Consider the following 57,671-nt stretch of genomic DNA (forward strand, 5'->3'; position numbering starts at 1 on the left):
TCTTTTGCAAACTCAAGGAGTTCAAGCGTATTGCAATGCGCTGTGACAAGACCGATGCAAGCTTTTGCGCCATGGTCAATCTTGCCGCTACCATTATCAATTCACGATGAATCTCAACAGACCCTAGTGATTGCTCATACTCCGCTAAGCGGGGCAGCGTGGCTTGTAGCATTTCTTTACAATGGCCGACTGTTTTCAGGATCAAGGCAATGCCGTGCAACCGGTCATTTCTATTCAGCAGCTGAACAAAACCTACGCGTCTGGCCATCCAGCGCTGAAATCCATCGATCTGGACATCCACAAGGGTGAGATCTTCGCGCTGCTCGGCCCCAATGGCGCCGGCAAGACCACGCTGATCAGCATCATCTGCGGCATCGTCAACCCCGGCAGCGGATCGGTGACGGTCGGCGGCCACGACATCCAGCGCGATTACCGGGCGGCCCGCTCGAAGATCGGCCTGGTGCCCCAGGAGCTGTTCAACGAAGGCTTCGAGAGTGTCTGGGCGGCGGTGCGTTTCAGCCGTGGCCTGTTCGGCAAGGCGCCGAACCTGGCCTATCTGGAGCAACTGCTGCGTGACCTGTCGCTGTGGGACAAGAAGGATGCGCGCATCTTCGAACTGTCCGGCGGCATGAAGCGCCGGGTGATGATCGCCAAGGCGCTGTCCCACGAGCCGGAGATCCTCTTTCTCGACGAGCCGACCGCCGGGGTCGACGTCGAGCTGCGCCGCAACATGTGGGAAATGGTGCGCAAGCTGCGCGAGCGCGGCGTGACCATCATCCTGACCACCCACTACATCGAGGAGGCCGAGGAGATGGCCGACCGCATCGGCGTGATTCGCAAGGGCGAGATCATTCTGGTGCAGGACAAGGACACCCTGATGCGTCAGCTCGGCAAGAAGCAATTGACCCTGCACCTGCAGCAGCCGCTGAGCGAGCTGCCGCCCGCGCTGCAGCGCGACGATCTGCAACTGCGCGACGACGGCTACGAGCTGGTCTACAGCTTCGACGGCCAGCAGGAGGAAACCGGTATCGCTGCGTTGCTGCAGGCGCTGGCGCAACACGGCATCGCTTTCAAGGATCTGCAGTCGAGCGAAAGCTCGCTGGAGGACATCTTCGTCAGTCTGGTGAGGGATCGGACATGAATTTCTACGCGATCCGCGCCATCTACCTGTTCGAGCTGGCCCGTACCTGGCGCACCCTGCTGCAGAGCATCGCCACTCCGGTGATCACCACCTCGCTGTATTTCGTGGTGTTCGGCTCGGCCATCGGTTCGAGCATGACCCAGGTGCACGGTGTCAGTTACGGCGCTTTCATCATTCCGGGCCTGATCATGCTGGCGCTGCTGACCGAGAGCATCTCCAATGCCTCGTTCGGCATCTACATGCCCAAGTATTCGGGCAGCATCTACGAGGTGCTGTCGGCGCCGATTTCCTATCTGGAAATTCTCCTTGGCTACGTTGGCGCGGCGGCTACCAAGTCCATCGTGCTCGGCCTGATCATCCTCGTCACGGCGCGGCTGTTCGTCGATTTCGAGATTCTCCACCCGTTCTGGATGCTGGCTTTCCTGGTGCTAACGGCGCTGACCTTCAGCCTGTTCGGCTTCATCATCGGCGTGTGGGCCGACGGCTGGGAGAAACTGCAGATCGTCCCGGCGCTGATCGTCACGCCACTGACCTTTCTCGGTGGCAGCTTCTACTCGATCAGCATGCTGCCACCGGTCTGGCAGACGGTGACCCTGTTCAACCCGGTGGTCTACCTGATCAGTGCGTTCCGTTGGAGCTTTTACGGCGTGTCCGATGTCAACGTGTTGGTCAGCCTGGGGATGATCCTCGGCTTCCTGCTGGCGTGCATCCTCACCGTCGGTTGGATTTTCAAGACCGGCTATCGCCTCAAAAGCTGATGTAGCGGTTCTGCTCACGTTCAGACGGTGCGGGGTTGGGCTGCACCGCGCTTTCATGCCATTATCCGATGCAGAAGAATTCCGAGAATGGTCATGCTGGACGAGTTACTCCAACGCGTTCGTGGCTACAGCCCGCACTTCATGGAAGCCCAGGAGGGCTTCCCCGAGGCTGCGGTGCTGGTGCCCATCACCCGCAGCGATGAGCCGGAAGTGGTGCTTACCTTGCGCGCCAGTGGCCTGTCTACCCATGGCGGCGAAGTCGCCTTCCCCGGGGGCCGCCGCGACCCGGAAGACCACGACCTGATCGACACCGCCCTGCGCGAGGCCGAGGAAGAGATCGGTCTGCCGCCTGGGCTGGTCGAGGTCGTCGGGCCGCTCAGCACTCTGGTCTCCAGGCATGGCATCCAGGTCACGCCCTATGTTGGTGTGGTGCCGGATTTCGTCGATTACCAGGCCAACGATGGCGAGATTGCCGCGGTGTTTTCCGTGCCCCTGGCGTTCTTCCGTGACGACCCCCGTGAAGTCACCCACCGTATCGATTACCTCGGGCACAGCTGGTACGTGCCGAGCTACCGCTATGGCGAGTACAAGATCTGGGGGCTGACGGCGATCATGCTGGTGGAACTGGTCAATCTGGTTTACGACGCCGGCATCGATATGCAGCGCCCGCCCGAGTACTACATTCACCTCAAGTGAGCCTGGCTCCGAGACTTTCGCCATGAAATACCGCCTGGGCAATGCCCGCGTCGAGCAGCATCCGCAAAGCTGGATAGCACCCACCGCCACCCTGATCGGCAAAGTGCGCCTCGAGGCTGGCGCCAGCGTCTGGTTCGGCGCAGTGCTGCGTGGTGACAACGAGCTGATTCATATCGGCGAGGACAGCAACGTTCAGGATGGCGCGGTGATGCACACCGACATGGGCTCGCCGCTGACCCTGGGCAAGGGCGTGACCGTTGGCCACAACGCCATGCTGCACGGCTGTACGGTAGGTGATTACAGCCTGGTCGGCATCAATGCCGTGGTACTCAACGGCGCCCGTATCGGCAAACACTGCATCATTGGCGCCAATGCGCTGATCGCCGAGGGCAAGGAAATTCCCGATGGTTCCCTGGTGGTGGGCTCGCCGGGCAAGGTGGTACGTGAGCTCACCGAGCAGCAGAAGAAGCTGCTCGAAGCCAGTGCCGCTCACTACGTGCAGAACGCCAGGCGTTACGCCACTGATCTGGCCGGGCAGGAAGACTGATGCAAACCGTCGAACGTCCCGTCGCCTCGCCCTGCGTGCATGTCTGCGCGCTGGACGAAGAGGACATCTGCATCGGTTGCCAGCGCAATGTCGACGAGATCACCCGCTGGAGCCGCATGGACAACGACGAGCGCCGTCAGGTGCTGCAGTTCTGCCATGAGCGTGCCCGGGAAAAAGGCATCCTGCTGTAGCGGGATGCGCCATCTGATTCAGACACATCCCACACCGGCAGCCGCTGCTTTATAGCTGCTGTCAGTCGTTACGCGCTCCGCCGAACGCGGCACAGCCGCGCATCAGCTGGTCATTGAGGCGCAGCTCGGCGCTCAGGTGCTGTACCGCGCCGCTCATGTCATTGACGCAACGCTGCGGCGCGATCCACAGCTCGACGCGCTGGCCGTTGGCTTCGCTGGTCAGATTGATGCGGCCGTCAGGCAACTGCTCTTCCATATAGGGCAGCGCCAGGGGTTCGTGATCCGGGCCGCTGAGCACCATGCCCTGGTTGCTCACGGTCACGCTCCAGAATGGCTCCTGGCCGCTGGCGCGCAGCAGCGTGCGCTTGAAGTTGGGGTCGTCACAGCCATGGCCTTCACCCTGCAGCCGGTACACGCGGCTCAGCTCCAGCCCGCCGTCGGCGCCGCCGACCTTGGTCGAGCCCAGGCGCCCACGCAGGTCGGCGAACAGAACCGAATGGCCATCGCCCAGCAGCTCGCTGCTGTCCTGCGTGATGCTGGTATTACCCTCGGTGATCGCGAAGCGGCGTGGATCCTGGCAAGGTTTGAACCACAGCTGGTCGGCTTCGCGGGTCAACTCGCCCTGCAGGCGCGTCTGGGATTTTTCCGGATCCACGGGTTTGCCCTTGTACACCTGGCAACTGGCGAACAGCGGCAACAGGGTGAACACTAAGAGTTTGCGACTGATGTGCATGTGGCTCTCCGTCTGGCGAGCGGCCACGTTACCGAGGCCGCAGGGCAATCTCAAGGAAAGCTATCCGATGATCTGCTGCAAGCGCGTTTATGAACCCTGGGAAGAGGGCGACGGCTACCGTGTACTGGTCGACCGCCTATGGCCGCGAGGTTGCCGCAAGGATGCACTGCACCACGATGAGTGGCGGCGTGACGTGGCGCCGTCAGCGCAATTACGCCGTAACTTCGGGCACCGAGCCGAAGCTTACGAAGCGTTTCGCGATGCCTATCGCCACGAGCTGGCCGCTCACCCGGAGTACTGGCAGGGCCTGCTGGCCCGGGCTGCGGCGGGAAATCTGACCTTGCTCTATGCCGCGCGGGATACCGAGCACAACAATGCCAGAGTGCTGCAGGACTTCCTCGAGGATGAGCTGGAGCGCTGCACGGGAAGCAGCTCACCAGTTTGTTACGCCGGTGAGTTCTAAAAGCCTGTTTGTAGCTGTCAACTAATCCCGGACAATTGCGTTAAGTTTTTCCTCGACCACCGCAGGCGATAGTCCACTGTTAACCTGATGTGACCGTTGGCAGTTGCACCAGAAAACATCCGATATCTTGCTGAGCAAACGAGGCGCATAGGTAGCCCGTGATCGGAGTCCACTCAGTCCTCAGGCTGCGAAAAAGCCTCTCCATCGGCGCAACGCCGACTCAACCAGCCCAAGCGAACGGGCTGCTTCGACGTGGCTGTAGCCCTGGTCAAGCACCAAGCCAGTCTCTCGCTTGAACTCGGAAGTAAACGTGCGACCTTGCTTGGTCATCAGACACCTCTCTGTGGTGAGTTTTCACGCGGCCGGACACTCCGAGCGAGCGCGTATCCAGAAAGCCCCCGGCACCTGCATACCGTCAACCCGGCGGTAAGAAATTCAATCTTCCAGGCGGTTTTTTGAATTGGCGCCGTTGGCCGCTGCCACTAGAAAATAGCCTGTCGAGACTGCCGGCTGAAGTTATGTCTCGGATACTTCCCTCGCAGCGATAAAAAAATAAGAAGGAGACTGCCGATGACCCAGACATTCAACCCCCACCGCCGCCGCTTCTTGCGCAACTCCGCGCTTCTCGGGCTGGGTTTTACCGTAGGTGGAATTGTTGTCCCTTATATAGGGCGAGCCGCCGCTACCCAGATTAGGGTCGCAGTCAATCCGGGGCTGGAGAATGCCACGCTGACTGCACTGCTGAACCAGCAGGACTATTTCAAGCAATTCGGCGTTGATGCTCTTGTCGTCGAGGCTGGCGGCGCGACCGGTCCCTTCGATGCTATCGCCGCCGGAGCAGCGGACGTGTGCATGATCTCGGGCTATAACGGGCTGCTGTCGCGGATCGAGCAAGGCGCCAGGGTCAAAATTGTCGGAGCCGGAATGAAAAAGACGGCACTGACGGTCTTTGCAAAGCCTGATGGGATCAAGACGCTCGCCGATCTGAAGGGCAAGACGGTTGCGGTCGGTCCGTCCCTGGGGCTACTGCATGCCCTGATGCTGCAGCTGTTGAAAGAAAAGAGCATCGACGCTTCGCAGGTGAACTTCGTCGACAAGGGAAGCAATGATCAGTGCTATCAGGCAGTCGTAAGTGGCGAAGTCGACGCCTGCTGCTCAAGCATCTCGCACCTGAACGACAAAGACGGACTCGTGGCTATCCGCGAGGGCAACCTGTGGGAGGAACTGCCCAAATACACTTTTCAGACCGCCTATGCATCCGATTCCGCGCTCAGGGACAAGCACGAGGGCATGGTCGCCGTAATGGCTGCCTACGGGGCGCTCTACGACTATTTGATGTCGCCAGCAGCGCATGACGCTTTCTTCGAAGCGCGCAGGCGCGCCGAAAAAAAATTCGACGCGGCATCGGCACAGGCCATGTGGGATTTCATCCAGGCACAGCGCCCTTATTCCAAGGACTTGTCGCTGACCGACGACGATATCGGTTACCAGCAGGACATGTACATCGGTTTGGGTGGCTTGAAGCAGAAGCAACCCTTCGCCGCAGTGGCCGACATGTCGGCGGCGACGGCCGCAGCGAAGCTGCTCGGTTGAAGCGATCGCAGCGGGGTAGGGCGGCCTTGCCTGATGAGTTTGCCTCGATCTTGAACTCATGACCGCAACGGGTCGCGTTGGATCTTTCGTCTGCGCGACAGCATCTGTTAGGCAAATAGCATTATTGGCGCCATGCCAAGGGAACTGGAAATGAATGTAGAAACTGAGAGTGCTGTAAACATCAATCTGAGCCGTGCTCAACTGATTGAAAAAGCGATTGAGCGTGGTGAGGGTCAGCTCGCTGACTCCGGCGCTCTGGTCGTGACCACGGGCAAGCGCACTGGGCGTTCGCCGCAGGATCGTTTCATCGTCGAAGAGCCGAGTACAAGCAATGAAATCGATTGGGGCAATGTCAACCGTCCGTTCGATGCCGACAAGTTCGATGCGCTCTGGGAACGGGTTGAAACCTATCTGACCGATCAGGAGCAGTTTGTCTCGACGGTTCATGTGGGCGCCGATCAGAACCACTACCTGCCGGTAATAATGACCACGCAAACTGCCTGGCAGAGTCTCTTTGGGCAGAACCTGTTCATTCGTCCCACGGACTATAATCCCAAGGGCAAGGAAGAGTGGCAGATCCTCAATGCTGCGGGCTTCCGTTGTGATCCTGAACGAGACGGCACCAAGACGGATGGCTGTGTGATCCTGAACTTTGCCCAGCGCAAGGTGCTGATCGCCGGTATGCAGTACGCCGGTGAAATGAAGAAAGCCATGTTCTCGGTGCAGAACTTCCTGTTGCCGGAAAATGAAGTGCTGCCGATGCATTGCTCCGCCAACGTCGGCGACGATGGTAGCACCACGCTGTTCTTTGGCCTGTCCGGTACCGGCAAGACCACGCTGTCCGCGGATCCTGAACGCTACCTGATCGGTGACGACGAGCACGGCTGGGGCAAGGACGTAGTGTTCAACCTGGAGGGTGGTTGCTACGCCAAGACCATTAATCTGAGCCAGAAGAACGAACCCATCATTTGGGATGCGATACGTTTCGGTGCGATCGTTGAGAACGTCGTTTTGAACGAAACCCGTACAGCGGATTACGTCGACACCAGCCTGACGGAAAATGGCCGTTGCGCCTATCCGCTGGCGCACGTTAATAAACGTACCAGGCACAATCTGGGTGGCGAACCGCAGGCGATCATCTTTCTGACCTGCGACCTGGCCGGTGTGCTGCCACCGGTGTCGATTCTGAGTAAGGACGCGGCGGCGTACCACTTCCTGTCAGGTTACACCGCGCTGGTGGGTTCTACCGAAATGGGTTCAGGTGACGGTATCAAGTCGACCTTTTCCACCTGCTTTGGCGCAGCTTTCCTCCCGCGCCCGGCGCGTGAATACGCCGATCTGCTTATCAAGCGTATTGAAGCGTTCGGCTCTCGGATCTATCTGGTCAACACAGGCTGGACCGGCGGCTCCTACGGTACTGGTGAGCGCTTCAGCATCCCGACGACCCGTCGTATTATTGCCGCGATTCAGAGTGGCGCCCTCACCGACGTTGAGACCGAGCATCTGCCTGGCCTTAACCTGTCGGTTCCCAGGGCTGTTCCGGGAGTGGAGACCAGGCTGCTCAATCCACGCAACACCTGGGCGGACAAGGAAGCGTATGACGCCACGGCCAGGGATCTGGCCGGGCAGTTCACTGAGAACTTCAGCAAGTTCAACGGTATTGATGAACGCATCGTAGCGGCGGGGCCGAGTCAGTCAGGATGGCTTCTGCAATAGAAGCCCAGGTCGGCCACACCGCCAGGATCAGGCATTCATAGTGCCTGATCCTGCTGAAAACCCGGGCAGCCATTGCTCAAGCGCCCGCTAGCCAGCCCCTTGATCGGTTAATACTGATGGACGAAGTGGCCGTTCAGACGCACCAACCGCTCTGTGCCCGATCCAATCGGGCCGCGCGGTGATTTCGCGCAAACCTTCGAGGAACGCTGTATGCGCCCGCGTCGGCATCCAGTCGCTGCGGGTCGTCACACCCTTGCACAGGACATCGTCGAGATAAGGGCAGTGAAGTTCGGTCAGAATGCCTAGGCCGAGATCGTATTGTGCCTCGGAACGCGTCATCAGCGTGATCGTGTCTGAACTGAGCAGCAGTGTGCGGCTCATGGTCTGCGAAGAGGTCTCGAGGTAAAAGCCCGGGCGCGTCTGTGTAGCATCGAAGGTGGCCTCGATCCGGGTGCGCCGCGGCGTGCCTACGGGCGGTACCACCCACTGGAAATGTGCAAGATCCGCGGGCGTGACCTCTTCGTATTCGGCGAGTGGATGACCAGGCCGCGCGACTACGCAGTAGCTGTCCCAGAAGAGGATTTCTTCACTGACATCGCCGGCCCTGTCAGGCTCGCGCAGCGTCCCGAAGATCATGTCGATCCGGCCGCTGCTTAGATCCGCGCGCAGCTTGTGGTATTCACCCGAAACGAGCCGCACTTTGACGGCGGGATAAGAGGCCATGAATCGCCGCGTCGCCTCAGCCAGCTCGTGCGAGCCGGCCATCGGCAGCGTTCCGATGATGAGCTCAAGGTTCCAGGCTCCCGCTGCAAGGAGGATCTCGTCGCGCGCCAGTTCGATCTCACGCATTGCACGACGGAACTCGCGAGCGAGGAAAACGCCGGTCTTGTTGGGGATGGGGCCCTGCGCACTGCGGTCGAACAAGGGCTTGCCGAGCGTGCGTTCGAGCGTTCGAACCGAGCGGAATAGCGAGGTGGGGGAAAGGCCCAGGTTCTGGGCTATTTCACTCACCCGCCCCTGGTCGCTGGTGGCGATGAGCGAGCGCAGCTGCGTACCCGTTATCAGCCGGTCAACCTGCGGCAGATTGCGATCCTGTCCGCTCCTTGTCCGGTTCAGGACATGTGCGATCGCGCTGTCGAGAATCTCGAAGAAGCGGTCGATCCGCAGTAGGTATTGTTTGCCTATCGCCGTCGGATAGCTGCCCGTGGCGCGTCGCTCGAAAATCTGAGTGCCTATCTCCGCCTCAAGGTTGGCTACCGCCTGCGTGACTGTCGGTTGTGAGGTATAGAGTTCTCGCGAGGCGCTGCTCACCCCGCCTACCATGCCGACCACCTGCACCATCCGCAAATGGCGCAGGTTAGGAGTGTGTATGAACTGGAGCATGCTGTCGTCCCGGAGCTGAGGTGGCTCTCCGCCCGTTTCCGAGCGGGACTTGGGTGCTACCAGCATTGCGCCTCGACTTATCGGCAGATAGCCAACGAGTCCGTGACGCCGCGCCTGCGAAAAATATGCCCGAGAAGGGGGAGGCTCGTTCAGCCTCGCTCCAACGACACGTTAAGGCTCCCATGATGGTCGCAGCACCTCGCCACTACGCTCGTTCCGGTATCGTTCATCCAAGGCTGCCCGTCAGGTCGTCGAAGAGTTCGTCAACCGACAGGGCGCGCGGAATGATCTTCTGGTCGAGTGCCCAGTCGATCGCGGTCTGCAGCCCCTTGCGGTTGGCCTCCAGGCCCAGCGGCGGGAACACCTCTGGCACACCGCCTTCGGTAAACTCGCGACTCTCGGCGATCATGCGGTAGATCTCCCTCACGACCTCGGGGTGTTTCTTCGAGATGTCCTGATGGACGACGAACATATGATTGATCGGCACGAAGCCTTCGCGTTCGTACCAGGCCTTGGCGGCGTTATGTGCATCGGGCACCAGCGTGCGTACGCGCGGATCTTTTGGCATATCCTCGCCAAGCAGGGCTGCGTCGAGCTCGCCATCGAGCATCATCTGCGGGATGCTGGAGCCAGCCGGTAGGCGGATGCAGTTTTCCGGGTCATGGTACTCGGCCAGGTGGCCGTCACCGAGTGTCATCCAGGTGACCTTGTCGAGGTTTACGCCGTACTCGTGGCGCAACACGCCGCGAATCCATAGACCGGTGGTCTGGGCGTAGGTACGCACACCCACCCGCTTGCCCTCGATGTCCTTTGGATCGAGGTGGCCGAAGTCGATGTTGAACCCGGCACAGTGGTGTTGCAAGCGCCCCGAAATCGGCGCAGGAAGTAGCACGTAAGGTTTGCCATAGGCTTTGGCCTGCAGGAAAGTGAGGATGGCCAGTTCGCCGGCATCGAACTTGTTCTCGCGCACCATGGCTTTGAAGCCGTTGTGCGCCGGCGTGGGGCCGCAGTAGTCGAGTGTGACGAGGTCGGATTTCACTCGTCCATCCTTCATCGCCTTGGTGACCGGATAATCGGCCAGGTTCGTGCGCAGGGTCAGCGCCATGGGAGTCTCCTTTGGATTCAGGAACAGTTCAGAGTTTGACTTCGATCAGGCAAGGGCCCGGCTCTCGGGCCGAGTTGACCATGGCCTTGTAGAAGCCTTCGGCGGTATCCACGGCAACGCTGGGCACCCCCATGCTTTTGGCCATGGCCTGCCAGTCGATGCTTGGACGGTCGATGTCGATCATCGACAGCGCACGCTCCCCAGGCGTCCCGGCACCCATGTTGGCGTACTCGGCCTTGAGAATGGCGTAGGTGTTGTTCGCGAAGATGATCGTCGTGACGTTCAGGTTCTCGCGGGCTTGTGTCCACAGCGACTGGATCGTGTACATCGCGCTGCCGTCACCGACCATGCAGAACACTCGGCGATCCGGGCAGGCCAGCGCCGCGCCGGTTGCCACGGGCGTGGAATAGCCGATGGATCCGCCCATGTTGTTTATGAGGTCGTGCGGCTGCGCGCCGATGGTCAGTCCGATTGACTCGCGGCCCGTGGTCAGCGATTCGTCGACGAGAATGCAGTGTTCGGGCAGGGCCGCTGCCAGCGCATGGGCGATGCTCGTGGGGTTGAGCGCACCGGTTGGAACTGGCGTCTGGATACGCGGCTGGACTATCGCAGAAACACTAGTGGCGCCGAGCGCGTGGAGCAGCATGTCGAAGGCGAGTTCGCTGTCCTCGTCGGCCTCGACGAGCTCATGCACCATCGTTCCCTCGGCCTTGAGCAGGCTCGGCTTGTCCGGGTAGGCGAAGAAGGCCACGGGCTCTCGGGTCTCGACCGTGACGATGTGCTTGAAGTCCTTGAGGAAAGCCATGGCCTGCGGTACAGCATAGGGGATGCGCGAGATTGGGACGAAGCCTGCGCCGCGTTCGATACGTGCCGTGAAGAACTGCGAGCCCAACTGAGCGCCAGTGGCCGCGGCTACACGGCCGGCCTTCTCCAGCGCCGCACCGCGTGTAGCCTTGTTGGCGAGGATGATCAGTGTCGGCTCGCCCGAGCGCAGCACCCGGGCGACATGCTCGATACGTTCGACGCTCGGCGTCTTGCGTTTGGCCGCCACAGGCGGTGGCAGCACCGGAGCTGCGCCGGTCTGCTGCCAGGACGTGTCGCCGGGCAGAATCAAAGTGGCTATCTGCCCGGGATGCTCACTTGCCTTGGCCACGGCCTGGGCCGTGTCCCAGGCGATGGAGTCCGCCGATTCCGCGCGACGCACCCAGTGACTCAGCGGACGCGCCAAGCCCTCGATGTCGGAAGTCAGCGGTGGGTCGTACTTGAGGTGCGACGCGGAATGCTCGCCGATGATATTGACCATGCCCGACGAGGCGCGCTTGGCGTTGTGGATGTTAGCCAGGCCGTTGGCCAGGCCAGGCCCCAGGTGCAGAAGCGTCGAGGCCGGCTTGTCCTTCATCCGGTACCAGCCGTCGGCAGCGCCGGTGGCTACACCCTCGAAGAGACACAGCACGCTACGCATCTTCGGGTTTTCACCCAGTGCTGCGAGGAAATGCATCTCCGAGGTGCCCGGGTTGGCAAAGCAAATGTCCACGTCCTGGTCGATCAGGGTCGCGACGAGACTTTCTGCGCCATTCATAGCCTCAGTACCCCGCCATTTCGCGAGCCTGACCGACCACACCATAAGAGCGTTTGGGGGCCGATAGCAGCATGCGGTAGCCTTCGTCGAGCAGGCGACGATGGTTGCTGGCGGTGACATGCGGATTGCCGACGACCACGTTGTGTTTCTGGCAGGTCTCGACGATACGGCGCATCGCGTCCTGGACTTCAGGGTGCTCGTACTGGCGTGGCAAACCCAGCTCCTGGCTCAAGTCGCCCTCGCCGATCAGGATGAAACCGATGCCAGGCACGTTGGCGAGGATGTCGTCCAGGTTTTCGATGGCTTGAGTGCTCTCGCACATCAGGCCAACCAGGATTTCGCCCTGAGGGGCCAATGGCCAAACGTCGGCCTTCTGGTAGTACTCGGCCATCGACAGGCCCCAGTAGCGAGCCGCGTTGGCCGGGCCATCGCCGCGGACGCCCTTGGGCTCGTAAAGCGCCGCACTCTTCGGTCGTGCATAACGGCAGGATGCGACGGCGTTGTAGGCCTGTTCCACTGTTGCCACGTGCGGCCAGATCACGCCATAACAGCCACGATCCAATACCTGCTTGGCGAAGCTTTGGTTCATCTCGATGCCGTTGGCGGGGATACGGGCGATCGGCGTCACCTGCGGCGCCACCGAGCCCGATTCGGCGATCTGCTTGCGGCTCAGCATGTACTGCAACGCATCGCCGAGCGCGCTGACATCGTACGGGTTGTGTTCCATCTCATAGACAATGCCATCGTACGGGGAGTCGCTCATTTCTATGGCGGTCTGTTTGTCCAGCTTGGCAAAGGCCATGTAGGCGGGCTTGCCGGATTCGAGGGCGCCGATGATGCTGTTGAGACGTGTGGTGGTCATGTTCACTTCCTCATGAAATTGATTCAGCCTCAGCGCAATGCCGGGTACAGCTTTTGCGCGGTCTTGCCGAAGATCCAGGATCGATCCTCTTCGTTGAGGCAGGCCAGGCCCTTCTCGGCTATCGCTAGAATCTCCTTGAGGGTGCCGGGCGAGGTGGGGAAATTAGAGCCCCAGGCCATGCGCTGCGCACCGAACGCCTCGACCACTCGGGGAAAGAAGGTCTCGGCGCTTGCTTTTTCCCTCTCCACGTCGCCGAAGATGCGCGGCGTAAGCTTCAAGTAGATGTTGGGCAGGTCGGCAAGCGCGAACAGGCTGGCGGCGTTGGCATAGGGCGGGCCATCGAGTACGTCGGGGCGCCCGAGGTGGTCGAGGATGATGTTCACGTCCGGAAATTTCTCGGCCAGCATACGCACCTGGGGTAGGCCGATCGGGCCGGTCTGGATGCACATTGGCAGCTTCAGCTCAGCCAGCGCCTCCCAAGCCTTGAAGGACTTGGGGTTGTCGAGTTCGCTGGGATCGAAATCCTTGGTCGAACCGCCGGTGAAGATGCGCAGGCCGGCGAGGCCCTTGTCGACCCAGCTCTTGATCACGGCGGGGACGTCGTCGGGCAGCATATCCACTGAGCCTACGGCCACGAGCCGATCCTTGTACTGGTTGCAGCCGTCGACGACGTAGCTGTTGTCGAAGCCGTAGGTCGTCGAGGAGTGCACGACGGCGGCTTTGCCGACGCCGGCCTCGTCCATGGCCTCGATCAGTGTCTCGACGGTGCTCGGCCGCTCCTGCGACCAGTCCGAACGCTTGCCGAACAGTGGCGCGGGCGGGTAGCGCTTCTCGTCGCCCGAGATGATGTGAGGGTGGATGTCGATAATGTTCATGCTCTGCCCCTGCCTTACTTGCCTTTGGCCTTCAGATGCTTGTCGAGACGCGGATAGACGCGCCGAACGTTGCCTTCGAAGATGGCATGGCGATCCGCATCGGAAAGCGCCGTGCAGGCATCCAGATACCGCTTGGTGTCGTCGAAGTACTGGTCGGTGTCTGGATCCTTGCCCCGTACGGCACCGACCATTTCCGAGCCGAACAGCACGTTGCTCGTCGGCACGACCTTGGTCAGCAGCTCCACGCCTGGGTGGTGGTAGACGCAGGTATCGAAGAAGATGTTTTCCAGCAGACCCTCCAGCGGACGCTTGGCCATCTCCAGCGACATGCCGCGATAGCGGCCCCAGTGGTAGGGCACGGCGCCGCCACCATGGGGGATGACCAGACGCAGCGTCGGGAAGTCCTTGAACAGGTCACTCTGCAGGAGCTGCATGAAAACCGAGGTGTCGGCGTTCAGGTAATGTGCGCCCGTACCGTGGTGGCAGGGGTTGCACGAGGCCGCGACGTGGATCATGGCAGGCACGTCGAGATCGCACAGTGCCTCGAACAGCGGGTACCACTCGCGATCAGTGATAGGCGTTCCGGTCCAGTAGCCGCCGCTTGGATCAGGGTTCAGGTTACAGCCGACGAAGCCCATCTCCTCGATACAGCGGCGCAACTCGGGAATGGAGTTCTTGGGTGGCGCCAGTGGCGACTGCGGTAGCTGGCAGACGGGCACGAAGTTGTCAGGGTAGATGTCGCAGACGCGGCGCACGAGGTTGTTGGAGACTTCGGCCCATTCCAGGCTCGTGCGTTCGTTGCCGAGGTGGTGACTCATCAAGCCGGCGATCGGCGAGAACAGGGTGAGGTCACCGCCGCGCTCTTTCTGCAGCCGCAACTGGCCGTTGCCGACGCCTTCGCGGATCTGATCGTCAGTCACATGGGCACCAGACAGCGACGGCGCGTTGAGCGGGTCGTCGGCGAATTCGATCTGTTTGGCGCGCCAGTCGCGGAACGAAGCGGGGACGGTCGTGAAGTGACCGTGGCAATCGATAATCATGATCTGCTCCGTCAAATTCAGGCTTGGGGATCCACGAACAGCTCGTTCATGGACATGCGACGAGGTGTCAGGCCTTGCTTGAACGCGGTCGCCTCGAGTGCCTCGATGGTCTTGCGGTTGGCTTCGATACCGTAGGGCAGCGGGTCATGGCCGACGATCTTGCGCAGTTCAAGGTACTTTTTGTCGGTCTTGTCGGTGGCCTCGCCGGCATCAAGTCGGGCGAGATAGTCCTTTTTGGCCTTGTCGAAGGCGTCATAGATGGACTTGGCTACCCAGGGGTGCTCGGCGAGTATCGAGTCTTTCACGACGATGGTGCCGTGCATGGGGTAGACGCCGGTGCGGGCGTAGTACTCGGCTTCCACTTCGGTCGCATTCGGGAAGAGGTCGGGATAGTCGGCCTCGACTTCTTTCCATCCGTCCGTGGGGTTGCCTGTACGGCCGATGCCTGCGTTTGCACCAAAACCTGCAACCAACTCGCCGTCGGCCATCATCTCGGCCAGGGGGCGGGAGGCATGAATGACATTAGGCGGCAGCTTGAGCTGCGTCACATGCTCCTCGTCGTCGACGACCCAGGTGACCTTGCTCGAGTCGAGACCGAACTCGTCGATGAGCACCTGGCGGGTCCACACGCCGGTAGTCACCGAATAGGCGCGTACGCCGACCTTCTTGCCTTCCAGATCTTTCGGGGTCTTGATGCCCGCATCCGGGCGAACCAGCAGGCCGGCGTGATGGAAGCGGCGCACCACAAAGATGGGCAGTGCAACGAAAGGAGCGCCATAGGCGCGGGCGATAATATAGGTGGTCGGGGCAATTTCGCAGACATCGAATTCGACATCCCGCACCATGCGACGAAAAGCAGCGATCTGTGGTTTGACGGTGATGAATTCGGCATCCACGCCTTCGATGGGGATGGCGCCGCTGCGAATCGCTGCGGTATGCGGATGATCGGCGATAGCAATCTTAAGATGAACTGACATTTATTTTTCCTTGTTAGTGATCTTTATCAAACGACTACTTGCAGATTTGCGGGTCAGCCTTTGCGCGGCGGTAGCGCCAAGACTTCTGCAAACGGGGCTGAATCGGTGCCTGCGCCACCTGCTTGACTGTGGGATGCATTCGTATGCTGCCCACGAGTAGCCCCTCCGTCGATTGAGTAAAAATGGGTTAGGCTTAACGAAATGGTAAAGCTGCTGAGGTGCACGACGTGGCAGAGTTCGACTGGTACCTGCAGGTCAACCTGAAGGCGCGGCACTTGCGCCTGCTCGTGGCGATCGACACGTACCGCAATCTGACCCAAGTGGCCGAGGTCACTCATGTGACCGTGCCTGCCGTGTCGAAGTCATTGGCCGAGCTCGAGCGGGGGCTTGGGCTCGCCTTGTTTTCACGCACCGCGCAGGGCTTGATGCCTACGCCGTATGGCGATTGCCTCATTCGCCACGCGCGAGCAATGCTGGCGATCCTGCACCAGGCCCGCGATGAGCTGAAGTCCCTGAGGTCGGGAGCCGAGGGCAAGGTTCGCATCGGCATGTTGCCTGCTTCCGCCTCGGCGTTGCTGCCGCAGGCGCTGAGCATTCTGAAGCAGCGGTCGCCTGGTACCAATGTGACGGTGATCGAAGGTACGACAGAGTCGCTGCTGCCTGAACTCTGGCAAGGTCGCCTCGATTTGGTCGTGGGCCGCCTACCGGCCCCGGATACGCTCGGCAGCTTCGAGGAAAAGGAACTTCTCGAGGAGCCGGTGGTGCTGATGACGGGCCGTCACCATCCGTTGGCCCGCAGGAAAAAGCTGAAATGGTCGGATCTATGTCCCTATCCCTGGATCTTACCGCCGCCTGGCTCGATATTGCGTGATCCACTGGAGCGGGCGCTCGAGGCGAATGACGTGCCGCTGACCAACAATTATATCGAGACGCTCTCGATTCACGTCGTCCGTGCACACCTGCAAGTCTCCGAGTTCATCGCGGTAATGGCCGGATCGATCGCCAAGGACTTCGCGCAGCCTCTTCATACGCTTCCCTTGAGCCTGCCTCGATTGGTTCGCCCGGCCGGCGTGCTGTGGAATCGCAACCGGGGCCTGACAGCCAGTGCACAACTCATGGTTTCGTGCCTGGAAGAAGCTGCTCGTCAGCTGTCGACGGAGCTCGAGGCAGCATCGCACGGAGGTGTGCGCTTGGCCAAAGCGAAGCGAGTCCGTCACTCAACTGACGCGCTGTAACGCGCAGCCCGGGCGCTATTGTCTCGGCACGAATGATCTGTTGCCTGCCAGGGAGACTCTTCACCCGTGGCGCTTTCCGGTGACCAGTCAGATCCTGCCCCCATCTCGCTACGTCAGGGTTAACCATTTGCTTAAAGCATGAGTGGCTTTTCTCAATAGACACTGGGATGGCGCACGGACAACATTTCGACACGCCTATTCAGCAAGGGAGATTGCCCGAAAGATCCGGGTATTCCGGACAAGCTGGATCGATCCTGGGATTTCGATGGCGTATTCCTATCCAACTAACAATTATTATTAGGAGACAAAGCCATGGGCATTACACGCAGAGCGGCCTTGTTCAGTTGTGCGCTCACAGCTGCGACGCTCGTTGCTGGGCCGGCTTTTGGTCAATCAGTCGAGGAATTCTATCGTGGCAAAGCGCTCACTCTTATCGTAAGCGCCGATGCAGGCACGCCGACGGACACTTTTGCGCGCCAGTTCGCGCGTTTTTTTGCAAAGCATATTCCTGGGCAGCCCATACCGGTGGTACAGAACGTCATCGGAGCAGGAGGGATGGTTGCGGCCGCTTCGCTCCAGACTTCGCAGCCTAAAGACGGAACCGTTGTTGGCTTTCTACAGCGCAACAACCTCTACACGCCGCTGCTGGAACCGAAGCAGAGCAACTTCGATCCACGGAAAGTAACGTGGCTTGGCAGTCTCGACAAGGTCAACTATGCCCTGGTCGCGATGACCCGAACCGGGGTAACCACGGCAGATGATCTCTTCAAGGAGGAACTGATCATTGGTGCGACCGGCTTCTCTAACGAGAACCGGATCTTGCCGGCAATGCTCAACAAGTATGTTGGCACCAAGATGAAGATCGTTCCTGGCTATACGGGGCGCAGCGAAGTCTATCTGGCGATGCAGCGCGGCGAAGTCGATGGCTGGGCCTCGACCATTGACGGGGTGCAGGAGGGGGAGCCGGCACGGATGCTCGCCGATGGCGAGATGAAAGTGCTACTGCATCTGGCCTGGAAAAGCGATCCCGCCTTCTCTGATGTCCCGAACCTGAGTGCTTATGTCACCGACCCCGACGTAAAGGCTTTGTTTGACTTCTTCGTGTCTCCCTTCGAGGCCGGGCGGCCTATCGCGTTGCCGCAAGGCGTTCCTCAAGATCGACTGGATGCGCTGCGTGCGGCTTTCTCCGCGACGATCGCCGATCCCGAGTTCATCGCTGCGGTGGAAGGTGCGGGCTTTCCGGTCAATGCCATTGACGCGGTGGCGATGGAACGGATCATAAATAAAATTTATGACGCCCCCGTTTCGGTGATTGAAGAAGCACGCAAGTTTCGCAATCTTTAATCCTGAATTACATCTGGAAAGGCCACGGTGTCGGCCCTACGGCCTTCGTGCGCGCTTTGTAAGTCAGCTCTGATGCCAATAACAAAATGTCATGATCCTTTCGAGGGGAAATGACCGTAAATCGTCAAGAGGTTCGATCAACATGACACCCTCAATCATCGATATTCATCCCCATATCATTTCAACCGACACTGCCCTTTATCCCATTGCACCTCAGAGTGGACATCGTTCCAAGTGGTCGGCCACGCGTCCGGCCACATTCGAACAGTTGATCCGGGAGATGGATGAGGCCGGAGTTGCGAAGGCGGCGATCGTCCATTCCTCTACCACTTATGGCCACAATAATTCTTATGTGGCCGACTCCGTGGCGATACATCCGAAGCGATTCACCGGTGTTTATTCCTTCGATATGTTGGCTCCCGATGCGCTGCAGACCTTCGATTACTGGCTGGCCCGTGGCATGGGCGGGATTCGGCTTTTCACCGGCGGGGCGACCCATCAGACCGATGGCAGCTGGTTGGTCAACCCGGCAACCTTCCCGATCTGGGAGCGCTGCGCCGAGATTGGCATGACCATCGTGATCCAGACCACTCCGGCCGGTCTGGGCATGGTGGCCGAACTTGCCGAGCGCTTTCCCACCGTCAGGATCGCGCTCGATCACTGCGGGCGTCCGCAGCTCGAGGGCGGACCTCCCTACGCTGCCTGTGCAGGGCTGTTCGACCTGGCGAAATACCCGAACATCTACCTCAAGATCACGCCCAAGACCTTCGAGTTGGCGCAGGCGGCGCCTGGAGGAAGCGAGGCGTTTTTCCCTCATCTGGTACAGATATTCGGGGCAGACCATCTGGCCTTCGGCTCGAACTATCCGGCCTCGGAAGGGCCGTTGAAGAAGTTGATCGATCAGGGGCACGCCTGCTTCGCATCCCTGAGCGAAGAGGAGCGTGCCTGGATCTGGGGCCGTACGGCGAAGATCCTTTATCCGACTCTTGCCGAGCAGAACGCAGAAGCGCTTTCGAATCTCTAGGTGGTGGGGTATGGCGCTGGCCGGATTGAACGCCCGGCAAGCGATGTGCCTGTCTTAAACCTAGCTGACTCACAAAGTGAGCTTGCCCACTAATCAGGACGAATCATGGATTTCCTTTTCGATTCATCAACACTGTCGGCAGCCAGTAACGCGCTGTCGCTCATCTTGTCATTCGATCGTCTGGTGTTTGTCATCCTCGGGGTTCTGGCCGGCATCGCCATAGGACTGGTGCCCGGGGTCGGTGGCCTAACCGGCTTTGCGCTACTGGTGCCGTTCACGTACACGATGGATCCCATCGCGGCCATTGGCATGTTGCTCGGTATGCATTCGGTTTCTACCACTTCGGATAGTATCGGGGCGGTGATTTTGGGCGTACCAGGAAGCTCGGCCTCGCAGGCGACAGTGCTCGACGGGCTGCCGATGGCCAAGCGCGGCGAGGCATCGCGCGCGCTGAGTGCGTGCTACACGTCATCGCTACTTGGGGGATTGGTCGGGGCAGTCATCCTGGCAGTCTCGCTGCCGTTGGTACGGCCGCTCGTCCTCTCCATCACCACACCCGAAATGTTGGCGCTGACAATTTTCGGGATCACGATGGTTGCGGTGCTGTCGGGCAATGCGCCGCTGAAGGGGGTGGTCGCAGCCTGCCTCGGCATTCTGGTGGGCATGATTGGCACCAATGTTCAGACCGGGCAAATGCGCTGGACGGGCGACTTCCTCTATCTGGCGGATGGTATCCCTCTCGTGCCGGTGCTACTTGGCCTTTTCGCGCTGCCTGAGTTGTGCGATCTCGCCATACAGCGCTCCGCGGTAAGCAACCACGCGGCCGTAGGGACTTTTAAAGGGATGGGCCAGGGCGTCAAGGACACTCTGCGAAACTGGTTCCTGGTGCTTCGTTGTTCCGGGATAGGCGCCTTCCTCGGGGCGGTTCCAGGTATTACCGGAGCGGTGATCGACTGGATCGCCTATGGTCATGCGCTGCAAACCGAGAAGGGTGCCAAGGAAACCTTCAGTAAGGGCGATGTGCGTGGGGTGATCGCTCCCGAATCGGCCACTAACGCGAAGGAGGGCGGAATGCTGGTGCCGCTGCTTGCTTTCGGGTTACCCGGCGGTGCGGCGCAGGCAATTCTGCTTGGGGCACTGATGGTGCACGGGTTCAACCCGGGGCCCGATATGCTGACCAAGCATCTCGACCTGACCTATTCCATGGTTTGGTCGATCGCTCTTGCCAATATCTTTGGCGCAGGCTTGTGTTTCCTGCTCAGCGGCCAGTTTGCCAAGCTCGCGACGCTACGCTACTCGCTTATTCTGCCGGTAATGATTCCCGTCGTCCTGATCGGCGCCTTCCAGGGATCGAGTAGCTGGGGAGATTTGTTCGTGCTAACGCTGGCCGGATCGATTGGCTGGATCATGAAACGCCAGAAATGGCCGCGCCCACCGTTGATCCTTGGCCTGGTGCTCGGTTTGCTAATCGAGCGTTACATGTCGATCTCTTTCATGCGCTATGGCACGGATTGGCTGACGCGACCGGGTGTCCTGGTACTGCTCATCCTCTCTGCGATTATCCTGTTCACCCCGCTGTTCAAGCTGCTGAGAAAGGGCGGTGGAGCGCGGACGCTGCGGCTGCGGCCGAAGGGGACGGTTGTACTCAAGGCTGAAGACCTCACGTATGTGCTCTTCATCGGTGCCGGGCTCTTCATGTTGGTGACCGCTCAGGAGTGGAATTTCCTGGCCGCGATCGGTCCGACGGTGGTCGCAAGCATTCTTGTCATCGCCGGGACGATCAGTCTTGCATACAAAATCTTCGTCACCCCGATACGTGCTACGAGTGGCGGCAGCATTCACATGGATGCAGCGAGTGACCACGGCATACTGCCAGACAAGCTGGTTCTGGTGAGAGCAACAAGATTCTTTGGCTGGTTCCTCGCCTTCTTCGTCTCTACTGCGCTGATTGGCATGCTTCCGACGGTGCCGCTGCTGATCGTAGCTTTCATGCGCATCGAGGGCCGTGAGCCTTGGCGACTCAGTCTGATCCTTGCGGTCTGCGTGACGGCAATCCTGTATGGCATCTTCGACCGGCTCCTCCATATCGCTTGGCCGAGTAGCCTCCTCGGTTATTGAGTGGGGTAACCATTACACCGCGCAAAATACCGAGCGTTAGTACGGCAAAGCCGCGCACAAGGATGTGCTCAACGCTGTAGATGGATAGTTGCCATGCTGACGCATGGAGGTGTAGCGACACTGTCGTTCGCCGAGCAGAGCGTGACGCCTTTCCTGTCTTCAGGAAGTGCAAGAGTTCTAACCCTGGGGGTAAAAGTCCGAGAGGTTCGGGGCGCACCAAAGCGGGATTCTGCTCCGGCATCATTTTGTAGAAGGAGAGAGAAAGATGAATGGTCGATTGCAGCCTATTGAGCCTGAGAATACCTCCGACAAACAGAAGGAAGTCATCGCACGCCTGGGCGAAGGGCGGGGACGTATTCCCACCCCGTTCAACATCTGGCTACACAACCCGCATCTAGCCGAAGGGATGGAGATCATCGGCACGCATATCGACCGCTCGCCAGTGCTGAGCGAGGTGGAGAGCGAAGTGGCGATCCTCTCCACGGCGGTGTTCTGGAACGCACCCTATGTCATCGCCAACCACCGGCGGCATGCATTGAAGGCCGGAGTCCCAGAGGCAATGGTCAGAGCCATCCTCGAGAAGCAGCGACCCGAACCGGGGGATGGACGCCTTGGTGTGATCAGTGACGCGGTCTGCGACATCCTCGCAGGAGGCGTGATCGACGATGAGCGTTTTGCCCGTTACGAAGCCGATCTGGGCCGAGCGGTGATTGCCGAGCTGCTCATCGTCGTAGGGTATTTCACTTCTGTTTCGCTGGCCATGAGCCTGCATGCGCTTCAGCCAAAAGGCTGACGGTTCATTACGCCGCGGGACGCAGCGTTCAGACGCGTAATCGGGACGCGAGCGCGAGAGGGGAGAATCCAGGCACTTCGGGCTGCGTCTCATGCGCTGCGTCCCATCCGGACTGCTTCTGTGGTCGGTCTGGGAGCGCTGGACGGCCATAGGCGTTGTCTCGGAGGCATAGGATCTCGTCCCCGAAATGGTGGCTAACAGGTGAGCCGCGCAAACTTCCAGGCACTGGCTGAACGTCTCACCAGCTCACGAGCGCGCCCGCAAAGACCTGACATCGGTGCAACGTAACTTCGCGCACCACATACCTAAATACAGACATGAATAAAAGGATGCCCCATGAGCGTCGTATCTCCTTTCGTCCCCCACGGCCAGCATTTCATCGCAGGTGTGCAGATTGCGACAGAAGCGCAGTTTCGTTCGGCCCCGGCCAATGGCCCTGCGCATTCCTTCTCGGTGGGCACGCCCGCACTCGTCGACCAGGCCTGCCGTGCCGCCGAAGAGGCTTTCTGGTCCTTCGGCTACAGCACACGCGAGGAGCGCGCTGTTTTTCTGGAGGCCATCGCGGATGAAATCGAGGCGCGTGCTGACGCTATCACCGAGATCGGCACCCAGGAAACCGGCCTGCCCGTGGCCCGGCTCGTCGGCGAGCGCGGCCGCACGGTGATGCAACTGCGTCTCTTCGCGGCCCATATCCGTCTTGGCGACTACCTTGAACGCCGCCACGACTCCAGCCTCACCGACCCTCAGCCCTTGTCGACTCCCACGCTACGGTTGATGCAGCGGCCGATCGGCCCGGTGGCGGTCTTCGGGGCCTCGAATTTCCCGCTCGCGTTCTCGGTGGCAGGAGGCGATACCGCCTCGGCGCTGGCCGCGGGCTGCCCGGTCGTGGTCAAGGGGCACTCTGCGCATCCCGGCACCTCCGAAATCGTCGCGCAAGCGGTGCTTGCCGCCATTACCCGCTGTGGTATGCATCCAGGTGTCTTCTCGCTCGTTCAAGGCGGGCGGCGCGACGTGGGCGAAGCGCTCGTCCAGCACCCGCTGATCCGTGCTGTGGGGTTCACCGGGTCGCTTGGCGGTGGCCGTGCCCTATTCGATCTCTGCGCGGCGCGTCCCGATCCAATCCCATTCTTCGGTGAACTGGGGTCGGTCAATCCGATGTTCCTGCTGCCTGCCGCTCTTGCCGCCCGCGGCGAGGCGATCGGCACGGGCTGGGCCGCCTCGCTTACCATGGGCGCGGGGCAGTTCTGCACCAATCCTGGTATCGCCGTGGTCATGCGTGGCTCCGAGGGCGAGGCCTTTGCCGAAGGCGCCCGTGCCGCGCTGCGTCAGACCCCGCCGCAGGTGATGCTTACCGACGGTATTGCGGCTGCATACCGCGTCGGCCGCGACCGCATTGCCGCCGAAACGGGAGTGCGGTCGCTGCTAACCTCTCCCTGCGATCTGCGTGACGCCACGCCGAATCTCTTCTGCATTGCCGCCAAGGACTGGCTCGGCAATCACCTGCTTGCCGAAGAGGTCTTCGGCCCGCTCGGCCTGATCATTACGGTGGAAAGCCCTGCAGAGATGCGCGACGTCGCCAAATCCCTCGCTGGCCAATTGACTGCCACGATTCACATGGAGGAGGCCGATACCGAGGCCGCGCACGGGCTGCTCCCGATCCTCGAGCGCAAGGCCGGCCGCATACTTGTCAATGGCTTCCCCACTGGTGTGGAAGTCTGCGATGCAATGGTTCATGGTGGCCCTTATCCCGCTTCCACCAACTTCGGCGCCACTTCGGTCGGCACGCTCTCCATTCGCCGCTGGTTGCGTCCCGTCTGTTACCAGAACCTCCCCAAAGGCGTATTGCCAAAGGATCTGCAGTGACATCGGTAAAGAAAACCATACCCGCCTCCTGACACCCTTCGGTGCCATCTCGCGTGCTCTTTGGCAGCCAGTTCGACCTGTTCTTTTGGGGCGATGGCCTGCCTTGGCCGGCATCCGGATGCAGCGCATCGCCTGGGCTTGGCCAGTCTGGGGGCGGTTCCGCCTTCTGGCCCGGTATCTCGTGGCCGGAGACCTGCTGCGGTCATTGTCATAGGCCCATTCGCCGGGGTTATTGATGACCGATGGAGCAGGTTAAGGCTGAACCTGTTTGCTCGTAGCCATGGATCACCTCAATCTGATTGACCGCGAGCTGCTCATAACTGCGCAGAGCACACTCGCGGCAGCCCAGCTCGCCTCGCCATGATCCGGCAGCTTGGGTCGGTGCGAGAGTACGGGCACAGTCGTGGCCTCTAATTCGATGAGCTGGCGCAGTGGCTGATCCTGCTCGTGATGTTGTGTGGCGGCTCCATCGGGCAGGGATGTCCGCGAGCATCGGTACCAGGCATGGGCATCGTCGCTCGAAACGGTTTGGGCTTGACGCGGCGCGCCCATAGCACCCGGCTAGCCGCCTATTCTGCGAGATACCAAGGCTATGCGCGGTCTTGGTTACAGCCTGCATGGCATCAATTATTTGCCGCACCGCCGCTGTGCGATATCCGCTTCGATACCGTAGCCGCAGGGCTTAAATTCTTGATGGGATCCGCTCCCCGTCACGCTGAGTGCCTTAACCATGCAGTCAAGCGTAGAGCGGGGTTTCTCAATTGATTCTGCATAAGCATCTCCGCAATCTCTCGTTGCGTTTACTCAACAAATCTAATAACAAAAAAGAGAGTTTCAGAGATGACGAAATACAGGACTGCCCTATTCGCCTGCTCTGCGTTTTTGAGTATTTCTCCGGCATGGGCTCAGCAAGACACCGAACAGACCAAGCAATTGCAGGAGCTTACTGCGCGACTGGAGGAGCTGAACAAGCGGCTCGATCAGATGGGGGAGCAACTGAAGGCCGAGAAGTCGGCCGGCGCTGCCAGCGACGAGCATCGCAGAGCACTGGCGGCCAATCAGGACAAGCTGAAGGCCCTTGGACGCGATATAACCCTGTACGGCCAGATTGATCTTGGGGTCGAGCACGTCAGCAACGTAAGCGGCAGTGGCAATGTTTCGCGCTTGAGTTCGGGGATGGGGACTTCCTACGTGGGGGTTCGCGGCAAGGAGGATCTAGGCGGGAATCTTCGAGCCGTATGGAACCTGGAAGCCGGCTTTTCGCCAGACACTGGCACCTCGCTCCAGGGCGGACGCCTTTTTGGACGGCAGTCATACGTCGGCCTCGAAGGGGACTACGGCACTTTGACGTTCGGTCGCCAATACAACGTGCGGTTTTTGGCATGGCAGGAACTCAATCCGTTCGGCGCCGGTTCGCACGGCCTCACCACGCTGGACGAAGGCTATACAGGCTCTGCTCGCGCTGATAACTCCATTCGCTACCTCCTTCCCATCGGTAATTTCAACCTCGGTGTGAATTACAGCTTTGGCCGTGACGCCGTAAGTAATTGCGCGGGCGAGGTTGACGACGTCAACCAATGTCGAGAATGGGCGGGCATGATCAAGTACGACGCAAAGAGCTGGGGCTTGTCCAGCGCCTATGAGCGAATTTATGGCGGTACTGCAGCGACACCTGGCGGTCTCACTTCGCCGGATCGTACGGACAGCCGTTTCCTCTTGGGCGGCTACTTCATGGTACGTGATGCCAAGATAGCCGCGGGTTGGGTCAAGCGCGACAACGAAGGTATCGCTACACCGCAGAGCAACCTGGTGTGGCTGGCCGCCAAGGTACCGGTGGCCAAGAACTTTTCCATCGATGGCATGCTGGGGCAACTCAAATACAAAGGTTCGTCCGACAAGGGACAGGCGATCGTATTGCGCGGCGTCTACTCGCTGTCCAAGCAAACGGATCTGTATGTGTCGGCAGAACACATGAGTAACGGCGGCGACCTCTCTCTCGCAGCGACCAACTCTTCACCCAAGGTCGCCCCTCCAAATGGTGACTCGCAGATATCCATCATCTCGGGTATCAAATATCGGTTCTGAGAAGCGATGCGAGATCCGCACCACCCGGCATTCCCGGCATGATCCGGGAGTGCCGATTGAGGAGCGCGTTACACGCAACACTGAGTCGCAGGTACATGGCGTGAACGATGAGGAGGCGTGCCGCGGTAGGTGCCTGCACCCGCCGCAGTAAAGCCCATGATGCACAGCAGGCCGAACAGGATGGTTCTTGCAGCCGATTCGCAGTCGCCCTAACGTGCCGGAAAGCCACCCAGAATGGTGATCAGGAGTCGCACTTCGTTGATGCCATCCTGATGACCACTCCATTCGTAACCTTCAATGCTGATGTGCTCGTCCGGCGCACCCCACATCCACGCATTGATCGTTCTGCATGATTCGCACGTGACCTTTACCTCCCGATCAGGCGGGGTGTGCTATGTGCACATCGCCTGACCGCTCAGCGCGTATTCGTTGATTGGCGATGGCGCTTCGCTTTACTCGAGGATGGTGTCTGCTGTGATGTGGCGGCGAGACCCGTCAGCAGATGCTGAGCAGCTTCTTCCAGGCACGAAACCATGAGTTGCGCACTGGGGCTCAGGCCACGGTTGCGATTCCACAGCACGCCGGTTGGGCGGAGCAGTCTAGGCAGGTTCAACGGAAGCTTATGAAAAGGCTGGACAGGGTCATTGGCAATCGATCCAGCCATTACCGCGATGAACTCGGAGACTTGCAGGTGTGCACGGACGACGTGAATCGAGAGCGTTTCGATATAATTGTTGGTCAGCGGCACGTCATTCGCCTCGAGCGCCCGCTCCAGTGGATCACGCAATATCGAGCCGGGCGGCGGTAAGATCCAGGGGTAGGGGCACAGATCCGACCAATTCAGGGTCTTCCTGCGGGCCAGTGGATGGTGACGGCCCGTCATAAGCACCACCGGCTCCTCGAGAAGTTCCTTTTCCTCGAAGCTGCTGAGCGTATCCGGAGGCGGCAGGCGGCCCACGACCAAGTCGAGGCGACCTTGCCAGAGTTCAGGCAACAGCGACTCTGTCGTACCTTCGATCACCGTCACATTGGTACCCGATGACTGCTGCTTCAGGAAGTTCAGCGCCTGCGGCAGCAGCACCGAGGCGGAAGCCGGCAACATGCCGATGCGAACCTTGCCCTCGGCCCCCGACCTCAGGGACTTCAGCTCATCGCGGGCCTGGTGCAGGATTGTCAGCATTGCCCGCGCGTGGCGAAGGAGGCAATCGCCATATGGCGTGGGCATCAAGCCTTGCGTGGTGCGTGAAAACAAGGCGAGCCCAAGCCCCCGCTCGAGTTCGGCCAATGATTTCGACACGGCAGGTACGGTCACATGAGTGACCTCGGCCACTTGGGTCAGATTGCGGTACGTGTCGATCGCCACGAGCAGGCGCAAGTGCCGCGCCTTCAGATTGATCTGCAGATACCAGTCGAGATGATTCACATTGTGTACCTCAGCCGCTTGAGCTTTCTTCGAGTCGGCGTATGGATTTGCCCGGTTTGGTCAATCATGCGGCGAGCCGCTGCTGTTGGTGTTCTTGATCCTTGCGCGGCTTGGGTAAAAGGCGAGGCCAGCCATCGTTCTGGATTTTCTGGGCGAACCCAGGCACTGACGAGTATCGGATGTCCGAAAGGTGTCCCAGGAAAAGATCGAAGCCCAGGTTCGAGTGCTCTTGGGCTCGCTCGAAACCGTTTATTTTTCTCGCAAGAAGATGTGCCCGGCGAAGTCTCCGGTGCTGGACTAATACGCTCAGGCAAGCGGGACGTATAGGGAGGTCGAACGTGGTGGGCGATTTGACGGAACAATCAACAAAGACAGGAGAGATGTCGGCGACGTGCTGAGTATCAGGATCGTCAGAGGCAGGGGAGAGTGCCCTGGTGGTATCGGGCTGGCCATAGGCAATTACTCGTCGCGCGCGCTTGAATATGGGCTGGCGAGCAATGAAGGCATCCTGTTGATTGTTGTCCACGACCATTTCCCTCTTTAACGGACGTGCCCGGTCTGACCATGAAACACGTCATAGGCATGGAAGAGTGTCGAGCGGGTGGATGCATAAGGGGCGATGCTTGGCCGGCTTCGCGTGCCAATAACTTATAAGACGCGCTAAAAATTTTGCCCGTCTATCGGTGCAGTATCCATTGAGAAAAATGGCGTTGCATTTGAGTGAATGGTTAAGGGAGGTCTATGCAACGCGATGATGAGCGGGCCGCACACGCAGGCATTGGCATTGATCTGAATCCGCCCCGTCCTGCCGATTGGAATTTGACCGAAGACGGATTGCTGCCCCCTGTATCTGATGGCTTGTAGTGAGGGAAGGTCAAATTGCAGCTAGGGTCTGTTGCCTTTCACAGACATTCGCTTTCTTGGAATCACAGCCGTGGCACCTTGTTCCTCAATCTGCTCCCGTATCGCCTCGCTGTCATGGCCCTTGTCCGCGATGATGGTTTGTGCCATGAGGAGCGGGCGTTAAAAAATCAGGCTGGTGCGGCCCGCGCGAGACTGAGGCGCAACGCCAGCAGTACGCTCTTGAGCGTGGACGCAGTTTGCAATTCATTCATCTGGCCTTCCTGGCTCTCCTGCTAAAAAGACGTTGAACAGGTTCTAAGCGCTATCGGGGCCCTACGCCCAGCGGGCGCATAAAGCTGCGCTCGTAACTGATGATGCAGCGATTCTGCTGGGCATAGGCGAAGGCTTCCAGGCATTCGGCATCCTGCATGGAACGCTCGCGGTACTCCTCGTAGGCGGCCAGGCTGGGGAAGCTGAACAACGCCAGGGCCACGTTGTTGCTGCCTTCCGAGGGCAGGAAGTAGCCATGGTGCTGGCCGCCGAATTTCTCCACCAGCGGTATCCACAGCTTGGCGTAATGCTCGAATTCGGCGAGTTGATAGGGGTCGATGATATAGCGCAGGTAGCAGGTGATCATGGTTATCTCCTTGACTGGTTGCCCGGCATGGCCCAGGCCCTAATATGACTTTGATGGGGTGACGGATGTAAGGAGCGCCGGCCTTGTGCAAATGACCCTGGTGCCACATCACAGATCAAATGTCGTATCCGAGCGAACGGGCTGAGTGGTTGCTCAAAGGCGGAAGCGGCCGTTCGGTGACCCGCGTTGAACCATGGATCACGGCCTTCGGCCCCGGATTACGCCTGCGGCTAATCCAGGCTACGTTCTACGGTCTTAAAGGCGCAAACGGCCATTCGTAGGGTGGACGACGCTTGCCTACGCGGCCCGATCCGTCCACCGCTCTGCAATCGCAATGGTGGATGAAAAAAGCGTCATCCACCCTACGTCCGCTTGCGCCACATGGTTGCCATACCCCGTCTCGGGCACATCTACCACCCTGGCCGACACATGACCGTTGTCGCGACACTGGTGAGCGGCGGCAATGGTAATTGCCCATTCCAGGGTGGACATGAAAGCCCCCTAGGCGAATGGTTCGAGCAGCAGGAAGGTACCGGGCTGGCGCTGGTAGCTGTCGATCCTGGGTACCAGTGTCTGGAAATGCTCGGTCTTGCAGTGAGTATCCAGCGCGGCTCTGTCCGGCCATTTTTCGATGAAAACGAAATGACCAGGATCCTTCTCGTCGATGTGCAGATCGTAAGACAGGCACAGCGGCTCTTCGCGGGTTCGGCGTACCAATTCGGCGTAGAGCGGCAGTACCTGCTCGATGAATTCTTCCTTGATGAAGTCCTGGGCAATGACCGTGAGCATCGGGTTGCGGTTCTCCTGAGTGGTGGCGTTCCTGCGTGAACAGGATATGGGCGTGCGTGAAAAGAGGTTCAGGCCGTTTCATCGCGTGCCCAGAAGGTTTCGAGCACACTGCCGAAACGGCTGGTATCAAGTGGATCGAGGCGCTCTGCGCAGATCACCATGCCGCTCTGGGTGATGATCCGCAGGCGCAGCTGCTGGTCTCTCCATTCATAGACCAGCCTGCCCCAGTCCCAATCGTCGCAAGGTGGCACACGGCCTATGTGCTCGAATACCTGTTCAATGGGCTGTCCGGCGTAACGCTCCGGCTGGGCGAAAAAGGCCAGCAACCTTTCGGCGTTGGCTACCGAGGGCACTGGCGGCCTTCTGTTGCGGGTATGGCGTATCCACAGGGCCAGCACGACCAGCAGGGCAAGCAGCGCGATTACCATGCGTGGGTGATGCCGCTCGGCAGATGGGTAGCGCAAAGGCGGGTATGAGGCCTGTGCCCGGTATTGATCGAAGGATGGATCTTCATCGGTGGATATCCTTGTGCGTTCCCATTTCAGCTATTCAAAAGCCGTTCGAGCAACCACGCCGCCGCCGGGCCCAGCGGCCGCTCACGTGACCAGACCACATCCACTGAAACCTGCCTGGGCCAACCGTTGACTGCCAGTTCCTGCAGGCGCTCACCGCCATGGCCGATGACCAGTTGTCGTGGCAGTGCGGCCCAGCCAAAGCCCAGTGTGGCCATTTCCAGTAGCAGCAGATAGTCCGGTGCTGACCAGCAGCGTCCGCCGCTGCCTGGCAGATCGTCCAGTGCACCTTCCTGATCCGCCACGCTACTCAGGCGTAATACGCGCCAATGGGCCAGATCCTCCGGGTTGATCCGAGACGATCGGGTGAGCGGATGCCCCTTGGCAACGAAGAGACCGAAGTCCGCACAATCCGCCAGGCTCGCGTGTGCCAGTTCCGGTGGGTAGCTGGCCTGCGCGGCGAGCAGGCCCAGATTGGCGCGGCCCTGGCCGACAAGGTCGAGCACGTCAGCGTGTTCGGCGAAGAAGCATTCGAACTCCAGATCCGGGTATCGCTGGTCGAGTTCGGCCAAGCGAGCCTGATATTGGCTGGCCTGGTAGGCGTCCGACAGCACCAGCGTCAGCTTGGGCTCCAGGCCCGCAGCCAATTGGCCGGCCTGGCGCAACAGGCGATCCGACGCTGCCAGTACATCCTGTACGCGGCTCAGAAGGCTGCAGCCGGCCTCTGTCAGAGTGAGCTGGCGCGCACCGCGCACGAACAGGCTGACGTTGAGGTCGATTTCCAGTCGCGAAATCGCTTCGCTGATCGTCGACTGGCTTTTACCCAGGCGCCTGGCCGCCGCACTGAACGAGCCGGTGGCGGCTGCCTGGGCGAACGCATGGAGAGATTCGGGAGATAGGTTCATATCGGTTTTGCCGATGGCTGGCAACTTTGCTCTGGCTGTTTTTCCGATGAGGATAGTCCCATCGACGTTACCTAGCGAGTCTGGACAATGAGTCAATCCAATCAGCTTGCCCGTCGCTCCTTCAAGGAGCGCGTGCTGCATGCAACCCTGTTCGAGGTGATCGCCGTGGCGGTGTGCGCGCCGCTGCTGGCCTGGGCGATGGGTAAATCTCTGGCGCACATGGGCGCCCTGACGCTGATGTTCTCGGCCATCGCCATGCTCTGGAACATGATCTTCAACGTCATGTTCGACGCTGCCCAGCGGCGCATGGGCTTCGAGCGCGGCCTGTGGGCGCGGATCAGCCATGCCTTGCTCTTCGAGGCTGGCCTGATTCTGGTGCTGGTACCGCTGGCGGCCTGGTGGTTGTCCATCAGTCTGGTCGCGGCATTCTTTCTGGATATCGGCCTGATCCTGTTCTTCCTGCCTTACACCCTGGGCTACAACTGGGCGTACGACAGCCTGCGCGAGCGCTACTTCAATCGCCGCGAGGCCTGCTCTCTGGCTTGCCGATAGCGACTGGCTTTCGCGACGATCTGCCAGGCTGCAGGTCGTCGGCCGAGTGCCATGTAGCTTGGATTCGTTGCAGGCAACCCCTAAGCTGCGCGGATTTCCAATCCCCGAAGGCAAGGGTATGGCAACTCAGAGCATCGTCGTTCCGCGGATTTCCAGCTTTCCTGGCCATGAGCGCAAAGCGCAGCAGATCCTGCGCTGGCTGGCCAAGCGCGATATCGTCGCGGCGCTGCCCACCACCTGTGGGCGCAGTGGCATGGCCTACGCCATCGCGCCAGGGGCGAGTCGGGTCGTTGAATTTGCGGATCGGTTGCCGTTCGGCCAACCCATCAATGGCCTGGAAGTCATTTACCGGCGCTGCATCTATACGCCCATCGACGATTTTCTCGAGGAGGCCGGCTGCCCCGAGTGCCGTCGAGAAGTCGGCGAGGCGCTGTTCGAGAGCCTGGATGAGTGGACGCCGGGGGAAACCGACAACTTCATGTGCCCCGAATGTCGGCACGAAGATGACATCAACGGCTTCCTGTTTCTGCAACCCTGCGGTTTTTCCAACCTGGGTTTCATCTTCAACGGCTGGGCCGGGGCGCGCTTCACGCCAGCCTTTCTCGAAGAGTTCGCCGAACGGCTGGGCTACCCGGTTGCATTGGTGCAGGCCTGAGAGCCTGTTCACGATCTTTGTGCTTGGCAGATCGGCGGCAAAAGCAGCCCCTGTAGGGTGGATGACGCTTTTTTCATCCACCATTGCGACCGCAGAGTGGTGAACGGATCGGGCCGCGTAGGTGAAGCGTCATCCACCCTACGACAGGCCGCTACTGCCACTTTGCTGTCATTGCACGTGCAATCTCGTCGAAAGATCTTGAGCCGGCTCTGGAAGGAGGCTTATTGCCGCTCTCGGCCTGGCAGCCTGGAGACCAGCCTCTGGCGCGGTTCTGCATATAAAAGGGGGAGCTCTTCCCTGAGCCTGAATAGATCAGGCTGCATGAATCCGCTTCGGTTCCCTGCCGGCTGAGAATCATTGATATTAATTGCCGAACGGTCGAACCTATTCTTTACATTGAGTGACGGGGGCTGACTCGGTATAATGGCGCGCTTCCAATTTTCCCGTCTGGGAGCCCCCGCCATGCTGCGTATCAGTCAAGAAGCTCTTACCTTCGACGACGTTTTACTTATCCCCGGTTTCTCCGATGTTCTGCCGAAGGACGTCAGCCTCAAGACTCGCCTCACCCGTGGCATCGAGTTGAATATTCCGCTGCTGTCCGCCGCCATGGATACCGTGACCGAAGCCCGCCTGGCCATCGCCATGGCGCAGGAAGGTGGCATCGGCATCATCCACAAGAACATGACCATCGAGCAGCAGGCTGTCGAAGTCCGCAAGGTCAAGAAATTCGAATCCGGTGTGGTCAAGGATCCGATCACCATCGAGGCCGACGCCACCGTGCGCGACCTGTTCGAACTGACCCGCCAGCACAACATCTCCGGCGTACCGGTGCTGAGCAACGGTGATCTGGTCGGCATCGTCACTTCCCGTGACGTGCGCTTCGAGAACCGCCTGGACGCTACCGTGCGTGAAGTGATGACGCCCAAAGAGCGTCTCGTCACGGTCAAGGAAGGCGCTACCAAGGAAGTGGTTCGCGAGCTGCTGCACAAGCACCGCATCGAGAAAGTCCTGATCGTCGACGACGCTTTCACCCTCAAGGGCATGATGACCGTCAAGGACATCGAGAAAGCCAAGGCCTACCCGCTGGCCAGCAAGGACGACCAAGGTCGTCTGCGCGTCGGTGCCGCCGTAGGAACTGGCGCCGATACCGGTGACCGAGTTGCCGCGCTGGCCAATGCCGGCGTCGATGTGATCATCGTCGATACTGCTCACGGTCACTCCAAGGGCGTGATCGAGCGCGTGCGCTGGGTCAAGCAGAACTTCCCGGACATCCAGGTGATCGGCGGCAACATCGCCACCGGCGCTGCTGCACTGGCCCTGGCCGAAGCGGGCGCCGATGCGGTCAAGGTCGGTATCGGCCCTGGCTCGATCTGCACCACCCGTATCGTCGCCGGTGTCGGCGTGCCGCAGATCTCCGCCGTGGCCAATGTCGCTGCGGCGCTGGAAGGCACTGGCATTCCGCTGATCGCCGATGGCGGCATCCGCTTCTCCGGTGACCTGTCCAAGGCCATCGTTGCCGGCGCTTCGGCGGTAATGATCGGTTCCATGCTGGCCGGTACCGAGGAGGCACCGGGCGAGATCGAACTGTTCCAGGGGCGTTCCTACAAGGCTTACCGTGGCATGGGCTCGCTGGGCGCCATGTCCCAGGCTCAGGGTTCCTCGGATCGCTACTTCCAGGATTCCTCCGCCGGTGCCGAGAAGCTGGTGCCCGAGGGCATCGAAGGCCGCGTGGCCTACAAGGGCGCCATGGGCTCCATCGTCCATCAGTTGATGGGCGGCCTGCGTGCCTCCATGGGTTACACCGGTTGCGCGACCATCGAAGAGATGCGCACCAAGCCCGAGTTCGTGCGTATCACCGGTGCCGGCATGGCCGAATCCCACGTTCACGACGTGCAGATCACCAAGGAAGCGCCGAACTACCGGGTAGGCTGAAGCAGCCCCAAGCGACAAGCTGCAAGCGCCAAGCTGTTAGGATGAGCCTGATAGCCTGGCTTACAGCTCCCCAATTACTTGCAGCTTGAAGCTTGCAGCTTGAAGCTGCCTCGTAGAGGCACCCATGGCCCATCAAGACATTCACGCTCACCGCATCCTGATCCTCGATTTCGGTTCCCAGTACACCCAGTTGATCGCCCGCCGCGTGCGCGAGATCGGCGTGTATTGCGAACTGCACCCGTTCGACATGGACGATGACGCGATTCGCGAATTCGCACCGCGCGGCGTCATCCTCGCCGGTGGTCCGGAGTCGGTACACGAAGCCAACAGCCCGCGCTGCCCGCAAGCGGTGTTCGACCTCGGCGTGCCGGTGTTCGGCATCTGCTACGGCATGCAGACCATGGCCGAGCAGCTTGGCGGTCGAGTGGCCGGTTCCGACCTGCGCGAATTCGGCTATGCCCGTGTCGACGTGGTCGGCAAGAGCCGCATCCTCGATGGCATCGAAGACCACGTCGATGCCGACGGCGTATTCGGCCTGGACGTATGGATGAGCCACGGCGACAAGGTCACCGAGATCCCGGCTGGCTTCCACGTGCTGGCCAGCACGCCGAGCTGCCCGATCGCCGGCATGTTCGACGACGACCGTCACTACTACGGCGTGCAGTTCCACCCGGAAGTGACCCACACCAAGCAGGGCGAACGCATCCTGTCGCGCTTCATCCTCGACATCTGCGGCTGTGAAGCCCTGTGGACGCCGTCGAAGATCGCCGAAGACGCCATCGCTCAGGTACGCGCCCAGGTCGGCGACGCCAACGTGCTGCTCGGCCTATCCGGCGGCGTGGACTCCTCGGTGGTGGCAGCGCTGCTGCACAAGGCCATCGGCGATCAACTGACCTGCGTATTCGTCGACAACGGCCTGCTGCGCCTGCACGAAGGCGAGCAGGTGATGGCCATGTTCGCCGAGAACATGGGCGTCAAGGTAATCCGCGCCAACGCCGAAGCGCAGTTCCTCGACAACCTGGCCGGCGAAGCCGATCCGGAGAAGAAGCGCAAGATCATCGGTCGCACCTTCATCGACGTGTTCGATGCCCAGGCCAGCCAGCTCGACAACATCCAGTTCCTGGCGCAAGGCACCATCTACCCGGACGTGATCGAGTCCGCTGGCGCCAAGAGCGGCAAGGCCCACGTGATCAAGTCGCACCACAACGTCGGCGGCCTGCCCGAGGAAATGAACCTCAAGCTGGTCGAACCGCTGCGCGAACTGTTCAAGGATGAAGTGCGTCGCCTCGGTCTCGAACTGGGCCTGCCGTACGATATGGTCTACCGCCACCCGTTCCCGGGCCCGGGTTTGGGCGTGCGCATCCTCGGTGAAGTGAAGAAGGAATACGCCGACCTGCTGCGCCGTGCCGACCACATCTTCATCGAAGAACTGCGCAAGGCCGACTGGTACCACAAGGTCAGCCAGGCGTTCGTGGTGTTCCAGCCGGTGAAATCGGTTGGCGTGGTCGGTGACGGTCGCCGTTACGCCTGGGTCGTGGCCCTGCGTGCAGTGGAAACCATCGACTTCATGACCGCCCGCTGGGCGCACCTGCCTTACGAACTGCTGGAAACCGTCAGCGGTCGCATCATCAACGAAATCGACGGCATCTCCCGCGTCACCTACGACGTGTCGAGCAAGCCGCCAGCGACCATCGAGTGGGAATGATCCCACGTCCAGCACTGTCCGGCACGATCTAGCAAAAAATGCCAAGAAGCCCGCGTAATTGCGGGCTTCTTGCATTTTGCGTCTGGCATTTTCTGGCAGGGTTTGGCAGCGCCAAGCAGCTCTTTTACATGGCACAGATGATGGTAGTATCGAGAGGAAATACCATGTGCTGCGCTCGGTACCATGATGATGGTCAAGCTGAGCTCATGGTATCGATTTTGATCTAAGCATTGATTTCTAAGGGTTTTAGCCATTTTGGGTCGATGTTTTTCATCATGGTATTTTTACATGGAGATTTGCCGGGGCGATGCTGACCGATACCAAGCTGCGCAACCTCAAGCCGCAAGAGAAGCTGTACAAAGCCAACGACCGGGATGGCCTGTACGTAGCGGTCACACCCGCAGGCTTAATCTCGTTCCGCTACAACTACTCGATCCATGGCAGGCAGGAGACCATTACCTTCGGCCGCTACGGTGTCGGCGGAATCACGCTGGCAGAGGCACGAGAGCGCTTGGGCGAAGCGAAGAGGATGATTGCCGCAGGTAAGTCGCCAGCGAAGGAGAAGGCCAGGGACAAGGCTCGTACCAAAGGGGCGGAGACCTTCGACGCTTGGGCCGAAAAGTGGCTGCGCGGTTATCAGATGGCCGACTCGACCCGCGACATGCGCCGCTCAGTTTACGAGCGCGAGTTGAAGCCGAAATTCGGTAGTCAGAAACTCTCTGAAATCACCCACGAAGACCTGCGTAGCCTGACCGATGCCATCGTGGCGAGAAACGCACCGGCGACGGCAGTGCATTCCTGAGAAATCGTATTGCAGGTCTACCGCTGGGCCATCGAGAGCGGTCAGAAGGTAGAGAACCCTGCTGATTTGGTGCGCCCGGCAAGCATCGCCAAATTCGAGCCGCGGGATCGCGCGTTGCTGCCCGACGAGATCGCGCTGATGTATCAGTACATGGATCGAATCGGCACGGCATCGTCTGTACGCGCTGCGGCCAAGTTGCTGCTACTCACCATGGTGCGTAAGAGTGAGCTGACCAATGCTACGTGGAGCGAAATCAACTTCACCGAGGCGCTATGGACGATCCCCAAGGAGCGCATGAAGCGCCGTAATCCCCATTTGGTGTTCCTGTCGAACCAGGCCCTGGATTTCTTCATTGCACTGAAGACCTTTGCAGGCGGTTCGGACTACGTGTTCCCGTCTCGATACGATTCCGATCAACCGATGAGTGCTGCTACGATCAATCAGGTGCTGACGCTGACGTATCGGCTTGCGCAGAAGGAAGGCAAATCACTAGGCAAGTTTGGCCCGCATGACCTGAGGCGCACGGCCAGCACGCTATTGCATGAGGCAGGCTATAACAACGACTGGATCGAGAAGTGCCTTGCGCATGAGCAGAAGGGCGTCAGGGCGGTTTATAACAAGGCTGAATACCGCGATCAGCGTCGAGCCATGTTGCAGGACTGGGCAGACATGATGTTGGTATGCCGTTGTCGGTGCGGCGTATTTCTGTCCGTCTTGCGGGGCAAACGCTGCGGAACTTGTCTTCGATCTCACAGCCCAGGGCATCCGGCAGTCGCTTGCAGCCGTTGACGCCATCAGAGCCGCCATTGCAGATGCAGATACTGCTGAGAACACGTGCCGTCTGATCGTTGAGAGCGCTTTACAGAACGTGGTGACGGCATTCCAGAGGATTGCAGAAGCGCTCCACGCGCGCGTAGCCCCGACAACCAAGATTCGGCGCAACGCATTTCAGAATCTTACCGAAGGGTCAGCTCTTTGGGCTGCCGCGACAGGGGGAGGTTACGATAAGCATCTTACGAGAGTCGAGATGGAATACCTGACAAAGGCCTTCCAACAGCGTCATCTGCTCGCTCATACGCAGGGTGTAGTTGATGATGATTACATCCAGGAAACCGCCGACATACGGTATAAGTCTGGGCAGCGATTAGTGATCAAACGTGAGGCTGTGACTGAAGCTCTTAATCTAGTCGAGCAACTGACTAACGGCATTCGCCAGGACGCCAAGGAGAAAGGTTGAGTTTATGAACGGATTGTTTGGTTAAAAGCGGTTGTTTGATCTATAAATAAATGCTTCCCCTTCTTGAAAAAGGATAAAAAATTGGAAAAAATTATTGCAACCGAAGTGTCGCCTCACGGTTTAGACAATGAAATACTTACATATCTCACCGCCAGATCCAATGACCTAAAGCTTGATGATGCAGTAGTGTACTACGGATTTCCGGTATTCAAGGACTATGAGCATGAAACAATAAAGTCTAAGATTTTGATTTTGTCTAAAGTTCATGGCTTGGTTCTAATCCAGACATCTAGCAAATCTAACGCTGAGACCGATGACGAAAATCTGAGTCAGATCTTTAGTTTTATTGACTCTGCTATCCGGAAAAGCAAGTTACTGAGGAAAAGCAAAAAAGAGCTGCATGTTCAATTTGAGAGCGCTATTTTTTGTGCCGAGCAATTTGATAGTGAAGATCTAGAAAATGAAACGATAACGTCAATCAATGGGATAGAAGTATATCTTGACGAATTATGCCACGACGATTCTCCGCTAAGTAATGAAATATTTGACGAGGCCCGGGCGATAATTGAGGGCTCTAAAGCTCTTTCAAAACCCTCCCGAAGGATCAAGGTGTCGGATGACCCATCTACAAAGCTAAATATTTTAATTGAGTTGGAAAAAGAAATATCAAATTTCGACATCGACCAAAGAAAGATTGCGATTAGTCTAATTAATGGTCCTCAGCGCATTCGGGGTCTTGCTGGATCAGGGAAAACTGTAGTCCTAGCAATGAAAGCTGCGCACATTCACTTGCAGCACCCTGACAAAAAAATATTATTTACTTTTTACACAAAAAGTCTATACGAGTTGATCAAGGAATCGATTGCTCGATTCTATAGGCACTTCGCCGGAGACGAGCCTAATTGGGAGAAAATTGACATTCTACATGCTTGGGGTGGGCGAAAAATCGACGGAGTGTATTTCAACGCATGCATGGAGAATTCGCTGACACCAATTGCGTTTCAAGTGGCAAAAAGCAACAACCCTAATGATCCATTTAGCTTTATTTGCGAGAAGCTTGAAGAGCGAAAATTAAAGCAGAAATATGATTATATTTTGATCGACGAAGCACAAGACTTGCCCAATGACTTTTTTAAAATATGCTATCAGCTCGCGAAAGGGGACGCGGGAAGTGATAAAAATATTGTCTGGGCATATGACGACTTACAGTCAATATTCAATGTCTACCAGCGTACACCTGAAGAATTGTTTGGTAATGCGAGTGACGGAAGCCCAAAAATTGATCTTAGGAGGTTTAAGGCGAATCTAAGCTATGGTCAAAGTAATGACCTTGTGCTTTACAAATGCTATCGAAACCCGCTGGAAATCTTGGTGACGGCTCACGCTGTAGGCTTTGGGCTTTATTCGGAGAAGCCCGTTCAGATGCTTGAAAACGAAGAGCACTGGGAGGACGTCGGCTATACAGTTGAATCGGGATCATTGACCGCTGGTACGCAGGTTAAAATTACGCGAAGCCGAGAAAATAGCCCTTTATCGATTTATCACCAACAAAGCAAGAATGACTTGGTGAAGCTATATGGTGCGGATTCAATAGATGAAGAGTGCTTGTGGATTACAGAGGGAATTTCCGCAGCTCTGGCAGAAGGCTTAAAGCCCCATGATATTCTCGTGATTTCATTGGATGATTTAAATGCGAGAACATACTTTGCTAAAATCTCTCGTGCGCTGGCACAGAACGGAATAAGATCGAATAATCTCCTAACCTCAATTTCTGCGGCACCACCTTTTACTCTTGATGATATGGTGACACTTTCTACTGTACATAGAGCGAAGGGTAACGAAGCCCCCCTAGTTTTCGCAGCTGGTATAGATGCAATATATCAATACAAAAACCACAGAAGTGGAAGAAACAAGTTATTCACCGCATTCACGAGAACCAAAGCTTGGTTGCGGGTTAGCGGGTGGGGTGAAAAGGCTAATTATTTCTTTCGTGAGATTGAGCAAAGCCTCCATAACGCTCCAAGCTTGATATTCGAAGTGCCAAACATCGAAGAGATTGAAACAATTCAGCGTGATCTCGATAGTAAAAGTTCAGAAATATACAAGCTTCATCAAATGGTAGGCGAACTACGCGATCAAGGTTTCACTGAGGAAGAGATTCAAATGGAATTGAACCTGGCGTTTGGGAAGGGAGAATGATGAGTGCAGCCTTCGATAGAAGTGTGAGAAGAACTGTAGATTTTGCCTATGAAGCTGGTATCGCTCTGCAATGCGGCCCCATCAGCTCACTAAAAGCTTCATCGGACTTCAAGAGAGCAGCAAGGCAGTCCAGTAGTTATAGTCAGGTTTATGATGTCGGTGCGAAAAATCAAGACTTTAACTTAATGCTTAAGGATCACTCATTTTTCCAATTCACAGAAACCACCGAGCGAGAGGATATTCGTCTAGCATATTATCCAAACCCCTATTCCTTTATTGAATATCAGAATGACCGTCAAACAGCGGAAAGCATGCTTGCAAATGGTGATATTACTTTGCAGGAGTTTGAACAGCTAATAAGCGAGGGGAATATGACGTTCGATATCCCAATTATAAGATACGATCTTTCAACGAATCAGTACTGCGCTAAATATCATCCGGCTGCCCACTTTCATATCGGGTTTAAAGCTGAAAACAGATGGCCTGTAAATAGAGTGCTTTCCCCATTTGCCTTTTTTCTGAAAATAATATTCCTCTATCATTCCTTGACTTGGAAGGAGAAGGGTGAGTACGAAAAAGAAAGTAAAATAGAAAATTACTTTGAGGAGGAATACATTCGCGAACTTGCATCTTGTTCTCAGTTGGACGATGATTTCTTCCAAGAAACCGAGGCTCGCAGATTACATTTTCGATAACAAAGTGCTGCCTTCGCTCTTTCGTGTAGCACTAAAAAGTTGCTGCACGAGAGAACGCTCATCTGTCCAAGATAATCAAGCATGTAAGTGGTGACTCATAGTCAAACAAAACGTGCTTCCCCCAATATAGTGAGATACTAGCTACGCCAGCGTTATGGATGACTGTTGGCGATTTTTCGCTAGCAGCGAAAAAGCTTGTGAACCAATGCCATTGGTCGCTCCTTGAGTCGGTGCAAAAAAGGAACAAGAGCTAGCTCTGTTAATTTCCGGTTGCGCTCGCTATATGCACGGTTTGCGGCACGTCAGCTTGTGTAATCTCCTCTAAGCTATACTTGAGTCCACTCTTAATTTTCTATACGACTTAAATCTATGTGGCCGCTAATGGGGAAGGGAACAAATGGCATCCGAAGTCGCGGCGCTTCTTGGTGCGATCGCGTCACCCTCTACTCCACCTTCAACATAGAGGATGGCACCAGATGAAAGGCCGTCCACACGACGAGGCAATGGCCGAACAGCTCTATGCTGATCCGGTCTACGCCGCTGAACTGTTGGCCGAAGTGCGCCGTAACGGCGACCCGGCCGAGCTTGCTATCTTATTGCGGCAGCTGACCAAGGTGGTCGGGCAGGGCAGCGGGGGGAGCTCTGTCGAGGTGGAGCGCGTGCTACCGCCTTCATAGCAAAAAATGGCATTTTTCATGGTATTGGTGATGCTTTATTCTGTAATTTATTGATATTGCTTATATATTTTTTGTAGAAAATAATAGAGTGGAATGATTGGACGTCCGGCACTGACCGGCGCCAACTAGCAAGAAACACTCTGAAGCCCGCGTAATTGCGGGCTTTTTCTATTCTGCGCCTGGCATTTTTCAACTGCGCTCGGCATCGCCAGGCAGCGTTTTTCCGTGGCACGTTCGGCACTAGAGGGCGAGGTCGTGGCCGTGCATCGCTGCAGTGGGACGGCAGTTCGGTGTTTATGTGAGGTTTTCGAGGTTGCAGATGCGAATATTTATCGTTATGAGATGATTTTAGAATTATAGTTCCCGCCGAAAAAACGTATGGCTTCGTCACAATAGAAATTCATAGGGCTCTAGCGGCTGAAACTGAATCATCAAGGATCTTGAGCATGGCTGATAATAAAACCGGGTTTATCAACACACGTGTATCAAGGCAACGCACCGCTGTTGCCGTCCTGTTCTGCGCCCCAATGGTTGCTACTCCCCTGGGCGCGAATGCCCAAGAAGCAGGCAGCGCCAATGAGGAGGAGACCTACCGCCTCGCGCCGATCATCGTCAATTCCCAGGTCGCGGCCAGTGATGATGCGAACTCGGTGGTCGCTCAGGAGCTCTGGGTTGGCGGTAAGGTCGCCACCAGCATCCTCAATACGCCTGCTTCCGTTTCCGTGATCACGCAGAAGGAAATAGAGCAGCGCAGTGCCAGCACCACTGAAGAAGTTCTGAAATACACGCCGGGCGTCATTGCCGACTACTACAGCACCGATGATCGCAACGATTACTTCCAGATTCGAGGCTTCAACGCCACGACTTATCGCGACGGCCTGACCCTGGGCTCGATGCGCGGCGTGCGTGAAGATTCATTCGCTTATGAGCGTGTCGAGGTGTTGCGTGGTGCCAACTCCACGCTGTTCGGCCCGGCCGACCCGGGTGGTTCGGTGAACTTCGTGACCAAGAAGCCGCGCTTCGAAAATTCGGTCAGGTTTACGGCTCTTACGGCTCCTTCAATCACAAGGAAACCGGCATCGATGTTGGTGACTCGTTGAACGCGGATCAGACCCTGGCGTATCGTTTCACCGGCAAGTTCCAGGACAGCGATCGTGAGTACGACCATTCTCGTGACGATAATCAGTTCGTCATGGGTGGCCTGACTTGGGCACCGACTGCCTTTACCTCGGCAACTCTGGTCGTCGATCATCTTAAGACCAAGAGCACGCCGAACAGTGGCGGTTACCCTATGGACAGGGAATATGACCGTGATGAGTTCTTCGGCGAGCCCGGCTACAACTTCCACGATGTCGAACGCACCAATATCAGTGGCAGCCTCAGCCACGACTTCGACAATGGCTTTGTGCTACGTAGCAACTTGCGTTACAGCGAATTACACGATGATTATGGTTTTGCCTATCTGACTGGAGTCCGTACCGGAGACATGCTGGGCCGTGCTGTTCTGGGTGCAGACAATGAGGCCGAGCAGCTCAACGGCAATCTGATGCTGCAGTACGACGCCCGTTTTGGGAATATCGACAGCAGCACTACGGTCGGCGTGGAGTACGGCGACTCGTCGACCGACGAAAGCGCTATATATCAGGGAATAGATCCCATCAGCGTTACCAATCCCGTGTACACGGGTGTTGCGTCAGGACTTTTGCCCTATCTTTCCAGGAAACAGGACTACACCAGCAAATCGGTATTCCTGCAGCAGAACCTGTCGTTCTACGAGCGTTTTATCGTCACTGCCGGTGTGCGTAACGACTCCATGGATTTGTCCAGTAAGGGATTCAACAACTTCAACGTTGTCCCTGAGTTTGACGACAGCGACAGCTTCTCAGAGACCTCTTACCGGGGGGCGCTGACTTATATCGTTAACGATGAGGTTTCCACCTACGTCAGCATGGTGGAGTCCGTCTCCGTGCCAGAGATCGGCACCACCCCGGAGCGCGGCATACAGTACGAAGTGGGCGTGAAGTATTCGCCAATGGCGATGAATGCGCTGTTCTCTGCCGCCATCTATGAGTTGACTCAGGAAGATGTCGCCACGGCGGTTGTGCAGCCGAATGGCAATATCGAGCAGCAGACCGTGGGCGAGCAGCGCGTGCGTGGCCTCGATCTGGAAGCCAAAGCTGAGCTGACCGAGAACCTGACCCTAGTTGGTGGTTACACCTATATGGACACCGAGGTTCTTCGTGGTGCGCTGCAAGTATGGAATGGGGCGAGCTATGATGCCGTATCGATCAAGGGTAACAAGCTCGTTACCGCTCCCAAGCATTCGGCCTCGCTCTGGACTTATTACAGCGTGCCTAGAACGGATGTTAGTGTCGGTTTGGGTGCCCGTTATGTTGGGGCCTACCATTTCAACGATCTCAACGATACTGGCGAGAGCGATGGCACCACGCTGTTCGATGCCGCGTTCAACTACCAGATCGTCAAGGGCACAGACCTAGCCATCAACGTCAGCAACCTGTTCGACGAGCAGCATGTGGTCGGTCGCGGTACCGCGAACTACTACAACTCGGGTCGCGAAGTCACTGCCAAGGTGAGTTACAACTGGTAAGCCGGTGTCATCACCTGTGCTGTTTCTTGCCGCACAGGTGATTCTCCATAGTTGCTGTTCGCCGATACCGTCGCCTTTTGCTGCGATTACCGTCTCAAGGGTCGTTGCGGGACGCAAACCATCAGCACTTCGTCCACGCGGTCATCCGGCAAGCCGGATTGATTAAGCGCTGCGCGGATGACATGCGTGCCGAGCGAAGTGGCTGATCCCGGCGCCAATCGCCAAGGAGGCGTCCCGGCGGTATGCGCGTTGCCGCGACGGTGACGATGGAGCCGGGGGAGGGTGGCTATAGCGGTGTTTTCTTCACGCGATGCCTGCGTCTACGGCGCCGCAGGCGCGGGTGGCGCGGGTGGCTGGCGCATGCCGGTTGCGAAAACGATCAGGGACAGTGCCGTGCAGCCCGCCAGAACGGCGCCCAGCGCGGTGTAGGCAGGCAGATCGAGGCTGCTGGCGATGCTGATGGCCAGCGCCGCGCTGCCCATCTGGAGGAAGCCGAGCAGAGCCGAGGCCGTACCCGCCTGATGGCCGAACGGCTGCAGGGTGATCGCGGTGCCGAGTGGATTCACCATGCCCATGCCAAGCAGGAACACCGCCAGCGACACGCTGAACATCGTGACGGTCTGCGATCCGGTCAGCAGTAGAGCGCCGCCAGTGAGTGCGAGGGCGACACCTGCGAGCATGACCGGCCGTGCTCCCCAGCGATGGGCCAGCCGTGGCGCGAGCAGGCCGGCGGCGAATACCACGAACACGGTCGTGGCGAAGAACAGCCCAAGATCCAGCGACGAGAAACCCAGGCCATCCATCAGGATGGCCGGTGCCGTCGCGAAGACGGTGTAGAGCCCGCCAAGGATGAGGCTGACCGACGCCGCCGGTACGATGAAGCGGGGATCGACGAGCAGCCGGGCGTAGCCCTTCACGATGGCCGCGGCCGAGATCGCTGCGCGTCGATCTGCCGGATGGGTCTCGCCTGTGCCGATCACGTAGTGCACTGCGAGCACCAGCCCCAGCATGCCGACCAGCACGAAGGCGCCGCGCCAGCCGAACAGGTGATTCAACGCGCCGCCGAGCAGCGGCGAGAAGCCCGGCGCCGCTGCCATCGCCACCATGATGAGTGCCAGGGTTCGCGCGAGCGCTTCGCCCTCGAAGAGATCGCGCGCGATGGCGCGTGACAGCACGGAGGCCGCGCACACGCCCAGGGCCTGTACGACGCGGCCGGCAACCAGCCAGGGCAAGTTCGTCGCCAGCGCACACAGCGTGCTGCCGGCCAGGAACACGGCCAGGCCGCCCAGCACCAGCCACCGCCTGCCGAAGCGATCGGACAGTGGCCCTGCCAGGAGCTGGCCCACCGCGAACGCGATGAAGAAGCTGCTGAGCGTGACGCCGAGATCCTTGGTCGACACGCCCAGGTCGCTGCCCATGTCCGGGAAGGCGGGCAGGATGATGTTGGTCGACAGTGCCCCGAGCGCAGCCAGGCCGGCCAGCAGGAAGAGCAACGAACCTGTCAGGCGACGTGGCACCGGCAGGAGATCCGTGTCGAGCGCCGCGCTGCCCGGCACTGCCTGCAGGTCTGTTCGTTCCGTGGTTGGTCTGGTCATGGGCGTCTCTTTAGCCGGCAAGGATGTCAGTGAGGTAGACGCCGTGCGACAGGCCCTGTTTGACCTGGTGCGACGGTTCATCGACGGCGACTTCTTCCTTGCCGGCTTCCAGCGCATCCAGCGTGCGGCGTACGACGTCTTCGGGCGTGGCCTTGGGCACGTCGAAGGCCCGCACCAGATCGGTGTCGATGAAGCCACCATGGAAGCCCAGAACCTGGGTGCCCTGGGCACGCAGCTCGTGGCGCAGGCCATTGGTCAACGACCAAGCCGCTGCTTTGGAGACGCTATAGGCGGCGATTGCCGGTGTGTTGATCCAGCTCACGATGGAGAGAATGTTCACCAGCGCACCGCCACCGTTACGACCCAGGGTGCTGGCGAATGCTCTGCTGGTGTTCAGCACGCCGAAGAGGTTGGTATCCAGTTGTTCGCGTAGCAGCGCATCGGCATCCTCGGTGAGGAATCCGCCCAGCCGGGCGATGCCTGCGTTGTTGATCAGCACGGTGACATCACCACAGACGCGCGCAGCTTCCGCGACCTCTTCGGGCTTGGTCACGTCCAACTGGATCGGCACCACGCCGGGAAGCGTGACGGAGGCCGGATTGCGTGCCGCGGCGTAGACCTTCGCGGTACCGCGTGCCAGCAGTTGTTTGGAGAATTCAAGACCGAGACCACGATTGGCCCCGGTGACCAGGACAACAGAACCTTCGAGTTTCATGGGACATCCTTCTGCTCTGAGCGCTCTTCGTTTATATGACGGTTGTAATATAAAAGGCCGTAAGAAAAGCCGGTCATGCCAATGACGCCCCGGCCGGAGTGTTCGCCTTATGGGTACCGTGAGGTGACAAGCAACGTATTCATGCCTGTCCCCAGCGACGAAAAATCACGCTGGCATTGACCCCGCCAAAGCCGAAGCCATTGGAGAGCGCGTATTCGATGGGCATCTGCCGTGCGCTGGGGCCAACCAGATCGAGTCCTTCGGCCAACGCGTCGGGTGTGGTCAGGTTCAGTGTGGGCGGAACGACCTGATCGCGCAGGGCAAGTACCGTGAAAATGGCCTCGATGCCACCAGCGGCGCCCAGTAGATGGCCGGTCGACGATTTGGTCGAGGTGATCGTTGGACACGACGTGGTTCCGAACACTGCCCGAATAGCCGCCAGTTCGCCCTTGTCGCCCACCGATGTCGAGGTCGCATGCGCATTGATGTGCTGGATCTGGCTCGGAGAGAGCCCCGCCTGCCGCAAGGCTTGCTCCATGGATCGGCGGGCACCATCGCCATCCTCGGGGCCTGCAGTCAAATGATAGGCGTCGGCGCTCGTGCCATAGCCGACCAATTCGGCGAGGGGATGCGCGCCCCTTGCCAGCGCATGCTCCAACGACTCGATCACCAGCAAGCCTGCGCCTTCGCCCATGACAAAGCCATCGCGCTCCTGGTCGAAAGGACGCGACGCCTGTTCCGGTCGATCATTGAAGCGGGTCGCCAGCGCCCGCGCGGCGGCAAAACCGCCAAGGCTGGCGCGATGGATGGCCGCTTCGGAACCGCCGCACAAGGCGACATCCGCTTCGCCGGAGCGGATCAGCCGCGCTGCATCGCCAATCGCCTGAACGCTGGCGGCACAGGCCGTCACTGGAGTGCCGATGGGGCCTTTGAAGCCATGGCGTATCGAGACATGCCCCGCCGCGAGGTTGGCCAGAAAGGATGGCACGGTGAAGGGCGACAAACGGCGCGGCCCTCGGTCATCGGTGATGCGCACTGCCTCTGCAATCGCACCAAAACCACCGATGCCGGTTGCAATGATCGTGGCGGTTCGCTGTTGCTGCTCGGCATCCTGGGGCGTCCACCCCGCTTGCGTCAGCGCTTCCTGAGCCGCTACAAGCGAGAACTCGATGAAGCGATCCATTTTCTTGCGATCCTTGGCCGCTGCCGCCAGTTCGGGATCAAAGCCGGCAACCGGGTCTTCGGCCAGCGAAGGAACCTGCCCACCCACGGTGCAGGGTACGCCATCGGTCAATTCGGCGGACAACGATCGGATTCCCGACTGCCCGGCAAGCAATCTGCGCCATACCTCCTCGGTGCCACACCCCAGCGGTCCGACGATGCCGACGCCTGTCACGACGATACGCTTGCTTTGCTTGACCATCGGGGACTTCCTCTTTCAGTTCAATGCAAGGTACTGGCTCAGCCGAGCGCCGGTTTCGGGGGGCGTTCCATTACCAGCAAGGTCGAGGTCGCGCTTGCGTAGATGCGCCCATTGGCGTCCTTCAGCATCGCCTCGGCAAAGGCGGCACGACGGCCGACGGATATGACGCGACCTTCCGCCCGAAGGGGGCCGGTGTCAGTCGTAATCGGGCGGAGATATGAGACCTTCAGTTCCAGGGTCGTGTAGGCTTGATTCGCTGACAGCTTGGAATGAACGGCGCACCCACACGCGGAATCGAGTAGCGTTGCGGCATATCCCCCATGGACTGTGCCGATCGGGTTGTAGGCGTGTATGCCGGGCGTACCGGTGAAAACGGCCCATCCATCGCCCGCTTCAACAAGGGTGAAGTCGAGCGAATCGCCGATTGGCGGTCGGCCTCCGGCAGCAATCAACGCCTGTACGGTTTCAAGCCCGGAAAGGCCGGGGGCGATGTTGTCAACGAGATTCATTGGCATGCCTCTAATGTGAGCCGACGCAAGATCGCCAATCGACTTCGGGTAAGAATGGCGTCCGAGCGCGATCGGTTTGGCTCGGCGCGCGCAAGAACCATCGCACCGATGATTTCAGCCACGCATGACGACGCCTCGCTTTCAGCATCAAGGTGACCGAGTGTCGCAAGATGCTGTGCGATATGCCTCGTCAGCGTGCTTGCTCCTCCCGCCAGGCGCTCCTGAATATCTGCTGGAAGCCTCGACGCATCTGCCGTAAGAAAGGGCAGTGGGCATCCCCCTTCGCGGGTGTCCCGATGATCGGGCGAGAGGTAGAAGTTCACGAACCTCGCCAACGCTTCGCGCGGGGGCTGACCCTCGTCGCGCAACATGGCGAACGGACTGTCGGCGAACATTTGCTCGACCGTGGCACGCAGGAAATCATCCTTGGACTCGAAGTGGGCGTAGAAGCCCCCGTGGGTCAGGCCGGCATCCGACATGACGCTCGCGAGCGCTATGCGCCCCGGGCCACGTTCGCGCAGTTGCCTCGCCGCCGCTTTCAGTACCCGATCGCGGGTAATTTGCTTTTGATCTGTGCTGTATCGCATGGGGGTTCCTCTTTATATGATGAGCATAATATAAAGATTCGACGAGCGTCAACGACGCGCTAGATGCGGCGGAATGACCCTGGCCCAGGTTCCGGAGTGCGACTGAGGCGTCAGCCGCCGACAGCGGATGAGCGCGCCTCGATTCCTGCAGGCTGCGCCGTATCGAGCGAACGGGATGCCGACAACCACCTGTGCAGCTCAGTCTTCATCCAACTCCCGAAAGCGTTCCGCCAGAAAATCCACCAGCGCCCGGATCGACGGCAACAGCCCCCGGCGCGAAGCGAACACGGCGTGAATGATTTCGTGCCGCGGCGCCCAGCCCGGAATCACATGCACCAGTTCGCCGCGCGCGATCTGTTCGCGCACCATCATCGAAGGCAGTTGCACGACGCCCACGCCAGCGACCGCAGCCGTGCGCAGTGCGAACATGCCGCGGGTAATCAGGCGGGGCTGGTGGCGGATGGCGGCCTGCGTACCGTCGGGGCCGATCAGGTTCCACACATGCTCGTGCTGGGGCAGGCCCAGATCCATGCTCGGCAGACCCGCCAGGTCGGCAGGCACGCTGGGAATGCCGTCTTTCAGCAACTGCGGACAAGCCACCAGACACTGCCTGCGATCGGCGAGCACGCGCATTACCAGATCGCTGTCTTCGATCGGCGGCGGCCGCACGCGGATGGCAATGTCGATGCCTTCGCCCACCACGTCCACGCGCCGGTTGGTTTCCTCCAGATGGATCTGCACGCGCGGGTACGCGACCATGAACGCCGCCAGCATGTCGGCGATGCGCGTATCGAGCAGCGCCACCGGGCAGGTCATGCGCACGGTGCCGCAGGGCTCGGCATGGGTCAGTGCGATGGCCTCGTCGGCGGCGTCGGCTTCCACCAGCATGGCCTTGCAGTGGTCGTAGTAGGTCAGGCCGCTGTCAGTGACCGCGAAGCGCCGCGTGGAGCGTTGGATCAGGCGTGTGCCCAGGCGCTCTTCGAGCAGGGCGATGCGCCGGCTCAGCTTGGACTTGGGCATGCCCAGCGCGCGCCCGGCCGGGGCGAAGCCGCCGTGATCCACCACCTGCACGTAGTAGTAGAGGTCGTTCAGGTCTCGCATGGCTGCATCGTTCATTCAATAGGACTCTGAGGTCAAATAATAGCGACTACCGGGCTCATCGTCCTACTTCTATGCTCTCTTCATCGCCAACGCATCCCGCCGCGGCACACGCAGGAGATCGGCATGAAGAAGATCCTCGGTGTCTACAGCGCCCCCCGTCCGCATTGGGTAGGGGATGGCTTTCCGGTGCGCTCGCTGTTCGGCTATGACGGCCTCGGCAAGCACCTGAGCCCGTTCCTGCTGCTCGACCATGCGGCGCCCACGCACTTCGAGCCGGCCGCACGCCCGCGTGGCGTCGGCCAGCATCCGCACCGCGGTTTCGAGACCGTAACCATCGTCTACCAAGGCGAGCTGGAGCATAAGGATTCCACCGGTGCCGGCGGGCTGATCGGCCCCGGCGACGTGCAGTGGATGACCGCCGGCGGCGGCATCCTGCACGAGGAATTCCATTCGCGGGCTTTCACCGAACGCGGTGGCACCATCGAGATGGTGCAGCTCTGGGTCAACCTGCCCGCCAAGGACAAGATGGCCGAGCCGGGCTACCAGACCCTGCTGGATGCGCAGATCCCGTCGGTGAACCTGCCTGACGGCGCGGGCCGGGTGCGGGTGATCGCCGGCGAGTTCGACGGCCATCGCGGCCCGGCGCGCACTTTCACGCCGATGGACGTGTGGGACGTGCGCCTCGGCCAGGGCAGCATCGGTCGCTTCGAGGCGCAGGACGGCCATACGCTGGCGCTGGTGGTGCTGCACGGCACGCTGCTGATCAACGGCAACGTTGTCGCCGGTGAAGGGCAACTGGTGCATCTCGACCGCGCCGGCAGCGGCGTGGAGATCGAGGCCAGCAGCGATGCAACCGTACTGTGGCTGTCCGGCGAGCCGATCGACGAGCCCGTGGTGGGCTACGGCCCGTTCGTGATGAACAGCGAGGCCGAAATCCGCCAGGCCATGGCCGACTTCAGCGGCGGCCGCTTCGGCCATATGGCGAACTGAGTCTGGGAGGCCCCGGTATCCGGAGCCTCCTTTGCGCCCATCCCGGGCAATCCTGCAACCCGAAGGAGACATACCATGAGCAAACCCTATGTTCGACTCGACAAGAACGATGCCGCCGTGCTGCTGGTGGATCATCAGACCGGCCTGCTGTCCCTGGTGCGCGACATCGACCCCGACAAGTTCAAGAACAGTGTGCTGGCGCTGGCCGACATCGCCAGCTATTTCAAGCTGCCGACCATCCTCACCACCAGTTTCGAGGAAGGCCCGAACGGCCCGCTGGTTGCGGAATTGAAGAGCCAGTTCCCCAACGCGCCCTATATCGCCCGGCCCGGCAATATCAACGCTTGGGACAACGAGGATTTCGTCAAGGCGGTGAAAGCCACCGGCAAGAAGCAGCTCATCATCGCCGGCGTGGTGACCGAGGTGTGCGTGGCCTTCCCGGCACTGTCCGCCATCGAGGAAGGCTTCGAGGTATTCGTGATCACCGATGCCTCCGGCACTTTCAACGAGATCACCCGTAATGCGGCGTGGGATCGTATGTCGCAGGCCGGTGTACAGCTGATGAGCTGGTTCGGTGCGGCCTGCGAGCTGCACCGTGATTGGCGCAACGATGTGGAGGGGCTGGGCACCTTGTTCTCCAATCATATCCCCGACTACCGCAACCTGATCACCAGCCACACCGTGCTGACCCAGGGGAAATGAGCGAGGCCTGTCGATGAGGGAGCGGGCATGATCGATCCCGCCCGCTGACAGGAAAATCCCGACCATCTGGCTGGGGGCGTCCTGCCCGTGTCGGGGCAGGACGGTACCCCACCGTCAGTGAATGATCTTCGACAGAAATTGCCGTGCCCGTTCGCTCTGCGCATGCGCGAAAAAGTGTTCGGGGACGGCGCTTTCCACAATCGCACCACCATCCATGAATACCACACGATCGGCGATCTGGCGGGAGTGTGCATTCTTCCCAGAGGTCACCGCCTGACCGCATTGGAGCAGGTCGGCATTGACGATCTGGCTGGCGAGGAGTTCATCTCGCTGGCTCACGACGATGGCACGCGACAACGTATCGACCGGCTGTTTCAACAGCATGGCGACCATCGCAAACTGAGCCTGGAAGCGCGTTATGCAGCGAGCATCTGCAGCATGGTGGGCGCCGGTCTGGGTGTCAGTATCGTCAGCCCGCTGGTGGCCCGCGATTATTTGCATGCTGGCATCGAAGTACGGCCTTTTGCGGGTGATATGCGCTTCACCAGCTACCTGCTACACCCGGATTACCGCCCGCAGAACAGTCTCGGTTCGCGTTTCGCCATGCTGTTGCAGGCAATGTTTAGTGAGGATTCAGGGACTGCCCGCTAGCAACGAATGCAACAGTCATACATCGGCCAGGATGGTCGATGTGCCCGAGGCGGCGAACGGGGTATCGTCATGTGGGATGGCAGCCATAAGGCGGAAGCGGCCGTAGGGTGGATGACGCTCTTTTCATCCACCATTGCGATCGCTAGGTTGGTGGACGGATGAAGCGTCGTCCACCCTACGACAGGCCGCTATCGCCTTTGAGCGACCACTCAGCCCAATCGCTCGGATAAGACATTTGATGTGTGAAGCTACACTGGGGCGCGATCAAGGAAATGCCAAAGGCTTTACCAACTGCGCTCGACCATCCCGAGAATGATCGACTGCAGCTCGTCCTGGGCCTGCTCTTCGCTGATATCGCCGGCAACGGCGGCGTCCGAAACTGAGTCGGCGGCGCCGAGCATGGCCCACATGCTGGCCGATGAAATGCCTTTGGCCGTGGCAAAGGGTGCCAGGATCGCTGCGCACTTTTCGATGAAGGCGTGCTGGTAGCGTTTCTTCACCGCGGCCAGTTCCGGGGAGCCGGTGAGGGCTGCCACGACATCGGATATTTCACGGCCCTGGGTCAGCACGCAATTGACGTAGCTGGAGGCGATCACGCGGGCCTTGTCCTGCAGGTTCGCAGCAGCGGCTTCGACGGCGGCGTCGAAGATCAGGGTCTGGCGCTCGTCGTAGTCCTGATAGAGCGCTGCCAAGAGCCCGTTGCGGGTGCCGAAGTGGTCGTACACCACTGGCTTGGTCACGCCCGCTGCTTCGGCCAGTCTGCCCAGCGTCAGGGCATTCGTGCCTTCATCGCCGATCAGCTGCCACGCCACTTCCAGAAGCTGACGCGTGCGTTCCTCCCGTGGCAGGCGGCGACGTGGCGATGCGGGGGGCTGCGAACTCATCGATACTCCAGGGCGTTTCAGGGTTGCTCGGCGAACAGCTTACGGCCAATCGCCTGCGCCGTCTCGAGGTGCGCCTCCGGGAAGCCAGGATCGGAGGCCAGCAGAAACCGCGATGTCGCTACCGATGCGCCACAGTAATCGAAGATGCCGTGGTCGATCTGCGTCTTCATCGCCTCGGCATAGCCGTGGCGGGTGAAGGTGCCTTCGTCCGCACCGCCGATGGCCACCAGGTGTACCTGCAGGCGCTGCAGTTTCTTGACGACCTTGCCGTTCTCGGCATCCTCATAGGCCCAACCCTGGGTGAACACACGGTCGATCCAGCCCTTGAGCAGGGCAGGGAAAGACCACCAGTAGATGGGGTAGACCAGCACCAGCGTATCCGCACGGTCGAGGCGCGCGTGTTCCGCCGCGACGTCTGCCGGTGCCTGGGCCTTCTTCTGGAACAGGGCGATGTCGGCTTCGTTGAAGCGTGGGTCGAAGCCTTCCGCCGCCAGGTCGGCGATCTCGGCCGAGTGCCTGGCCTCGGTTGTGGCGACCCCGTCGGCGATCTGTGCGGCAACCGCATGGGTGAGAGACTGTTGATCCGGGTGTGCAACAACGATAAGGGCGTGCATGTTCGGTACCTCCATTGGTCAATTACCTACTATTAGTAACTTACTTTTGGTAGGTTGTCGAGCGGGTCGATGACCTTACAGCGCTTGTTTGACCCGTCATTGCATGGATTTCTTGAGAATCAGCTGCAATTGGCCCGTATAATCATCGGTAACTTTTTGTGTCCGTCGTCCCTGGCGGCCACTCTGCAGGCCGTCGGGAGCGATGTCGAAAATCGCTCCCGACGATTTTTTTGTTTCAGAGGGAAGTGGCTTATGTCGGCACATCGAGTAACCGGTCTGGCGCGTGCGATTGGCGCTGGTGTTCTGTTCTTTGGCCTACTGTTCGCCAGCAGCGTGCACGCCGATGACGCGGTAACCCTGACGCTGTACAACGGCCAGCACGAGGCGACCGGCAAGGCTGTGGCGGCTGCTTTCGAGAAGAAGACCGGGATCAAGGTGCTGATCCGCAAGGGCGGTGGCGGCCAGTTGGCCAACCAGATCGCTGAAGAGGGCGAGCGCTCGCCGGCAGACATCATCTACACCGAAGAAGCACCGCCGCTGATCAAGCTCGGCAGCCAGGGCCTGCTGGCCAAGGTGGATGAGAGCACCCTGGCGCAGATCGACGCGAAGTTCTCCGACGACAGCGGCAACTGGATCGGCATCACTTCGCGTGTGCGTGTGCTGGCCTACAACCCGGATCTGGTCAGCGAGGCCGAACTGCCGAAAAGCGTGCTGGAAGTGGCTGACCCGGAGTGGGCGGGCAAGATCGCCTTCGTGCCGAGCAGCGGCGAGTTCCTCGGTCAGACGGCTGCGGTCATCCGCATCAATGGCCGTGAGGCTGCCGAGGAATGGCTGACCGGTCTCAAGGCCTTTGGTGGCACTTACACCAACAACGTCATTGCCATGAAGGCCGTGGAGAACGGCGAGGTCGGTGCTGCGCTGGTCAACAGCTACTACTGGACGGCATTGAAGAAAGAGAAGGGCGAGCTCAAATCCAGGCTGCACTACTTCGCCGATGGCGACGCGGGCGGCCTGTCGAGCGTGTCCGGCGCGGCCGTGGTCAAGGCCAGCAAGCACCCGAAAGAAGCCCAGCAGTTCCTTGCCTTCATGATCAGCGAGGAAGGGCAGCAGGCCGTGCTGAGCAAATCCGCCGAGTACCCGGTCAACCCGAAGGTGCAGGCCGATCCGCTGCTCAAGCCCTATGACCAGCTCAAGCCGCCGGCGATCACTGCCGCGCAGATCGGCCTGGCCGAAGATGCGCTGGAACTGCAACGCGAAGTTGGAATGAACTGACCATGCAGCCCCAGGCGGTAAACCCCGAACTGCCGCTACCCCCGGTAACCGTCACCACGCGGCGGCGCAAGGCACCACCGATCTGGCTGCAGATTCCGGTACTGGCCTTGCTGCTGCTCGCCGCGTTGCCGCTGTTCTTCGTGGTCGCTCGCGCGGCGCAAACCGGCTTGCACGAAGCCTTTGCGCTGCTGTGGCGGCCATTCGTTTTCGGCCTGCTGGCCAATACCATGAAGCTGATGGTGCTGGTCACCCTCGGCTGCGCGCTGATCGGCCTGGCGCTGGCCTGGCTGGTGGAGCGTAGCGACCTGCGCTGGCGTCGGCACTGGAATGTGCTGCTGTGCCTGCCGTTCGCCATTCCCTCGTTCGTCAGTGGTTTCACCTGGGTGTCTATCAGCCCGATGTTCGAAGGCCTGGGTGGCACAGTGCTGGTGATGATCCTGTCGAAATACCCGCTGATCTACCTGCCGGTGGTCGCGGTATTGCGCAATCTCGACCCTGCGCTGGAAGAGTCGGCGCGGATGCTCGGTTGCAGCCGCCGCCAGGTGTTCTGGCGGGTCACGCTGCCGCTGTTGCGCCCGGTGCTGATGGCAACCAGCCTGCTGGTGGCCGTGCACATGCTGGTCGAGTTCGGCGCGCCGTCGATCATGCGTTACCAGACCTTCACCACCGCCATCTACCAGCAGTTCGAGCTGGAGTTCAGTGGCAGCAACGCCGCCATGCTCTCTGCGCTGCTGCTGGCGCTGTGCATGATGCTGCTGTGGGGCGAGTTTCGCCTGCGCGGGCGCGGCTATGCACGTACCGGCCAGGGTGTGGCACGCAGTGCGGCGCGGGTGCGCCTGGGTCGCTGGGGCGTGCTGGCTCAGATGCTGTTGCTGGCTCTGGTGGCCATCGGCTGCGGTGTACCGCTGGTGATGCTGGGTTTCTGGATCGTCGAAGGCAGTTCGGCCAGCTTTCCGGTCGTGGAAATCGCCCAGACGTTGTGGTCGTCGCTGTCCTACTCCTTCGGCGGGGCCTTGCTCAGTTGCCTGCTGGCGCTGCCGGTGTGTCTGGTGGTGGTGCGCTACTACGGGCGCATGGCCACGCTGGCAGACAAACTACCGTACTTGCTGCATGCCTTGCCGGGGCTGGTGATCGCGCTGTCGCTGGTGTTCTTCGCCCTCGGCTACGTGCCCGCGCTGTACCAGACCAGCATTCTGTTGCTGGTGGCCTATGCGCTGCTGTTCATGCCGATGGCCCAGGGGCCGATCCGCGTGGCGCTGGAAAAAGCTTCGCCGCAGTTGGAAGAGGCTGCTCGCACCCTGGGGCATACGCCAATCGCCACCTTCCTCAGGGTAACCCTGCCGATCATCTCGCCAGCCATCGGTGCCGGTTTCGTGCTGGTCTTCCTCGACTGCATGAAGGAATTGACGGCCACTTTGATTCTCGGCCCAACCGGCCTGGAGACCCTGGCTACCAAAGTCTGGTCGCATACCGGAAACCTGGAGTACGCCGGTGCCGCGCCCTATGCCGCGTTGATCGTGCTGGTGTCGGGGTTGCCGGTTTACCTGCTGACTACGCGCGCTTATCGGCATACGTAAACGAGGCGAGAGGTACAGGGTGGACGACGCTTTATCCGTCCACCGTCACCGTCCTGCGATCACAATGGTGGATGAAAAGAGCGTCATCCACCCTACGCGGCTGCCATCCCGACATGCCTGATCATACGAAGTCATTTGGTTCCGTTATCCAGCACATAACAGAGGCGCAGCCTTAACACCCCCGCTTTCAAGGTGTATCGTTCGCACCCCGTAGGGTGGGTTAGCGGTGCCATACATCGGCCTTACCGACGATGCTCATTTCGCGCGGCGCGTAACCCACCGAGCGATAGTTGCCGACAAGACCCTGCCAGGTTATGCCTCGACGGCGGTCTGTAATGGCCATTCCCGCTTCAGGAGCAGGCTTCATGAGTTTCACCCGTAGACAGGTATTGGGCGGTCTGGTCGGTCTTGGCGTCGTTGGCCTGGGCGCTGGCGGCGCGCGTTATTGGCTGGGGCGCCCGTTCGACCGCAAGACCCACGACTACGAGCTGATCGCCGCGCCCCACGACATCGAGCTGGTGCCCGGCCATGTCACGCCTGCCTGGACGTTCGGCGGCCAGGCGCCCGGCGTCGAGCTGCGTTGCCGCCAGGGCGATGAACTGCGGGTGCGATTCATCAATCGTCTGCCCGAGCCGACCACCATTCACTGGCACGGCATCCGCCTGCCGCTGGAGATGGATGGCGTACCCTACGTATCCCAGTTGCCGGTATTGCCGGGCGAGTACTTCGACTACCGTTTCGTCACCCCGGATGCCGGCA

The 57,671-nt window shown here is 59.5% G+C and carries 52 protein-coding genes and 4 pseudogenes (1 of these 56 running past the window's edge); 31 read left to right on the forward strand and 25 right to left on the reverse strand.

The window, feature by feature from the left end; genetic code table 11:
- Positions 1-214 precede the first annotated feature (214 nt).
- The 5 genes from DNK06_RS20120 (at position 215) to DNK06_RS20140 (ending at position 3,333) form a co-directional block, all read left to right on the forward strand.
- Complete coding sequence (locus DNK06_RS20120; RefSeq protein ID WP_131181776.1) at positions 215-1,141, forward strand: ABC transporter ATP-binding protein; 927 nt, start codon at positions 215-217, stop codon at positions 1,139-1,141.
- Positions 1,138-1,899 (forward strand): ABC transporter permease, encoded by a 762-nt coding sequence (locus tag DNK06_RS20125; RefSeq protein ID WP_131181777.1) that lies wholly within the window; start codon positions 1,138-1,140, stop codon positions 1,897-1,899. The genes DNK06_RS20120 and DNK06_RS20125 overlap by 4 nt, the downstream gene beginning before the upstream one ends.
- A 93-nt stretch (positions 1,900-1,992) precedes the next feature.
- Positions 1,993-2,595, forward strand: a complete 603-nt coding sequence (locus DNK06_RS20130) for a CoA pyrophosphatase (RefSeq protein WP_131181778.1) — start codon at positions 1,993-1,995, stop codon at positions 2,593-2,595.
- A 22-nt stretch (positions 2,596-2,617) separates the two neighbouring features.
- A complete protein-coding gene (locus DNK06_RS20135) occupies positions 2,618-3,142 on the forward strand; it encodes a gamma carbonic anhydrase family protein (protein WP_131181779.1) in 525 nt (174 codons plus the stop codon).
- Complete coding sequence (locus DNK06_RS20140; protein WP_131181780.1) at positions 3,142-3,333, forward strand: DUF1289 domain-containing protein; 192 nt, start codon at positions 3,142-3,144, stop codon at positions 3,331-3,333. Before DNK06_RS20135 ends, DNK06_RS20140 begins: the two co-directional genes overlap by 1 nt.
- A 61-nt stretch (positions 3,334-3,394) precedes the next feature.
- On the opposite strand, the gene DNK06_RS20145 is transcribed toward DNK06_RS20140, so the two are convergent.
- Entirely contained in the window at positions 3,395-4,066 is a 672-nt protein-coding gene (locus tag DNK06_RS20145) for a COG3650 family protein (RefSeq protein ID WP_131181781.1), read from the reverse strand.
- A 67-nt stretch (positions 4,067-4,133) separates the two neighbouring features.
- Between DNK06_RS20145 and DNK06_RS20150 the strand changes: the two genes are divergently transcribed.
- On the forward strand, positions 4,134-4,529 hold the full coding sequence (locus DNK06_RS20150) for a DUF488 domain-containing protein (protein ID WP_131181841.1): 396 nt from the start codon (positions 4,134-4,136) through the stop codon (positions 4,527-4,529).
- Positions 4,530-4,730: 201 nt separating this feature from the next.
- Here the strand turns inward: DNK06_RS20150 and DNK06_RS20155 are convergent.
- Positions 4,731-4,859: pseudogene (locus tag DNK06_RS20155) on the reverse strand (transposase); the annotation flags it as partial.
- A gap of 240 nt (positions 4,860-5,099) precedes the next feature.
- On the opposite strand from DNK06_RS20155, the gene DNK06_RS20160 reads away from it, so the two are divergent.
- Complete coding sequence (locus DNK06_RS20160) at positions 5,100-6,122, forward strand: ABC transporter substrate-binding protein (RefSeq protein WP_131181782.1); 1,023 nt, start codon at positions 5,100-5,102, stop codon at positions 6,120-6,122.
- A gap of 150 nt (positions 6,123-6,272) precedes the next feature.
- A complete protein-coding gene (locus DNK06_RS20165; RefSeq protein ID WP_131181783.1) occupies positions 6,273-7,838 on the forward strand; it encodes a phosphoenolpyruvate carboxykinase in 1,566 nt (521 codons plus the stop codon).
- 87 nt (positions 7,839-7,925) lie between these two features.
- Here the strand turns inward: DNK06_RS20165 and DNK06_RS20170 are convergent, their stop codons facing one another.
- The 7 genes from DNK06_RS20170 to DNK06_RS20200 form a co-directional block, all read right to left on the reverse strand.
- Positions 7,926-9,221: a LysR family transcriptional regulator gene (locus DNK06_RS20170; protein WP_165493679.1), complete on the reverse strand. Its 1,296-nt coding sequence runs from the start codon at positions 9,219-9,221 to the stop codon at positions 7,926-7,928.
- Between the two features lie 226 nt (positions 9,222-9,447).
- Positions 9,448-10,326, reverse strand: coding sequence for a substrate-binding domain-containing protein (locus DNK06_RS20175; RefSeq protein WP_131181785.1), 879 nt, complete (start codon positions 10,324-10,326; stop codon positions 9,448-9,450).
- A 28-nt stretch (positions 10,327-10,354) separates the two neighbouring features.
- Positions 10,355-11,905: an acetolactate synthase large subunit gene (locus DNK06_RS20180; RefSeq protein ID WP_131181786.1), complete on the reverse strand. Its 1,551-nt coding sequence runs from the start codon at positions 11,903-11,905 to the stop codon at positions 10,355-10,357.
- A gap of 4 nt (positions 11,906-11,909) precedes the next feature.
- Positions 11,910-12,767, reverse strand: a complete 858-nt coding sequence (locus DNK06_RS20185) for an HpcH/HpaI aldolase family protein (protein WP_131181787.1) — start codon at positions 12,765-12,767, stop codon at positions 11,910-11,912.
- Between the two features lie 29 nt (positions 12,768-12,796).
- Positions 12,797-13,642: an amidohydrolase family protein gene (locus DNK06_RS20190; RefSeq protein WP_131181788.1), complete on the reverse strand. Its 846-nt coding sequence runs from the start codon at positions 13,640-13,642 to the stop codon at positions 12,797-12,799.
- A gap of 14 nt (positions 13,643-13,656) precedes the next feature.
- On the reverse strand, positions 13,657-14,682 hold the full coding sequence (locus tag DNK06_RS20195) for an amidohydrolase family protein (RefSeq protein ID WP_131181789.1): 1,026 nt from the start codon (positions 14,680-14,682) through the stop codon (positions 13,657-13,659).
- A gap of 17 nt (positions 14,683-14,699) precedes the next feature.
- The gene (locus DNK06_RS20200; RefSeq protein ID WP_131181790.1) at positions 14,700-15,659 is read right to left on the reverse strand and encodes an ABC transporter substrate-binding protein; all 960 of its coding nucleotides are present in this window, start codon (positions 15,657-15,659) and stop codon (positions 14,700-14,702) included.
- 227 nt (positions 15,660-15,886) lie between these two features.
- On the opposite strand from DNK06_RS20200, the gene DNK06_RS20205 reads away from it, so the two are divergent.
- The 7 genes from DNK06_RS20205 (at position 15,887) to DNK06_RS20235 (ending at position 26,121) form a co-directional block, all read left to right on the forward strand.
- Positions 15,887-16,894, forward strand: coding sequence for a LysR substrate-binding domain-containing protein (locus tag DNK06_RS20205; RefSeq protein WP_131181791.1), 1,008 nt, complete (start codon positions 15,887-15,889; stop codon positions 16,892-16,894).
- A gap of 312 nt (positions 16,895-17,206) precedes the next feature.
- Positions 17,207-18,238, forward strand: a complete 1,032-nt coding sequence (locus DNK06_RS20210) for a Bug family tripartite tricarboxylate transporter substrate binding protein (protein ID WP_207390016.1) — start codon at positions 17,207-17,209, stop codon at positions 18,236-18,238.
- A 142-nt stretch (positions 18,239-18,380) separates the two neighbouring features.
- Complete coding sequence (locus DNK06_RS20215) at positions 18,381-19,262, forward strand: amidohydrolase family protein (RefSeq protein WP_131181792.1); 882 nt, start codon at positions 18,381-18,383, stop codon at positions 19,260-19,262.
- Positions 19,263-19,367: 105 nt separating this feature from the next.
- A complete protein-coding gene (locus tag DNK06_RS20220) occupies positions 19,368-21,380 on the forward strand; it encodes a tripartite tricarboxylate transporter permease (RefSeq protein ID WP_131181793.1) in 2,013 nt (670 codons plus the stop codon).
- 265 nt (positions 21,381-21,645) lie between these two features.
- Positions 21,646-22,173, forward strand: coding sequence for a carboxymuconolactone decarboxylase family protein (locus tag DNK06_RS20225; RefSeq protein WP_131181794.1), 528 nt, complete (start codon positions 21,646-21,648; stop codon positions 22,171-22,173).
- Between the two features lie 336 nt (positions 22,174-22,509).
- Positions 22,510-24,036 carry an aldehyde dehydrogenase (NADP(+)) gene (locus tag DNK06_RS20230; RefSeq protein ID WP_131181795.1) on the forward strand — a complete coding sequence of 509 codons (1,527 nt, stop codon included), beginning with the start codon at positions 22,510-22,512 and terminating at the stop codon, positions 24,034-24,036.
- Positions 24,037-24,876: 840 nt separating this feature from the next.
- Positions 24,877-26,121, forward strand: coding sequence for a porin (locus DNK06_RS20235; RefSeq protein WP_207390017.1), 1,245 nt, complete (start codon positions 24,877-24,879; stop codon positions 26,119-26,121).
- 415 nt (positions 26,122-26,536) lie between these two features.
- Here the strand turns inward: DNK06_RS20235 and DNK06_RS20240 are convergent, their stop codons facing one another.
- From DNK06_RS20240 to DNK06_RS20275, 8 genes and pseudogenes are all read right to left on the reverse strand, one after another.
- Positions 26,537-27,544 carry a LysR substrate-binding domain-containing protein gene (locus DNK06_RS20240; RefSeq protein ID WP_131181796.1) on the reverse strand — a complete coding sequence of 336 codons (1,008 nt, stop codon included), beginning with the start codon at positions 27,542-27,544 and terminating at the stop codon, positions 26,537-26,539.
- Positions 27,545-27,608: 64 nt separating this feature from the next.
- Entirely contained in the window at positions 27,609-28,070 is a 462-nt protein-coding gene (locus tag DNK06_RS20245; protein ID WP_131181797.1) for a hypothetical protein, read from the reverse strand.
- 368 nt (positions 28,071-28,438) lie between these two features.
- Positions 28,439-28,552 (reverse strand): annotated as a pseudogene (locus tag DNK06_RS20250) (IS5/IS1182 family transposase); the annotation flags it as partial.
- 157 nt (positions 28,553-28,709) lie between these two features.
- Positions 28,710-29,024 (reverse strand): NIPSNAP family protein, encoded by a 315-nt coding sequence (locus DNK06_RS20255; protein WP_131181798.1) that lies wholly within the window; start codon positions 29,022-29,024, stop codon positions 28,710-28,712.
- Between the two features lie 297 nt (positions 29,025-29,321).
- A complete protein-coding gene (locus tag DNK06_RS20260) occupies positions 29,322-29,516 on the reverse strand; it encodes a hypothetical protein (RefSeq protein WP_131181799.1) in 195 nt (64 codons plus the stop codon).
- A 9-nt stretch (positions 29,517-29,525) separates the two neighbouring features.
- Complete coding sequence (locus tag DNK06_RS20265) at positions 29,526-29,813, reverse strand: putative quinol monooxygenase (protein WP_131181800.1); 288 nt, start codon at positions 29,811-29,813, stop codon at positions 29,526-29,528.
- Between the two features lie 68 nt (positions 29,814-29,881).
- Entirely contained in the window at positions 29,882-30,241 is a 360-nt protein-coding gene (locus tag DNK06_RS20270; RefSeq protein WP_131181801.1) for a hypothetical protein, read from the reverse strand.
- Positions 30,242-30,354: 113 nt separating this feature from the next.
- Positions 30,355-31,230 carry a LysR family transcriptional regulator gene (locus tag DNK06_RS20275; protein WP_207390018.1) on the reverse strand — a complete coding sequence of 292 codons (876 nt, stop codon included), beginning with the start codon at positions 31,228-31,230 and terminating at the stop codon, positions 30,355-30,357.
- Between the two features lie 87 nt (positions 31,231-31,317).
- On the opposite strand from DNK06_RS20275, the gene DNK06_RS20280 reads away from it, so the two are divergent.
- The 10 genes and pseudogenes from DNK06_RS20280 (at position 31,318) to DNK06_RS20330 (ending at position 44,292) form a co-directional block, all read left to right on the forward strand.
- Positions 31,318-31,782: a multidrug/biocide efflux PACE transporter gene (locus DNK06_RS20280; protein WP_131181802.1), complete on the forward strand. Its 465-nt coding sequence runs from the start codon at positions 31,318-31,320 to the stop codon at positions 31,780-31,782.
- Between the two features lie 118 nt (positions 31,783-31,900).
- Positions 31,901-32,437: a sugar ABC transporter ATPase gene (locus DNK06_RS20285; protein ID WP_131181803.1), complete on the forward strand. Its 537-nt coding sequence runs from the start codon at positions 31,901-31,903 to the stop codon at positions 32,435-32,437.
- 462 nt (positions 32,438-32,899) lie between these two features.
- Positions 32,900-34,369 carry an IMP dehydrogenase gene (gene guaB, locus DNK06_RS20290; protein WP_131181804.1) on the forward strand — a complete coding sequence of 490 codons (1,470 nt, stop codon included), beginning with the start codon at positions 32,900-32,902 and terminating at the stop codon, positions 34,367-34,369.
- 124 nt (positions 34,370-34,493) lie between these two features.
- Positions 34,494-36,074, forward strand: coding sequence for a glutamine-hydrolyzing GMP synthase (gene guaA / locus DNK06_RS20295; RefSeq protein WP_131181805.1), 1,581 nt, complete (start codon positions 34,494-34,496; stop codon positions 36,072-36,074).
- A 307-nt stretch (positions 36,075-36,381) separates the two neighbouring features.
- A pseudogene (locus DNK06_RS20305) lies at positions 36,382-37,551 on the forward strand (tyrosine-type recombinase/integrase); the annotation flags it as partial.
- A 352-nt stretch (positions 37,552-37,903) separates the two neighbouring features.
- Positions 37,904-38,113 (forward strand): hypothetical protein, encoded by a 210-nt coding sequence (locus DNK06_RS20310; RefSeq protein ID WP_131181806.1) that lies wholly within the window; start codon positions 37,904-37,906, stop codon positions 38,111-38,113.
- A gap of 81 nt (positions 38,114-38,194) precedes the next feature.
- Entirely contained in the window at positions 38,195-40,312 is a 2,118-nt protein-coding gene (locus tag DNK06_RS20315) for a DEAD/DEAH box helicase (RefSeq protein WP_131181807.1), read from the forward strand.
- A complete protein-coding gene (locus DNK06_RS20320; RefSeq protein WP_165493680.1) occupies positions 40,312-41,007 on the forward strand; it encodes a DUF2290 domain-containing protein in 696 nt (231 codons plus the stop codon). Before DNK06_RS20315 ends, DNK06_RS20320 begins: the two co-directional genes overlap by 1 nt.
- Before the next feature lie 476 nt (positions 41,008-41,483).
- On the forward strand, positions 41,484-41,684 hold the full coding sequence (locus DNK06_RS20325) for a transcriptional regulator (RefSeq protein WP_131181809.1): 201 nt from the start codon (positions 41,484-41,486) through the stop codon (positions 41,682-41,684).
- Positions 41,685-42,211: 527 nt separating this feature from the next.
- Positions 42,212-44,292: pseudogene (locus DNK06_RS20330) on the forward strand (TonB-dependent siderophore receptor).
- Between the two features lie 320 nt (positions 44,293-44,612).
- On the opposite strand, the gene DNK06_RS20335 reads toward DNK06_RS20330, so the two are convergent.
- The 6 genes from DNK06_RS20335 to DNK06_RS20360 form a co-directional block, all read right to left on the reverse strand.
- Positions 44,613-45,887 carry a multidrug effflux MFS transporter gene (locus DNK06_RS20335; RefSeq protein ID WP_131181810.1) on the reverse strand — a complete coding sequence of 425 codons (1,275 nt, stop codon included), beginning with the start codon at positions 45,885-45,887 and terminating at the stop codon, positions 44,613-44,615.
- Positions 45,888-45,897: 10 nt separating this feature from the next.
- Entirely contained in the window at positions 45,898-46,602 is a 705-nt protein-coding gene (locus DNK06_RS20340) for an SDR family oxidoreductase (protein ID WP_131181811.1), read from the reverse strand.
- Between the two features lie 139 nt (positions 46,603-46,741).
- Positions 46,742-48,025, reverse strand: coding sequence for a beta-ketoacyl-ACP synthase II (gene fabF / locus DNK06_RS20345; RefSeq protein ID WP_131181812.1), 1,284 nt, complete (start codon positions 48,023-48,025; stop codon positions 46,742-46,744).
- A gap of 38 nt (positions 48,026-48,063) precedes the next feature.
- Positions 48,064-48,534 (reverse strand): PaaI family thioesterase, encoded by a 471-nt coding sequence (locus DNK06_RS20350; RefSeq protein ID WP_131181813.1) that lies wholly within the window; start codon positions 48,532-48,534, stop codon positions 48,064-48,066.
- Positions 48,531-49,121 (reverse strand): TetR/AcrR family transcriptional regulator, encoded by a 591-nt coding sequence (locus DNK06_RS20355; RefSeq protein WP_131181814.1) that lies wholly within the window; start codon positions 49,119-49,121, stop codon positions 48,531-48,533. Before DNK06_RS20355 ends, DNK06_RS20350 begins: the two co-directional genes overlap by 4 nt.
- Positions 49,122-49,319: 198 nt before the next feature.
- On the reverse strand, positions 49,320-50,222 hold the full coding sequence (locus tag DNK06_RS20360; protein WP_131181815.1) for a LysR family transcriptional regulator: 903 nt from the start codon (positions 50,220-50,222) through the stop codon (positions 49,320-49,322).
- Between the two features lie 123 nt (positions 50,223-50,345).
- On the opposite strand from DNK06_RS20360, the gene DNK06_RS20365 reads away from it, so the two are divergent.
- From DNK06_RS20365 to DNK06_RS20380, 3 genes are all read left to right on the forward strand, one after another.
- A complete protein-coding gene (locus tag DNK06_RS20365) occupies positions 50,346-51,212 on the forward strand; it encodes a pirin family protein (RefSeq protein WP_131181816.1) in 867 nt (288 codons plus the stop codon).
- A 75-nt stretch (positions 51,213-51,287) separates the two neighbouring features.
- A complete protein-coding gene (gene ycaC, locus DNK06_RS20370) occupies positions 51,288-51,914 on the forward strand; it encodes an isochorismate family cysteine hydrolase YcaC (protein ID WP_131181817.1) in 627 nt (208 codons plus the stop codon).
- A gap of 117 nt (positions 51,915-52,031) precedes the next feature.
- Positions 52,032-52,565, forward strand: coding sequence for a LysR substrate-binding domain-containing protein (locus tag DNK06_RS20380; RefSeq protein ID WP_242674740.1), 534 nt, complete (start codon positions 52,032-52,034; stop codon positions 52,563-52,565).
- A gap of 284 nt (positions 52,566-52,849) precedes the next feature.
- Here the strand turns inward: DNK06_RS20380 and DNK06_RS20385 are convergent, their stop codons facing one another.
- Together DNK06_RS20385 and DNK06_RS20390 are read right to left on the reverse strand one after the other, a co-directional pair.
- Positions 52,850-53,449, reverse strand: coding sequence for a TetR/AcrR family transcriptional regulator (locus DNK06_RS20385; protein WP_131181818.1), 600 nt, complete (start codon positions 53,447-53,449; stop codon positions 52,850-52,852).
- Positions 53,450-53,466: 17 nt separating this feature from the next.
- Positions 53,467-54,063: an NAD(P)H-dependent oxidoreductase gene (locus DNK06_RS20390; RefSeq protein WP_131181819.1), complete on the reverse strand. Its 597-nt coding sequence runs from the start codon at positions 54,061-54,063 to the stop codon at positions 53,467-53,469.
- Between the two features lie 252 nt (positions 54,064-54,315).
- On the opposite strand from DNK06_RS20390, the gene DNK06_RS20395 reads away from it, so the two are divergent.
- The 3 genes from DNK06_RS20395 to DNK06_RS20405 form a co-directional block, all read left to right on the forward strand.
- Positions 54,316-55,335, forward strand: coding sequence for an extracellular solute-binding protein (locus tag DNK06_RS20395; protein ID WP_131181820.1), 1,020 nt, complete (start codon positions 54,316-54,318; stop codon positions 55,333-55,335).
- A 2-nt stretch (positions 55,336-55,337) separates the two neighbouring features.
- A complete protein-coding gene (locus DNK06_RS20400; RefSeq protein ID WP_131181821.1) occupies positions 55,338-56,912 on the forward strand; it encodes an ABC transporter permease in 1,575 nt (524 codons plus the stop codon).
- Between the two features lie 365 nt (positions 56,913-57,277).
- Positions 57,278-57,671: the start of a multicopper oxidase family protein gene (locus DNK06_RS20405; RefSeq protein WP_131181822.1), read on the forward strand. Its footprint extends 983 nt past the window's final position; only the first 394 of its 1,377 coding nucleotides appear in the window; the start codon lies at positions 57,278-57,280; its stop codon lies beyond the right edge, outside the window.

The organism is Phytopseudomonas daroniae (assembly GCF_004327285.1).
GTDB lineage: Bacteria > Pseudomonadota > Gammaproteobacteria > Pseudomonadales > Pseudomonadaceae > Aquipseudomonas > Aquipseudomonas daroniae.

Bases quoted from the DNA above. Each gene is read 5' to 3' on its own strand.
- DNK06_RS20125 (WP_131181777.1), top strand. From the start codon at position 1,138: ATGAATTTCTACGCGATCCGCGCCATCTACCTGTTCGAGCTGGCCCGT.
- DNK06_RS20130 (WP_131181778.1), top strand. From the start codon at position 1,993: ATGCTGGACGAGTTACTCCAACGCGTTCGTGGCTACAGCCCGCACTTC.
- DNK06_RS20135 (WP_131181779.1), top strand. From the start codon at position 2,618: ATGAAATACCGCCTGGGCAATGCCCGCGTCGAGCAGCATCCGCAAAGC.
- DNK06_RS20140 (WP_131181780.1), top strand. From the start codon at position 3,142: ATGCAAACCGTCGAACGTCCCGTCGCCTCGCCCTGCGTGCATGTCTGC.
- DNK06_RS20145 (WP_131181781.1), bottom strand. From the start codon at position 4,066: ATGCACATCAGTCGCAAACTCTTAGTGTTCACCCTGTTGCCGCTGTTC.
- DNK06_RS20150 (WP_131181841.1), top strand. From the start codon at position 4,134: ATGATCTGCTGCAAGCGCGTTTATGAACCCTGGGAAGAGGGCGACGGC.
- DNK06_RS20160 (WP_131181782.1), top strand. From the start codon at position 5,100: ATGACCCAGACATTCAACCCCCACCGCCGCCGCTTCTTGCGCAACTCC.
- DNK06_RS20165 (WP_131181783.1), top strand. From the start codon at position 6,273: ATGAATGTAGAAACTGAGAGTGCTGTAAACATCAATCTGAGCCGTGCT.
- DNK06_RS20170 (WP_165493679.1), bottom strand. From the start codon at position 9,221: ATGCTCCAGTTCATACACACTCCTAACCTGCGCCATTTGCGGATGGTG.
- DNK06_RS20175 (WP_131181785.1), bottom strand. From the start codon at position 10,326: ATGGCGCTGACCCTGCGCACGAACCTGGCCGATTATCCGGTCACCAAG.
- DNK06_RS20180 (WP_131181786.1), bottom strand. From the start codon at position 11,905: ATGAATGGCGCAGAAAGTCTCGTCGCGACCCTGATCGACCAGGACGTG.
- DNK06_RS20185 (WP_131181787.1), bottom strand. From the start codon at position 12,767: ATGACCACCACACGTCTCAACAGCATCATCGGCGCCCTCGAATCCGGC.
- DNK06_RS20190 (WP_131181788.1), bottom strand. From the start codon at position 13,642: ATGAACATTATCGACATCCACCCTCACATCATCTCGGGCGACGAGAAG.
- DNK06_RS20195 (WP_131181789.1), bottom strand. From the start codon at position 14,682: ATGATTATCGATTGCCACGGTCACTTCACGACCGTCCCCGCTTCGTTC.
- DNK06_RS20200 (WP_131181790.1), bottom strand. From the start codon at position 15,659: ATGTCAGTTCATCTTAAGATTGCTATCGCCGATCATCCGCATACCGCA.
- DNK06_RS20210 (WP_207390016.1), top strand. From the start codon at position 17,207: ATGGGCATTACACGCAGAGCGGCCTTGTTCAGTTGTGCGCTCACAGCT.
- DNK06_RS20215 (WP_131181792.1), top strand. From the start codon at position 18,381: ATGACACCCTCAATCATCGATATTCATCCCCATATCATTTCAACCGAC.
- DNK06_RS20220 (WP_131181793.1), top strand. From the start codon at position 19,368: ATGGATTTCCTTTTCGATTCATCAACACTGTCGGCAGCCAGTAACGCG.
- DNK06_RS20225 (WP_131181794.1), top strand. From the start codon at position 21,646: ATGAATGGTCGATTGCAGCCTATTGAGCCTGAGAATACCTCCGACAAA.
- DNK06_RS20230 (WP_131181795.1), top strand. From the start codon at position 22,510: ATGAGCGTCGTATCTCCTTTCGTCCCCCACGGCCAGCATTTCATCGCA.
- DNK06_RS20235 (WP_207390017.1), top strand. From the start codon at position 24,877: ATGACGAAATACAGGACTGCCCTATTCGCCTGCTCTGCGTTTTTGAGT.
- DNK06_RS20255 (WP_131181798.1), bottom strand. From the start codon at position 29,024: ATGATCACCTGCTACCTGCGCTATATCATCGACCCCTATCAACTCGCC.
- DNK06_RS20260 (WP_131181799.1), bottom strand. From the start codon at position 29,516: ATGTCCACCCTGGAATGGGCAATTACCATTGCCGCCGCTCACCAGTGT.
- DNK06_RS20265 (WP_131181800.1), bottom strand. From the start codon at position 29,813: ATGCTCACGGTCATTGCCCAGGACTTCATCAAGGAAGAATTCATCGAG.
- DNK06_RS20270 (WP_131181801.1), bottom strand. From the start codon at position 30,241: ATGGTAATCGCGCTGCTTGCCCTGCTGGTCGTGCTGGCCCTGTGGATA.
- DNK06_RS20275 (WP_207390018.1), bottom strand. From the start codon at position 31,230: ATGAACCTATCTCCCGAATCTCTCCATGCGTTCGCCCAGGCAGCCGCC.
- DNK06_RS20280 (WP_131181802.1), top strand. From the start codon at position 31,318: ATGAGTCAATCCAATCAGCTTGCCCGTCGCTCCTTCAAGGAGCGCGTG.
- DNK06_RS20285 (WP_131181803.1), top strand. From the start codon at position 31,901: ATGGCAACTCAGAGCATCGTCGTTCCGCGGATTTCCAGCTTTCCTGGC.
- guaB (WP_131181804.1), top strand. From the start codon at position 32,900: ATGCTGCGTATCAGTCAAGAAGCTCTTACCTTCGACGACGTTTTACTT.
- guaA (WP_131181805.1), top strand. From the start codon at position 34,494: ATGGCCCATCAAGACATTCACGCTCACCGCATCCTGATCCTCGATTTC.
- DNK06_RS20310 (WP_131181806.1), top strand. From the start codon at position 37,904: ATGGAATACCTGACAAAGGCCTTCCAACAGCGTCATCTGCTCGCTCAT.
- DNK06_RS20320 (WP_165493680.1), top strand. From the start codon at position 40,312: ATGAGTGCAGCCTTCGATAGAAGTGTGAGAAGAACTGTAGATTTTGCC.
- DNK06_RS20325 (WP_131181809.1), top strand. From the start codon at position 41,484: ATGAAAGGCCGTCCACACGACGAGGCAATGGCCGAACAGCTCTATGCT.
- DNK06_RS20335 (WP_131181810.1), bottom strand. From the start codon at position 45,887: ATGACCAGACCAACCACGGAACGAACAGACCTGCAGGCAGTGCCGGGC.
- DNK06_RS20340 (WP_131181811.1), bottom strand. From the start codon at position 46,602: ATGAAACTCGAAGGTTCTGTTGTCCTGGTCACCGGGGCCAATCGTGGT.
- fabF (WP_131181812.1), bottom strand. From the start codon at position 48,025: ATGGTCAAGCAAAGCAAGCGTATCGTCGTGACAGGCGTCGGCATCGTC.
- DNK06_RS20350 (WP_131181813.1), bottom strand. From the start codon at position 48,534: ATGAATCTCGTTGACAACATCGCCCCCGGCCTTTCCGGGCTTGAAACC.
- DNK06_RS20355 (WP_131181814.1), bottom strand. From the start codon at position 49,121: ATGCGATACAGCACAGATCAAAAGCAAATTACCCGCGATCGGGTACTG.
- DNK06_RS20360 (WP_131181815.1), bottom strand. From the start codon at position 50,222: ATGCGAGACCTGAACGACCTCTACTACTACGTGCAGGTGGTGGATCAC.
- DNK06_RS20365 (WP_131181816.1), top strand. From the start codon at position 50,346: ATGAAGAAGATCCTCGGTGTCTACAGCGCCCCCCGTCCGCATTGGGTA.
- ycaC (WP_131181817.1), top strand. From the start codon at position 51,288: ATGAGCAAACCCTATGTTCGACTCGACAAGAACGATGCCGCCGTGCTG.
- DNK06_RS20385 (WP_131181818.1), bottom strand. From the start codon at position 53,449: ATGAGTTCGCAGCCCCCCGCATCGCCACGTCGCCGCCTGCCACGGGAG.
- DNK06_RS20390 (WP_131181819.1), bottom strand. From the start codon at position 54,063: ATGCACGCCCTTATCGTTGTTGCACACCCGGATCAACAGTCTCTCACC.
- DNK06_RS20395 (WP_131181820.1), top strand. From the start codon at position 54,316: ATGTCGGCACATCGAGTAACCGGTCTGGCGCGTGCGATTGGCGCTGGT.
- DNK06_RS20400 (WP_131181821.1), top strand. From the start codon at position 55,338: ATGCAGCCCCAGGCGGTAAACCCCGAACTGCCGCTACCCCCGGTAACC.